At 35.4% G+C, this 57,671-nt stretch carries 50 protein-coding genes (2 of these 50 running past the window's edge); 32 read left to right on the top strand and 18 right to left on the bottom strand.

Annotation, left to right across the window (positions count from 1 at the left end; all coding sequences use genetic code 11):
• The 4 genes from G9Q29_RS07805 to corA all read right to left on the bottom strand — a co-directional run.
• A protein-coding gene (locus tag G9Q29_RS07805; protein WP_166135286.1) for a glycoside hydrolase family 97 protein crosses the window boundary here: on the bottom strand, window positions 1-328 show its 5' end (the start). The gene continues 1,769 nt to the left of window position 1, outside the view; 328 of the gene's 2,097 nt are visible here — the first part of the coding sequence; the start codon lies at window positions 326-328; its stop codon lies beyond the left edge, outside the window.
• Between the two features lie 12 nt (window positions 329-340).
• Complete coding sequence (locus tag G9Q29_RS07800; protein ID WP_166135283.1) at window positions 341-1,540, bottom strand: acetate/propionate family kinase; 1,200 nt, start codon at window positions 1,538-1,540, stop codon at window positions 341-343.
• 77 nt (window positions 1,541-1,617) lie between these two features.
• Complete coding sequence (gene pta / locus G9Q29_RS07795) at window positions 1,618-3,711, bottom strand: phosphate acetyltransferase (protein ID WP_166135280.1); 2,094 nt, start codon at window positions 3,709-3,711, stop codon at window positions 1,618-1,620.
• Window positions 3,712-3,758: 47 nt separating this feature from the next.
• Window positions 3,759-4,829: a magnesium/cobalt transporter CorA gene (gene corA, locus G9Q29_RS07790; protein ID WP_166135277.1), complete on the bottom strand. Its 1,071-nt coding sequence runs from the start codon at window positions 4,827-4,829 to the stop codon at window positions 3,759-3,761.
• 323 nt (window positions 4,830-5,152) lie between these two features.
• On the opposite strand from corA, the gene G9Q29_RS07785 reads away from it, so the two are divergent.
• Window positions 5,153-7,714 (top strand): zinc-dependent metalloprotease, encoded by a 2,562-nt coding sequence (locus G9Q29_RS07785; RefSeq protein ID WP_166135274.1) that lies wholly within the window; start codon window positions 5,153-5,155, stop codon window positions 7,712-7,714.
• Between the two features lie 350 nt (window positions 7,715-8,064).
• Here the strand turns inward: G9Q29_RS07785 and G9Q29_RS07780 are convergent, their stop codons facing one another.
• Window positions 8,065-8,790: a bacteriorhodopsin-like gene (locus tag G9Q29_RS07780; protein WP_166135271.1), complete on the bottom strand. Its 726-nt coding sequence runs from the start codon at window positions 8,788-8,790 to the stop codon at window positions 8,065-8,067.
• A 111-nt stretch (window positions 8,791-8,901) separates the two neighbouring features.
• On the opposite strand from G9Q29_RS07780, the gene G9Q29_RS07775 reads away from it, so the two are divergent.
• A complete protein-coding gene (locus G9Q29_RS07775) occupies window positions 8,902-9,807 on the top strand; it encodes a Brp/Blh family beta-carotene 15,15'-dioxygenase (RefSeq protein WP_166135268.1) in 906 nt (301 codons plus the stop codon).
• Window positions 9,808-9,891: 84 nt separating this feature from the next.
• On the opposite strand, the gene dnaK is transcribed toward G9Q29_RS07775, so the two are convergent.
• Window positions 9,892-11,778, bottom strand: a complete 1,887-nt coding sequence (dnaK, locus tag G9Q29_RS07770; RefSeq protein WP_166135265.1) for a molecular chaperone DnaK — start codon at window positions 11,776-11,778, stop codon at window positions 9,892-9,894.
• Between the two features lie 378 nt (window positions 11,779-12,156).
• On the opposite strand from dnaK, the gene G9Q29_RS07765 reads away from it, so the two are divergent.
• From G9Q29_RS07765 to G9Q29_RS07755, 3 genes are all read left to right on the top strand, one after another.
• A complete protein-coding gene (locus tag G9Q29_RS07765) occupies window positions 12,157-12,543 on the top strand; it encodes a hypothetical protein (RefSeq protein ID WP_166135262.1) in 387 nt (128 codons plus the stop codon).
• Between the two features lie 14 nt (window positions 12,544-12,557).
• On the top strand, window positions 12,558-13,025 hold the full coding sequence (locus G9Q29_RS07760; RefSeq protein ID WP_166135259.1) for a PEGA domain-containing protein: 468 nt from the start codon (window positions 12,558-12,560) through the stop codon (window positions 13,023-13,025).
• Window positions 13,026-13,130: 105 nt separating this feature from the next.
• Window positions 13,131-13,646, top strand: coding sequence for a GNAT family N-acetyltransferase (locus G9Q29_RS07755; protein WP_166135256.1), 516 nt, complete (start codon window positions 13,131-13,133; stop codon window positions 13,644-13,646).
• Between the two features lie 98 nt (window positions 13,647-13,744).
• On the opposite strand, the gene G9Q29_RS07750 is transcribed toward G9Q29_RS07755, so the two are convergent.
• Window positions 13,745-14,290 carry a DUF4494 domain-containing protein gene (locus tag G9Q29_RS07750; protein ID WP_166135253.1) on the bottom strand — a complete coding sequence of 182 codons (546 nt, stop codon included), beginning with the start codon at window positions 14,288-14,290 and terminating at the stop codon, window positions 13,745-13,747.
• A 301-nt stretch (window positions 14,291-14,591) separates the two neighbouring features.
• On the opposite strand from G9Q29_RS07750, the gene G9Q29_RS07745 reads away from it, so the two are divergent.
• The 4 genes from G9Q29_RS07745 (at window position 14,592) to G9Q29_RS07730 (ending at window position 19,267) form a co-directional block, all read left to right on the top strand.
• Entirely contained in the window at window positions 14,592-15,218 is a 627-nt protein-coding gene (locus tag G9Q29_RS07745) for a TetR/AcrR family transcriptional regulator (protein ID WP_166135250.1), read from the top strand.
• Window positions 15,208-16,530 (top strand): TolC family protein, encoded by a 1,323-nt coding sequence (locus G9Q29_RS07740; RefSeq protein ID WP_166135247.1) that lies wholly within the window; start codon window positions 15,208-15,210, stop codon window positions 16,528-16,530. Before G9Q29_RS07745 ends, G9Q29_RS07740 begins: the two co-directional genes overlap by 11 nt.
• Window positions 16,531-16,540: 10 nt before the next feature.
• On the top strand, window positions 16,541-17,620 hold the full coding sequence (locus G9Q29_RS07735) for an HlyD family secretion protein (protein WP_166135244.1): 1,080 nt from the start codon (window positions 16,541-16,543) through the stop codon (window positions 17,618-17,620).
• A gap of 63 nt (window positions 17,621-17,683) precedes the next feature.
• Window positions 17,684-19,267 carry a DHA2 family efflux MFS transporter permease subunit gene (locus G9Q29_RS07730; protein ID WP_166135241.1) on the top strand — a complete coding sequence of 528 codons (1,584 nt, stop codon included), beginning with the start codon at window positions 17,684-17,686 and terminating at the stop codon, window positions 19,265-19,267.
• Between the two features lie 29 nt (window positions 19,268-19,296).
• Here G9Q29_RS07730 and yaaA read toward each other — a convergent pair whose 3' ends face one another.
• Entirely contained in the window at window positions 19,297-20,055 is a 759-nt protein-coding gene (yaaA, locus tag G9Q29_RS07725) for a peroxide stress protein YaaA (RefSeq protein WP_166135238.1), read from the bottom strand.
• Window positions 20,056-20,208: 153 nt separating this feature from the next.
• Between yaaA and G9Q29_RS07720 the strand changes: the two genes are divergently transcribed.
• Window positions 20,209-20,727 carry a GNAT family N-acetyltransferase gene (locus G9Q29_RS07720; RefSeq protein ID WP_166135235.1) on the top strand — a complete coding sequence of 173 codons (519 nt, stop codon included), beginning with the start codon at window positions 20,209-20,211 and terminating at the stop codon, window positions 20,725-20,727.
• Between the two features lie 91 nt (window positions 20,728-20,818).
• Window positions 20,819-22,057 carry an NAD(P)/FAD-dependent oxidoreductase gene (locus G9Q29_RS07715; RefSeq protein ID WP_166135233.1) on the top strand — a complete coding sequence of 413 codons (1,239 nt, stop codon included), beginning with the start codon at window positions 20,819-20,821 and terminating at the stop codon, window positions 22,055-22,057.
• A gap of 67 nt (window positions 22,058-22,124) precedes the next feature.
• Here G9Q29_RS07715 and G9Q29_RS07710 read toward each other — a convergent pair whose 3' ends face one another.
• Window positions 22,125-23,654: a SulP family inorganic anion transporter gene (locus tag G9Q29_RS07710; RefSeq protein ID WP_166135230.1), complete on the bottom strand. Its 1,530-nt coding sequence runs from the start codon at window positions 23,652-23,654 to the stop codon at window positions 22,125-22,127.
• A gap of 320 nt (window positions 23,655-23,974) precedes the next feature.
• On the opposite strand from G9Q29_RS07710, the gene G9Q29_RS07705 reads away from it, so the two are divergent.
• Window positions 23,975-25,393 (top strand): amidohydrolase family protein, encoded by a 1,419-nt coding sequence (locus G9Q29_RS07705; RefSeq protein ID WP_166135227.1) that lies wholly within the window; start codon window positions 23,975-23,977, stop codon window positions 25,391-25,393.
• Window positions 25,394-25,444: 51 nt separating this feature from the next.
• On the opposite strand, the gene G9Q29_RS07700 is transcribed toward G9Q29_RS07705, so the two are convergent.
• From G9Q29_RS07700 to G9Q29_RS07690, 3 genes are all read right to left on the bottom strand, one after another.
• Window positions 25,445-27,916 carry a zinc-dependent metalloprotease gene (locus G9Q29_RS07700; protein ID WP_166135224.1) on the bottom strand — a complete coding sequence of 824 codons (2,472 nt, stop codon included), beginning with the start codon at window positions 27,914-27,916 and terminating at the stop codon, window positions 25,445-25,447.
• A 217-nt stretch (window positions 27,917-28,133) separates the two neighbouring features.
• Window positions 28,134-29,180: an RluA family pseudouridine synthase gene (locus G9Q29_RS07695; RefSeq protein WP_166135221.1), complete on the bottom strand. Its 1,047-nt coding sequence runs from the start codon at window positions 29,178-29,180 to the stop codon at window positions 28,134-28,136.
• The gene (locus G9Q29_RS07690) at window positions 29,170-29,796 is read right to left on the bottom strand and encodes a PASTA domain-containing protein (RefSeq protein ID WP_166135218.1); all 627 of its coding nucleotides are present in this window, start codon (window positions 29,794-29,796) and stop codon (window positions 29,170-29,172) included. Before G9Q29_RS07690 ends, G9Q29_RS07695 begins: the two co-directional genes overlap by 11 nt.
• A gap of 240 nt (window positions 29,797-30,036) precedes the next feature.
• On the opposite strand from G9Q29_RS07690, the gene G9Q29_RS07685 reads away from it, so the two are divergent.
• The 5 genes from G9Q29_RS07685 (at window position 30,037) to G9Q29_RS07665 (ending at window position 33,524) form a co-directional block, all read left to right on the top strand.
• Entirely contained in the window at window positions 30,037-31,008 is a 972-nt protein-coding gene (locus G9Q29_RS07685; RefSeq protein ID WP_166135215.1) for a D-alanine--D-alanine ligase, read from the top strand.
• Window positions 31,009-31,017: 9 nt separating this feature from the next.
• Complete coding sequence (gene coaD, locus G9Q29_RS07680) at window positions 31,018-31,476, top strand: pantetheine-phosphate adenylyltransferase (RefSeq protein ID WP_166135212.1); 459 nt, start codon at window positions 31,018-31,020, stop codon at window positions 31,474-31,476.
• 46 nt (window positions 31,477-31,522) lie between these two features.
• Window positions 31,523-32,089: a PhnA domain-containing protein gene (locus G9Q29_RS07675; protein ID WP_166135209.1), complete on the top strand. Its 567-nt coding sequence runs from the start codon at window positions 31,523-31,525 to the stop codon at window positions 32,087-32,089.
• A gap of 189 nt (window positions 32,090-32,278) precedes the next feature.
• Window positions 32,279-32,758, top strand: a complete 480-nt coding sequence (locus G9Q29_RS07670) for a hypothetical protein (RefSeq protein ID WP_166135206.1) — start codon at window positions 32,279-32,281, stop codon at window positions 32,756-32,758.
• A gap of 142 nt (window positions 32,759-32,900) precedes the next feature.
• Entirely contained in the window at window positions 32,901-33,524 is a 624-nt protein-coding gene (locus G9Q29_RS07665) for a hypothetical protein (protein ID WP_166135203.1), read from the top strand.
• A 358-nt stretch (window positions 33,525-33,882) separates the two neighbouring features.
• On the opposite strand, the gene G9Q29_RS07660 is transcribed toward G9Q29_RS07665, so the two are convergent.
• Complete coding sequence (locus tag G9Q29_RS07660) at window positions 33,883-35,229, bottom strand: DEAD/DEAH box helicase (RefSeq protein ID WP_166135200.1); 1,347 nt, start codon at window positions 35,227-35,229, stop codon at window positions 33,883-33,885.
• 196 nt (window positions 35,230-35,425) lie between these two features.
• Here G9Q29_RS07660 and G9Q29_RS07655 point away from each other — a divergent pair, with 196 nt between their 5' ends.
• Entirely contained in the window at window positions 35,426-37,156 is a 1,731-nt protein-coding gene (locus G9Q29_RS07655; RefSeq protein WP_166135197.1) for a M14 family metallopeptidase, read from the top strand.
• Between the two features lie 145 nt (window positions 37,157-37,301).
• Here the strand turns inward: G9Q29_RS07655 and G9Q29_RS07650 are convergent, their stop codons facing one another.
• Window positions 37,302-37,904: an NUDIX hydrolase gene (locus G9Q29_RS07650; protein WP_166135194.1), complete on the bottom strand. Its 603-nt coding sequence runs from the start codon at window positions 37,902-37,904 to the stop codon at window positions 37,302-37,304.
• Between the two features lie 7 nt (window positions 37,905-37,911).
• Here G9Q29_RS07650 and pyrE point away from each other — a divergent pair, with 7 nt between their 5' ends.
• Together pyrE and G9Q29_RS07640 are read left to right on the top strand one after the other, a co-directional pair.
• Window positions 37,912-38,559, top strand: a complete 648-nt coding sequence (gene pyrE / locus G9Q29_RS07645) for an orotate phosphoribosyltransferase (protein WP_166135191.1) — start codon at window positions 37,912-37,914, stop codon at window positions 38,557-38,559.
• 24 nt (window positions 38,560-38,583) lie between these two features.
• Window positions 38,584-38,976, top strand: coding sequence for an SRPBCC family protein (locus G9Q29_RS07640; protein WP_166135188.1), 393 nt, complete (start codon window positions 38,584-38,586; stop codon window positions 38,974-38,976).
• Window positions 38,977-39,033: 57 nt separating this feature from the next.
• Here G9Q29_RS07640 and G9Q29_RS07635 read toward each other — a convergent pair whose 3' ends face one another.
• Complete coding sequence (locus tag G9Q29_RS07635; protein WP_166135185.1) at window positions 39,034-39,762, bottom strand: biotin--[acetyl-CoA-carboxylase] ligase; 729 nt, start codon at window positions 39,760-39,762, stop codon at window positions 39,034-39,036.
• Between the two features lie 95 nt (window positions 39,763-39,857).
• On the opposite strand from G9Q29_RS07635, the gene rsfS reads away from it, so the two are divergent.
• The 7 genes from rsfS to G9Q29_RS07600 all read left to right on the top strand — a co-directional run bounded on the left by rsfS (window position 39,858) and on the right by G9Q29_RS07600 (window position 45,472).
• A complete protein-coding gene (rsfS, locus tag G9Q29_RS07630; protein ID WP_166135181.1) occupies window positions 39,858-40,229 on the top strand; it encodes a ribosome silencing factor in 372 nt (123 codons plus the stop codon).
• Window positions 40,230-40,247: 18 nt separating this feature from the next.
• On the top strand, window positions 40,248-42,173 hold the full coding sequence (ftsH, locus tag G9Q29_RS07625; protein WP_166135178.1) for an ATP-dependent zinc metalloprotease FtsH: 1,926 nt from the start codon (window positions 40,248-40,250) through the stop codon (window positions 42,171-42,173).
• 115 nt (window positions 42,174-42,288) lie between these two features.
• Window positions 42,289-42,891, top strand: coding sequence for an LUD domain-containing protein (locus G9Q29_RS07620; RefSeq protein ID WP_166135175.1), 603 nt, complete (start codon window positions 42,289-42,291; stop codon window positions 42,889-42,891).
• A gap of 1 nt (window position 42,892) precedes the next feature.
• Window positions 42,893-43,783: a phosphatidate cytidylyltransferase gene (locus tag G9Q29_RS07615; protein WP_166135172.1), complete on the top strand. Its 891-nt coding sequence runs from the start codon at window positions 42,893-42,895 to the stop codon at window positions 43,781-43,783.
• Entirely contained in the window at window positions 43,773-44,426 is a 654-nt protein-coding gene (locus G9Q29_RS07610) for a phosphatidylserine decarboxylase family protein (RefSeq protein WP_166135169.1), read from the top strand. Before G9Q29_RS07615 ends, G9Q29_RS07610 begins: the two co-directional genes overlap by 11 nt.
• Window positions 44,426-44,695 carry an acyl-CoA-binding protein gene (locus G9Q29_RS07605; RefSeq protein WP_166135166.1) on the top strand — a complete coding sequence of 90 codons (270 nt, stop codon included), beginning with the start codon at window positions 44,426-44,428 and terminating at the stop codon, window positions 44,693-44,695. Before G9Q29_RS07610 ends, G9Q29_RS07605 begins: the two co-directional genes overlap by 1 nt.
• Window positions 44,696-44,701: 6 nt before the next feature.
• Window positions 44,702-45,472, top strand: coding sequence for a superoxide dismutase (locus tag G9Q29_RS07600; protein WP_166135163.1), 771 nt, complete (start codon window positions 44,702-44,704; stop codon window positions 45,470-45,472).
• A gap of 55 nt (window positions 45,473-45,527) precedes the next feature.
• On the opposite strand, the gene G9Q29_RS07595 is transcribed toward G9Q29_RS07600, so the two are convergent.
• Both G9Q29_RS07595 and G9Q29_RS07590 read right to left on the bottom strand, forming a co-directional pair.
• Window positions 45,528-47,336, bottom strand: a complete 1,809-nt coding sequence (locus tag G9Q29_RS07595; protein ID WP_205729846.1) for a glycoside hydrolase family 13 protein — start codon at window positions 47,334-47,336, stop codon at window positions 45,528-45,530.
• A 34-nt stretch (window positions 47,337-47,370) separates the two neighbouring features.
• Window positions 47,371-49,236 carry an alpha-amylase family protein gene (locus G9Q29_RS07590; protein WP_166135162.1) on the bottom strand — a complete coding sequence of 622 codons (1,866 nt, stop codon included), beginning with the start codon at window positions 49,234-49,236 and terminating at the stop codon, window positions 47,371-47,373.
• Between the two features lie 273 nt (window positions 49,237-49,509).
• Between G9Q29_RS07590 and G9Q29_RS07585 the strand changes: the two genes are divergently transcribed.
• The 5 genes from G9Q29_RS07585 to G9Q29_RS07565 all read left to right on the top strand — a co-directional run bounded on the left by G9Q29_RS07585 (window position 49,510) and on the right by G9Q29_RS07565 (window position 57,067).
• Window positions 49,510-51,141, top strand: coding sequence for an OstA-like protein (locus G9Q29_RS07585; protein ID WP_166135159.1), 1,632 nt, complete (start codon window positions 49,510-49,512; stop codon window positions 51,139-51,141).
• Window positions 51,142-51,306: 165 nt separating this feature from the next.
• A complete protein-coding gene (locus tag G9Q29_RS07580) occupies window positions 51,307-52,446 on the top strand; it encodes an aspartate aminotransferase family protein (protein ID WP_205729848.1) in 1,140 nt (379 codons plus the stop codon).
• A gap of 217 nt (window positions 52,447-52,663) precedes the next feature.
• A complete protein-coding gene (locus G9Q29_RS07575; RefSeq protein ID WP_166135153.1) occupies window positions 52,664-54,058 on the top strand; it encodes a tetratricopeptide repeat protein in 1,395 nt (464 codons plus the stop codon).
• A gap of 2 nt (window positions 54,059-54,060) precedes the next feature.
• Window positions 54,061-54,810 carry a shikimate dehydrogenase family protein gene (locus G9Q29_RS07570; RefSeq protein WP_166135150.1) on the top strand — a complete coding sequence of 250 codons (750 nt, stop codon included), beginning with the start codon at window positions 54,061-54,063 and terminating at the stop codon, window positions 54,808-54,810.
• A 322-nt stretch (window positions 54,811-55,132) separates the two neighbouring features.
• Window positions 55,133-57,067 carry a DUF349 domain-containing protein gene (locus tag G9Q29_RS07565; protein WP_166135147.1) on the top strand — a complete coding sequence of 645 codons (1,935 nt, stop codon included), beginning with the start codon at window positions 55,133-55,135 and terminating at the stop codon, window positions 57,065-57,067.
• A 64-nt stretch (window positions 57,068-57,131) separates the two neighbouring features.
• Here G9Q29_RS07565 and G9Q29_RS07560 read toward each other — a convergent pair whose 3' ends face one another.
• Window positions 57,132-57,671 carry the 3' portion of an APC family permease gene (locus G9Q29_RS07560; protein WP_166135144.1) on the bottom strand. The gene runs 915 nt beyond the window's last position, so 540 of the gene's 1,455 nt are visible here — the last part of the coding sequence; the start codon falls outside the window, past its right edge; its stop codon occupies window positions 57,132-57,134.

Raw genomic sequence — 57,671 nt, 5'->3', positions numbered from 1 at the left:
CCTTGTTGATGAGCGAAACACTAAGTTCGTTGTAGTGATTTTTAATACTCGATTGTTCCCCTAAAACCGGTTTCCAAGATTCATTGAAACTGGAAGTTTTTGAATCCAGAATATCAAAATTAGCATCCAAAGCTGGTTTCTCTTTTAATCTGATTCCTAAGGCGCTTTCTAAAACCGTTGGTTTATTTTTGTAATTCACGGAGTAGCTTGGTTGCCCATTGGCAGCTAGCTTAAAATTTACGGCTATTTTACCCGAAGGTGATTGAACACTTTGAGCAACAGCAAGATTAACAAAGACCAATAGGGAAATAAGGATGACTTTTTTCATTTTTTTGTAATTTTATTTGTTTAACAATTCAAAAACTTGATTGGCAATTTCAACTTCTTCATTGGTAGGAATCACTAAAATTTTTGTTTTTGAATCGGCTGTATTGATTTCGCGAATTTCTTTAGATCGTATCTCATTTTTAGAAAGGTCTAATTGTAACCCAAAATAATCCATGTCGGTGCAGACTAATTTCCTGATATAAGATGAATTTTCTCCGATTCCTGCAGTAAAAACAATCGCGTCTAAACCGTTTAAAACGGCAGCATAAGAGCCTATGTATTTCTTGATACGGTAGGCATTCATGGCCAAAGCCAATTGACAATCAGCATCGCCATTTTCTGCTCTTGCTTCAATGTCTCTTAAATCGCTGTAACCTGTGAGGCCTAGCATTCCGCTTTGTTTTTGAAGCATGGTATTTACAGCATCGAGCGAATATCCTAAAGTATTCACCAAATAAAAAATTACTGATTGATCGACATCACCACTACGAGTTCCCATAATTAATCCGTTCATTGGTCCGAAACCTAAGGTATGATCGATACTTTTTCCGTCTTTAATAGCAGTCATGCTGCAACCATTCCCAAGATGAATGGTTATAATTTTGGAACCTGACAAATTTGTATTTTGCTTTAAGTAGTCAATTGCTTTTTGTGAAACATACTTGTGACTGGTACCATGAAAACCATACAATCTAATTTTACTGTCGGTAAAAAGATGTTTTGGAATAGGATATTGATGCGCTACCACTGGAATCGTTTGATGGAAAGCAGTGTCAAAAACAGCAACTTGTTGTGCCGATTTAAAGATTTCTTCAGCGACAGCAATTCCCTCTAAATTAGCTGGATTGTGCAAAGGAGCCAAATCAAAAAGTTGTTTTATTTTTTCTTTTACATCCTCTGTTATTCGTACTGTATTAGTAAAATCGCTTCCGCCATGAACCACGCGATGTCCTACGGCTTGAATTTCGTCAGTACTTTTGATTACACCAATTTTTTCATCCATCAACAAATTGGCGATTTTCTCTAAACCTACTTTATGATTCGAAATTGAAAGTGTTTCCTCTAATTTAGTAGAACTTGTTACGTAAGTTAAATTAGAACCTTCGAGGCCAATTCGATCAATCATCCCAGAGCAAATCACTTCGCCAGAAGGCATGTCAAGTAATTGGTATTTAATAGATGAACTTCCTGAATTTATAATTACTATTTTCATTTAATTTTTATTTTTTTTATGGTTCTAAGGTTCAAAAGGCACTAAGGCGCTTAGTTACTTAGAACCTTAGTACCATTTTACAATCCTTGTGCTTGAATTGCCGTAATCACGACAGTATTAATGATATCGTCAACCGTACAACCGCGACTTAAATCATTAACCGGTTTATTTAATCCTTGCAACATTGGTCCAATAGCTAGCGCTCCCGTTTCTCTTTGTACAGCTTTATAGGTGTTATTTCCAGTATTTAAGTCCGGAAAAATAAGAACACTTGCTTGACCTGCCACTTCCGAATTGGGTAATTTACTTTGGCCTACAGCCATATCAACGGCGGCATCGTATTGTATAGGACCTTCGATTTTTAAGTCTGGACGTTTTAGGCGAACAATCTCGGTAGCAGTGCGAACTTTATCGACCTCATCACCTTTTCCAGATGCTCCAGATGAGTAAGAAAGCATAGCAATTTTTGGTTCAATACCAAAAGCCAAACTTGAATCGGCAGATGAAATGGCTATTTCAGCCAGTTGTTCTGCTGTAGGATTTGGGTTAATGGCACAGTCTCCAAACACAGAAACTCTATCCTCTAAACACATAAAAAATACTGATGAAACAACCGATGAATTGGGCTTGGTTTTAATAAACTGCAAAGCTGGTAAAATGGTATGCTGCGTGGTATGCGCCGCACCAGACACCATTCCGTCAGCATGACCTTTGTATACCATCATCGTCCCGAAATAGGAAACATCTTCCATCAAATCTTTAGCCATACCGATGGTTACATTCTTCGCTTTGCGCAATTCGTAATAGGTATTTACGTAATCTTCGTAATGTTTGGATTCGATAGGATTTATGATTTCCACTTTATCAAAATCAAAATACAATCCTAATTCCGCAACCTTACTTTCTATTTGTTTTTTGTTGCCAATAATCGAAATGTCTACCACATCCATTTCGAGCAATCGAGATGCCGCCATCAAAATTCGATCGTCATTCCCCTCTGGTAAAACAATGTGTTTGCGATGTTGTTTGGCACGTTGAACCAAATTGTATTGAAACATTTTAGGAGTCATTCCTTCAGGTTCAAAGGTGATTAACTTTTCGGAAAGTAAATCTAGTTCAACAAATTTCTCAAATGTAGAAATCGAAAGTTCAATTTTCTGTTTGTTATTCGCGTAAATTTTCGACTTGATACTACCAATTTTATTGGTGATGTAATAGGTTCCTTCCTCTACCGCAATTATCGGCACAATGGTTGAAAGGCCTTCAATTAGCTTTAGAATACTAATTTCAGGCACAATATTTCCTGTAAGAACAATACCTGAAATCGAAGGATAATTAGCCGACTCATTGGCTTGTAGGGCTCCCAAGATAATATCTGCACGATCACCAGGGGTAATTACCAAACTATTCTCTTTTAAATGCAATAAATAATTACGAAGCTGCATGGCTCCAACACTAAAATTACCAGTTTGATTATTCAAATGGGCTTCGCCAAAAAGTACTTTTGCACCTAATTCTTTTACAATTTCTTGAACGGTCGGATTATTTAAATTGTAAATCAACGGGATAGCATTGACCAAAATACCTTTGGGCAAATTTTTAGTGAGTCCGTTGGTTACTAATTCAATGTTCTCGGGTTGTACTTTATTTGCAATTACCGCAAGTACCTCTACATCTTTCACTTTAAAAGAATCGTAGGCTAAATATAAACTGTCAATTAACTCCTCGAGTGTTTTACCTACTCCAGAGCCAACAATCATGGTAGGAATTCCAAGATTCTTGGCAATGAGCACGTTCATATCCAATTCGATAACTGTGCCCTCGCCTGTAAAACTGGTTCCTTCAACCAAAATAAAATCAAAGCGTTGCTCTAGTTTTTTATACTTTTCGATAATCAAATCGAGAACTTCGCCTATTTTACCCTTGTTTTTCTTTTTAATCAATTTGCTTTTAGTAATGGCATAAGCATCTGCAAAATCGATATCCAAACCAAAATGACCTATAACCGTTTCAATATGGTTGTCGAAACCACCTTCTTCAATATCTTCTATGATCGGTCTAAAATAACCTACTTTGGCAGTTTTTCCGATGAGCATGCTCATTAAACCCAGCGTGATAATTGACTTACCGCTATTTTGCTCGCTTGTTGCTATGTAAATTGCTTTATTCATTTTATAGTTTTTAGAAACATATTAAAATCTTTTGTCAAGGAAAAATATCAAAACCATCGTCTTTTTTTGAAATACAAGATCATACCAATTACCAGCAAAAACATAACTCCCATTACTATTGGGTAGCCGTAGGTACTTTTCAATTCGGGCATGTTTTCAAAGTTCATTCCGTATACACCAACAATAAAAGTTAGCGGAATAAAGATAGAAGACACAATGGTCAACGTTTTCATTACTTCATTCATTTTGTGTGTTTGCGCAGAAAAAAAGAAATTAGAGGCACTTTCTAGCGTATCCATATCAGAATCAATTTGCTCCAAAAGCTCTAAACTTTTTTGATGCAATCGCGCGAAAAAACTGAAGGTATCGTCTTGAATTTCGTTAAACACCGTATCGTCTTTTATACTTTTAATTTCGTACAAAGAATCTCGAAGCGGAATGATAGAACGTTTTAAAAAGTTAAAATTATCACGGTGTTTCTCGATGCGTTCTAAAATAATTGGATCTGGATTTTGCTTGGTCATATCAATTAATTCTTCTACTTTATCCTCTTCATTTTCGAGAGTAATGTAAAAATTTTCCATGATTGAATCTAGCAAAATATATAACAAGTAATCGGCTTTACGCGTGCGCACCAAGCCTGAATGGCTTCGAATTCGCTCCCTGATATGAATAAAGAAATCGCTTCTTTTTTCTTGAAACGAAAGCAAAACATCTTTTTTTAGTAAAAAACTAATTTGTTCCACCTCAATTGCATCTGAACCTTCAGAGGGCAATAACGATTTGATATTAAAAAACAAACAGTCATTAGTTTCTTCTAATTTTGTTCTGCGTACCGTATTCAAAATATCGGCCAACATAAAATTATCAATCGAAAAGTAATCACCTATTGCTTGCAGCCACTCCACATTATTTAAACCATGAATATTCAACCAATTTACTTTATCATTTGCTAAAAATTTATCTAAATGAATTAGTTTAAAAGCCTCATATTCAGCTAAAGTTTTATCATCATAAACAAAAAGTTGTAACTCAGATTCAATATTTCGATGCGCTCCCGTGTATTCAAGCGTGTAAGGCTGTAATCGTTTGCCTTTTTTATATTTAATTTTTCTCATTAAACCGTTGTTAGTATTCCATCGGAACTTTTAAAAAGCCATTTGATCACAGAACCATGTAAATGTTGAACTGCAAAAATTATGAATGCTTGAAAAACAAAAGTACTCAGAAAATGCTAGTCTTTTGAAAGTACACACGCTAAAAAAGCACAAAAATTTTGATTCTACATGTGTTAATTTATGTTAATGTTTTATAAATGAAATTAGAAAACCTCAAATTGTGAAAATATATCAATAGATTTGAAAATTAATGCTGAATTTATACCATATCCTTAGTATAATTCGGTAAAAAACTAATTATTAACCGTAAGATGTAGAATTACATGATTCAAAAAAAACTAACTCTATTGATGTTATGTCTCTTATCTTTTTCAGCTACTGAGACCTTTGCTCAAAGCAAAAAAAAGAAAAAGAACGACAAAACTGCCGTTGCTGCACCAATGGCTAAACCAGCTGAAGGCAAAAAAGAACCAAAGCCTTACAAAAAAGTAATTGACTCAACTGCAGTCACACAAAAAGGTTTGATTGATGTTCACAAAACGGACAACAAGTACCTATTTGAAATTCCAGATTCTCTTTTAGGAGGCGAAATCATGACTATCACCCGTTATTCAAAAACACCGGCAGGTGGAGGAATTTTTGGTGGAGAAGAAATCAACCGCCAAGTAATTCGTTTTGAAAAAGGACCAAACAACAACATTTTGATGCGTTCTGTAACGTATGTAATCATGTCTCCTGATCAAGACAAACCGTTGGCGCAAGCGGTTAAAAATTCAACTGCCGACCCAATTATTGGAAATTTTGATGTTCTTGCTTACAAAAAAGACAATGACGGAAAAATTACTGGTTACGTAATTGATATGACCACTACTTTTGATGCGGATGTTCAAACATTCTCATTAGATCCGATCAAGAAACAATTGTTAAACATTCAAACGTTTCAAAAAGATCGTTCATACATTTCAAAAATTAGCAGTTTCCCAATCAACACTGAAATTAGAACTGTAAAAACTTTCACTACAACACCACCTAGAATTAGCACTACACCTACTCCACAAATTGGTGTAAACCTACCTTCAGCTTTAGATGCAGGAGTTGTTACTGTAGAAATGAACACTTCGATGATTTTGCTTCCTAAAACACCAATGCGTAAAAGAGAATTTGATGCACGTGTAGGATATTTTGCAAATGAATATGGAGTGTTTGAAGAGGAATCTCAAAAATCAGATACTAAAACTTTTGCTGTTAGATGGCGTTTAGAGCCTAAATCTCCAGAGGATGCTGCCAAGCAGAAGAAAGGGGAACTTATTGAGCCTTTAAAACCAATTGTATACTACATTGACCCTGCTACTCCAGACAAATGGAAAAAATTCATCAAACAAGGTATTGATGATTGGCAAGTAGCTTTTGAAGCTGCTGGATGGAAAAATGCAATTCGCGGAGAATACTGGCCAGAAAATGATCCAACAATGAGTTTAGAAGATGCCCGTTTCTCTGTATTGAGATACTTTGCAGCTGAAATTCAAAATGCTTACGGACCAAATGTTCACGATCCAAGAAGTGGTGAAATTTTAGAAAGCCACATCGGTTGGTACCATAATATCATGAGTTTGTTACGTAATTGGTACTTGATACAAACAGCAGCAGTAGATCCAGCGGCAAGAAAAAAACAATTTGATGACAGCTTGATGGGCGAATTGATTCGTTTTGTATCGTCTCATGAAGTAGGACATACATTAGGATTACGCCACAACATGGGAGCTAGTTCAGCAACTCCTGTTGAAAAACTAAGAGATGCCGCTTACCAAGAGAAAAATGGTCATACATCATCTATCATGGATTATGCTCGTTTTAACTATGTAGCACAGCCGGAAGATAATGTAAAACACTTGTTCCCAAGAATTGGTGATTATGATAAATGGGCTATCAAATGGGGTTATTCTTACTTTGAAGATGCTAAAACCGAAGCAGAAGAAAAAGCGGTGTTGAATAACATGACTAAAGAAGCGTACAAAAACAACAGATTGTGGTTTGGTACAGAATCTAGTCCTTACGACCCGAGATACCAAACAGAAGATATTGGAGACAACGCTATGAGAGCCTCTGAATATGGTATTAAAAACTTGAAAAGAATTTTACCAAACCTAATAACTTGGTCTAAAGAAGATGGTGAAAGCTATGCAGAATTAGATGAATTGTATGGTGCTTTAACTGGACAATTCAGAAGATATTTGGGTCACGTTACTAAAAACGTAGGAGGTATTTATGACAATCCTAAAACCTACGACATGACTGGAAATCAGTTTCAAGTTGTTCCAAAAAGTATTCAAAAAGATGCTATTTCGTTCTTAAACACACAATTGTTCAATACCCCAAAATGGTTGTTAGATCAAAATGTTCTTTCAAAAATTAACCCGGATAGTGGCGTTGAAGCAATTAAAGCGATGCAAGATGCTACTTTGTCAAGTTTAATGGCAGGAGATCGTATGGTACGTTTGATGGAAACATCTGTGGCTAGCAAAGACAATTATAGCGCAGATGAAATGGTAACAGACTTGAAAAAAGGAATTTTCTCAGAGTTGAAATCAAATGGTGCAATTGACATGTACCGTAGAAATATTCAAAAAATCTACGTTGACAAATTGATTGAATTACTAAAACCAGGTTCTACAACGGTTCGTTCTAATGTAGTTGGTGCAACTTATGGTTTCAATACAAGAAGAGTGAATTTAGCTCAGACTGATTTACCTTCTATTGCAAGAGGGCAATTGGTCGCTTTGAAAAACGAATTAAAAATCGCATCTGGTCAAATGACAGATCGTTTGAGTAAATACCATACTCAAGATTTAATTTCTAGAATTAGCGAGGCATTGGATCCAAAATAGTCCAATTATAATCGTAAAGGAGAAAGGGGAAATGAGCAATTCATTTCCCCTTTTTTTATGTCTAATACTAAACAAATAATCTTTCGCCTTTATTTAAAATACTAATAAGTCTTTTATCGGTAAGACTCCAGTACATAGTTAAATTTTAAAGTAAAACAATAACAAGATATAATAAAAGATGTAGTTGTTAACATTACAACACATTTGTACAGAAGGTTATAACTAATCGAAAAATAGTATTAGTTAGCAGAAATCAGAGATAGCGTTTCGACTATACTACTTTCAATGTATAAAAAAAACCGAGCTATTTCTAGCCCGGTTCATCACTACATTATAATAAAAAAAGAAAATTAATCTTTAGAGGACTTCACAGCAAGACTGTAGATTACTAAACCAAATCCAATTTTATTGATTGCATCAGCAATATTGTACGCTACATCAATATTCCCTGATGGAATTAGACCATTGTACCAGCCTGTCGTTCCCATCATGTATCCTAAAGGATAAATGGCCCAACCTACTAACACGAACCAACATAAAATTTTGTGTGCTTTTTGCACTTCGCCACCGGCTGCTGCTGCTAATTTAGAAGCTTCACCTAACCAAATTTCATACACAATTAAGAAGTACGCCGCTCCTGAAATACCACCCCAAAGTGCAGCACTTTCTGGTGCAACAACCTCACCAAAATAACCTGTTACAAGCATGATTACTGAATAAATAATCATTTTCCATAATAATGATTGCTTAGCTCCTGCTACTTTTAAAATTAAATAGAACTCTAAACACATTAACGGAACTGTTAGTACCCAGTCTACATAACGAAAGAATGTTGGCGACTCACCAAACGAAGCCCAATAATCTCTCATGTAAAAATAGTGCACAGCTGCAATAAAAGTAATTAAACCAGAAACCAATACTGATGTACGCCATTTTTTATCAAATTGACTTAATGATAAAAAGAAAAATGCTGATGCAGCCATCATGGCCATACAACCTACAAAAAAGGTAAACCCAACATAATCGGTTGGAGATAATTTACCCACTAATCCTGAAATAAACATAAAATTTGTCATAAAATAATAGTTTTTAAATGGTTTTGTTTATCCAAATATAGAAAATGTTAAACACAAAAAATAATTTTTGTTTAAATATTTTTGCGTAATTTTAAACAAAAATTATTTTTTATGCGCAAATATTCGAATATCGCAATGGTAGCAAGCTTTTTTGGATTATGGCTAGATTCCTATCTATCAGATTCAAAACAAATATATTTAGGTTTTTTCTTAATTTTTACTTTTGGAATCTTGCACGGAGCGAATGATTTGATGTTAATTAAAACTATTAAAAATGATAAACAAAAAAAATCTTGGCTAAAAGTATTATCTTATTACATAGTAGTGGTGCTTTGCGGAATTGTACTTTTTTATTTAATACCACAATTTGCACTATTATTATTCATACTAGTTAGTGCCTACCATTTTGGGGAGCAAGAATGGCAACAAACCCTATTACAATACGGTAAATGGTTTACTTTTGCTTTTCAAATTATTTATGGCCTACTCATTTTATCGCTGTTGTTTATTTTTCATAAAGAACAAGTTCAAGAAATTATTATAAACATTTGCCAACTTAAAGTACCAACAACATACTTTGATTTATTATTCGGAATTGTTTTAGCACTCTTTTTAAGCTTGTGCTCTGTAGTTTATCTGCAAAACAAAAATCAGATCCAAAATATACTACAAGAATGTTTTTACATCCTTTTGTATGCCATTATTTTTAAATCATCAAGTTTGATTTGGGGTTTTGCTATTTACTTTGTTATTTGGCACAGTATACCATCAATAATGGATCAAATTCGTTTTTTAGATGGAACATATACCACTGCTAATTTTATAAATTATTGTAAAAATGCAGCTTTATACTGGTTTGTTTCTATAATAGGTATCGTAGTAATCTATTACTATTTTTCAGAGCAAGAACAACTGTTTAACGCTTTGTTTTTCTCATTTTTAGCAGCTATTACATTTCCGCATGCGGCAGTTATCAGTACCATGTTTCATCACTCTGCAGTAGTTCCAAAAAAATAAGGCAAAAAAAAACCGTCTGCCAATGGCAAACGGTTTTTAAATCAACAGTAAAGACAGACAGAAGTCTATCTCTACTGGAAATTATTATTTTACTTCTTCGAATTCAACGTCTTCAACGTTATCTCCTTGAGTAGCTTCACCTTGTGGTTGAGCAGCACCTTGACCTTGTTCTCCTTGAGCATACATAGCCTCAGTAGCTGTTTTCCAAGCTGCATTTACATTGTCTAAACCTTTTTGAATTGCATCAAGATCTTGAGATTGGTGTGCCATTCTCAATTCAGTTAAAGCATATTCAATAGCAGTTTTGTTTTCGTCAGAGATTTTATCTCCTAACTCTTTCAATTGAGATTCAGTTTGGAAGATTGTAGAATCTGCCTCATTCAATTTTTCTGCTCTTGCTCTAGCAATTTTATCAGACTCAGCATTAGCTTCTGCATCTTGTTTCATTTTCTCGATTTCTTCAGAAGTTAATCCAGAAGAAGCCTCGATACGAATATCGTGAGATTTACCAGTTCCTTTATCAGTAGCAGTTACTTTGATGATACCATTAGCATCGATATCGAAAGAAACTTCGATTTGTGGAACTCCTCTTGGTGCTGGTGGAATACCATCTAAATGGAAACGACCAATAGTTTTGTTATCAGCAGCCATTGCTCTTGCACCTTGTAATACGTGTAATTCAACAGATGGTTGAGAATCAGCAGCAGTTGAGAAAACTTGTGATTTTTTAGTTGGGATAGTTGTGTTTGCTTCGATCAAAACAGTCATAACACCACCCATTGTTTCGATACCTAAAGATAAAGGTGTAACGTCAAGTAACAATACATCTTTTACATCTCCAGAAAGAACTCCACCTTGAATAGCTGCTCCAATTGCAACAACCTCATCAGGGTTTACTCCTTTAGATGCTTTTTTACCGAAGAATTTTTCAACTTCTTCTGCAATTCTTGGCATACGAGTAGAACCTCCTACAAGGATAACTTCGTCAATATCAGAAACTGTTAAACCAGCATCTTTCAAAGCTCTAGCAACTGGCTCCATAGAACGTTTTACTAAAGTATCTGATAATTGCTCAAATTTTGAACGAGATAATTTTTTAACTAAGTGTTTTGGTCCTGAAGCCGTAGCTGTAACGTATGGCAAGTTGATTTCAGTTTCTGCAGAAGCTGATAATTCAATTTTAGCTTTCTCAGCAGCTTCTTTAATTCTTTGTAAAGACATTGGATCTAAACGTAAATCAATACCTTCTTCAGATTTGAATTCGTCAGCTAACCAATCAATAATTACTTGATCAAAATCGTCTCCTCCTAAGTGAGTATCTCCGTTTGTAGACAATACTTCGAAAACTCCGTCACCTAATTCAAGAACCGAGATATCAAATGTACCTCCACCTAAATCGTAAACAGCAATTTTTTGGTCAGTACCTTTTTTATCTAATCCGTAAGCTAATGCAGCTGCAGTTGGTTCGTTGATGATACGCATTACTTTAAGACCTGCAATTTCTCCAGCTTCTTTAGTAGCTTGACGTTGTGCATCATTAAAATATGCTGGTACAGTAATAACCGCTTCAGTTACCGTTTGACCTAAGTAGTCTTCAGCAGTTTTTTTCATTTTTTGAAGAGTCATTGCTGACAATTCTTGTGCAGTATACAAACGACCGTCAATATCAACACGTGGTGTATTGTTATCTCCTTTTACGATGCTGTAAGGAACTCTTTTTGCCTCAGTAGAAACTTCGCCAAAACCTTGTCCCATAAAACGTTTGATAGAAGCAATAGTCTTAGTTGGATTAGTTACTGCTTGTCTCTTTGCAGGATCACCTACTTTAATTTCTCCACCTTCAACAAAAGCGATGATAGATGGTGTTGTTCTTTTTCCTTCTGCGTTAGGGATAACAACTGCTTCGTTACCTTCCATTACAGAAACACAAGAGTTGGTCGTACCTAAATCAATTCCGATTATTTTACCCATTTTTAATATATTTAATTTTATTGTATATTCAGTTATATTACTTGCTGTCCGTAAGTCAATCTTTATGCCAATACAAAACAGCTCTGTAAATTGTCAGTTTGTATTAAAAATGACATAAAATAATATGACAAGATGACATTTGTAAGTGCCAAGTTAAAAGCGATAATCTTCAGAAAAGAATTTAGACTGCAAGCATGGCGGATCACGAACCGTTGATTACTTAACAAACTTATTCATTATTGAAAGACAGATATGTCTTTGAAAAGCAAAATTTAGCAAGACAAAAAGTATAAAAAAGAGTCAACACCTTTTTAATAAATTTTATTTTTCGTGTACGACAAATCACCTATATTTACGGAAAAATTGAAACGAAACGTTATGCGAAAATTAATTCTTAGTGCTATTACTCTAGCATTAGTTAGTTGTGGAGCAAGTATTAAATCTAATTTCACTACCCAACTAGCGCCAATTTCTATGGACCAGAAAGTAGCAATACTTGATTTAAAAAACGAAGTCCCTTCTGGAGCACAAAAAATAGGGACAGCTTCGTATGGTGACACTGGTTTTTCTACTGATTGTGATTTTAATAGCAATTTAATTAATGCTCGTAAAATTGCACGACAAAACGGAGCCAATGTAATTAAGGTCACTGAAAAAAAAGAACCTAATTTTTTTGGTTCGTCATGCTACCGAATAAAAGTTGATTTTTATTCTTACCAAGGCGATGTGACTCAACTAGACCAATATCAAATTCAAATTAACTAATTATAATTTACAAAATGAAAAAATCATTTATTTCTGCCTCTTTAGCTTTTGTGCTTTTATGCTCCAGCTGTGCAACTATTGTTTCAGGTTCAAAACAAAATGTAAAATTCGAGAGTAACCCAAGCCAAGCTACTATTTTAGTTGATGAAGTTGAAGTGGGAAAAACACCTTTCGAAATAAAACTTTCTCGTAAAAGCGAACACGAAGTTTTAATTAAATTAGACGGTTACAAAAACTATCAAACTACCTTAACTAAAAAATTCAATGCTTGGTATTTAGGAAATATTTTGATTGGTGGACTTGTAGGTTTAATTATTGATCCGGTTACTGGAGCAATTTACAACCTAACACCAAAACAAGTAAATGCCGAAATGACAAAAGGAACTGCTTTCAATTACAAAAAAGGAGACGTTTATGTTGCTGTAGCTTTAGAGGTTGATCCTAACTGGAACAAAGTAGGTCAATTGAGTAGCGCACAATAAAACCCTATGTCCTAAAAGAATTGTAATGCTTGATTGCGAATTTTGTTCCTCAAACAAAATTCGCAATCTTTGTTTTAAGATAAATCCAAATCAAAACATACAAGCATGAATTCAACCAATTATCAATTTAAAAAAGCTACAACTGCTGATCATACATTTATCTGGGAAATTTTAGCCGATGCAATTGTGCGTCGAAAAACAGATGGAAGTACACAATGGCAAGACGGCTACCCCAACCCTACTGTTTTAGAAAACGATATTAATCAAGGTTATGGATTTGTACTTCTAGAAAATCATACAATAGTTGGATATTGCGCTTTGATCATCAACTATGAACCTGCTTATGAAGCCATTGAAGGCAAATGGCTCTCGAATCAAGATTTTGTAGTCATTCATCGTGTAGCAATTGCACAAGAACAACTTGGGAAAGGCTTGGCAAAAAAAATAATGACTGAAATAGAAAACTATGCTATGCAACAACATATTTTCAGCATCAAAGCCGACACAAACTTTGACAACTTACCCATGCTACATTTGTTTGAAAAATTAGGCTATAGTTATTGTGGCGAAGTCTACTTTAGAGGAAGCGCCAGAAAGGCATTTGAAAAAGTATTAAAGTAACGCCTATTTTTTTTACGTAGCTTAAAAAAAATGCAATCAAAAATTGTACGTTTTGACAATTTTTGATTGCATTTCAACTTTATTCTTCTCTTCTGAATTTACTCAACTTCTTCAGTTACAAATTCCATATGGTCGATTACTTCCGCTTCTACTTCAGGCTTTGATGCTTTTATTGCATTAAACTTTTCAATTTTTTCTAAATCTTCTTCTTCTCCACTAAAATAAGGAAAAACATCCAGTATTGGTGATTCGGCAATAGCTGGAATCGTGTAATCGCCCATAGTACCTTTCATTACAGTAACCGTATTATCGTACGCTTCTTTTACATCATTGGCTTGAACCAAAAGATACATATTGGTTTTGCGCTCTTTTCCACTTTCTTCATCGTAAGCAAGTAACGAAACTTTAGATCTAAACCAACGGTCCGCATTTTCAAAAGGATGAATTTCGGCGTAATTAGCAACCTTAATTGTTGTTATTTTAAACTCTTCACTGATGTATGCCGACATTTCTTCGTTTATTCTGCTCTCTGCTTCCGTATACGACAAAGCATCAACTAAATAAGGTTCATTTGCCATTTTTTGAACACCACTTTCATCTGTTTTTCTATATTTTACTTTGCATTCGTACCAAATTGTGCTCATCTTTTTCTCTATTTTTTTTTAAGGTCGTCAAAGATAAATTTTCGAATTAATAAAAAAGCAGAACCAAAAAATAGATATTCACAATTTGACACAACAAACTAAAAGCAAATAAATATAGCGTAATAACATTCTTGAATTCAAATATTTATGAACTACATTATTTTTACAATTCAAAATTCATTTTAAAATTTATCCGGACTTCTATCTTGCTAAAAAAGCGTTAAATGCATGTTAAAAAAAATTAAACAACTGTTTAAATTAAACAACTGTTTAAATTTGTACAAGGAAAAGAAGAAAACGCGTGACATCCAATTTCAACGACAAGCAAATTCAAATTTTACAAGTTGCCGAAACCCTTTTTGCTGAAAAAGGTTTTGATGGCACTTCGATACGTGCTATTGCCAAATTAGCGCAGATTAATATCGCCATGGTCTCATATTATTTTGGTTCAAAGGAGCGCTTGCTTGAAGCACTTTTAATTTACCGAACAACCGACCTAAAAAAACAACTCGAAAATTTATTGCAAGAAGATTTACAACCTCTAGAAAAAATCAATAAACTAATCGAACTCTATATTAGTAGAATTAGTTCTAATAAAGGGATTTATCGCATTTTACACTTTGAATTTTCATCAAAAAAAAGAGAGCAAAACCTTGAAGTTTTTACCGAATTGCGCAAAGGAAATTTAAAAGCGTTAGAAGCTATCATTCAAGAAGGCCAACAAAAAGGAATTTTCAGAAAGGATGTCATTATACCTTTAATAACTCCAACAATTTTAGGCACATTTTTTCATTTTCATATGAATAAGCCTTTTTTTGAAAACCTCCTTCAACTCAAAACAGAGGATCTTTACAACAACTATATCAAAACCAACTTGACCCAGCACATTCAACAAACAATAAAAGCACTTCTTATCTATGAAAGTTAGTCAAATCATGCTCTATGGGATGTTCTTTATCGGAATTTCGTCCGTTGGGGCACAAGAAAAAACAAGTTTAAGCCTAAGTGAGGCAATAAACAAAGCTTGGGACAAAAGCAACGAAGTATCGCTTGCCAATACAAAGGTACAGTCTAAAAAACTGGAATTACAAGCCGCAAAAAACAATCAATACCCCGACTTAAAATCGTCTGGCCAATACCAACGATTGACTAATGCATCAGTAAATTTCAAATTAAATCAGGATAATAATGGTCCAGTACCTGCAGTGAACCAATTGATGGTGGGTCAAATAACGGCTGCTATACCTGTTTTTTCGGGCTTTAAAATTCAAAACGGAATTAAAGCACAAGACCAATTGTACCAAGCAGAAATGGCTACATCATTGCAAACAAAAGAAGATGTTGCATTGCGTGTTATTGAATATTACGCTAGCCTATACAAAGCTCAAAAAACAATTGAACTTTTAAAGGAAAACCAAAAAAGTGCCAAGCAGCGTGTAAAAGATTTTATTGAATTGGAAAAAAATGAAATCATTCCTCGCAATGATTTATTGAAAGCCAAGTTACAAGTTTCTAAAATACAGTTGTCATTAGATGAAGCTTCTAATAATTTAAAGACAATCAATTTTTACTTAACCACACTTTTAAAATTAAGTCCGGATACGCAACTTGAAATTCGCGAAGCTGATTTTGCTGATTTTCAAATGAATAATGTCCCTGACAATGACCTACCAGCACTCGAAAATCGTAAGGACTTACAATCCATTCGACTCAAGAGCAAAGCGAGCGAAACAAACATTAAAATCGCTAAAAGTGCCTACTACCCTACTTTAGCAATTGTAGGCGGTTACACGGCATTAGACCTAAGCAATGTAATTACGGTTCAAAATGCAATGAATATTGGAGTAGGAATATCATACGATTTGAGTGCACTAGTTAAAAATGCGACCATGGTAAAACTAGCCGAAAACAGATTATCTGAGGTTCAAAGTAATGAAGCACTACTTGTAGATTACATCAAAGTTCAAGTTCATAAAGCAATCGAAGATTATGAACTTGCAGTAAAACAAAGCTTAGTTTACAATGAAGCTCAGGAACAAGCTAGCGAAAACTACCGTATTGTTAAAGACAAATACGACAACGGCTTATCAGACACCAACGATTTGTTAGAAGCTGATGTAGAGCAACTCAATGCAACCATAAACAAAGCTTTGGCTCGCGCTAATACCATCCAAAAATATTACGAGTTACTTGCAGTAACAGGACAGTTATCACAATCATTCACATTAGCTCAAAAATAATTATACTACCATGGAAAAGAAAAAAACAAACAAAAAATTCATCATTATCCTTGTAGCTCTGGTAGTTTTGGGTGGGACGTATGGTACATACAAATACATGCATTCACAAGCTCATGAGGAAACTGATGATGCTCAAATTGAAAAAAATATGAACCCCATAATCCCGAGGGTTTCTGGCTACGTTGATAAAGTGTACATCAAAGACAATGATTTTGTAAAAAAAGGCGACACGCTTTTTACTATCGATAAAAGAGATTATTTACTTAAAATTGACGAAGCTACCGCCGCATTAATTGGTGCCGAAGGAAATCTTGAAGTCTCAAAAGCAGACATCGGTAGTGCTTTGGCTAGCATATCGGTTTCAGATGCTAACGTACTTTCTGCAGGCGGCAATATTGAGTCGGCTAAAATTCGTTTAGACAGAGTTTCTAGCGATTTTATCCGTTACGAAAATTTATATAAAAGTCATTCGATTACTAAACAACAATACGAGCAAGCGCTTGCTGCTAAATTAGAAGCCGAAAATCAAATCAAAATTCTGAAACAACAAGAACGAGCTACTGCTTTTCAAAAATCAGTTATTATTGCCAAATCAAAAGTTTCAAGCAAGCAAACCGAAGTGGCCGCTGCAAACATCAAAAAAGCGCAAGCACAATTGGAAGCAGCAAAATTGAACTTAACCTACACGGTTGTAACTGCTGCAATTGATGGTCAAGTATCTAAAATTGACATTCAACCTGGGCAATTAGTACAACCGGGACAATCATTATTTTACATCATCAATAACCAAGAAGCTTGGGTAATTGCTAATTTTAAAGAAACGCAATTGAACAAAATGGTTAAAGGTCAAAAGGTAACCGTAAAAGTAGATGCCTATCCTGGTTATTTATTTCAAGGAACCATAACTTCATTTTCACCTGCAACAGGATCTCGTTTTTCATTACTTCCGCCTGATAATGCTACAGGAAATTTTGTAAAAACCATTCAACGTTTGCCAGTAAAAATTAGTCTGGACGCATCAAACGATCCTGAAAAAATAAAATTGCTTCGACCAGGAATGAATGTGGATGTAGACGTACATGTAAAATAAATACTAGGTTTACCTCAACACTGTAGAAGATAAAAATAAAATTGGCTTTCAATAAAGGACAAAATGGTGCAATCAGGAGAAGACGATTTAGTAGAATACGGCTTTAGAAGAGTCATAATTACCATCACTGCAGTACTATGTGCAATGCTTGAAATTGTAGATACTACAATTGTCAACGTAGCATTAAACAATATGCGCGGTAGTTTGGGTGCCTCTCTAACTGACGTGGCATGGGTTATTACCGCCTACGCCATTGCCAATGTTATTGTAATACCAATGACAAGTTGGTTGTCACAACAATTTGGTAGACGAAATTATTTTGCTGTATCTATTATCATATTCACAACGGCTTCTTTCCTTTGCGGAAATGCCACTAATATTTGGGAACTTGTTGCATTTCGTTTCATTCAAGGATTAGGTGGAGGTGCTTTATTAGTAACTGCCCAAACTATTATTACCGAAAGTTATCCGGTTGCTAAACGAGGTATGGCTCAGGCTATCTATGGCATGGGAGTAATTGTAGGACCTACATTAGGGCCGCCCTTGGGAGGTTATATTGTAGATCATTTTTCATGGCCGTACATTTTTTACATCAATATTCCAATCGGAATCATAGCCACTTTACTAACTTTTTCATTTGTAAAAAGTCCAAAATACGGTACAAAACTTAAAGCAAGTCAAGTAGATTGGTGGGGAATTGTTTTATTAACGGCTTTTATTGGTTCGTTACAATATGTTTTGGAACACGGACAACAAGATGATTGGTTCAATAACGGAACCATAATTATGCTAAGCGTAGTAACCGTTTTTGGATTTATATTGTTTATCTGGCGTGAACTTACATACGAGCACCCTATTGTAAACCTACGTGTTTTAAAAGATACCAACTTACGAGTTGGAACTGTGATGTGTTTTATACTCGGTTTTGGGTTGTACGGCTCTACTTTTATTATTCCAATTTACACTCAATCGGTTTTGGGTTGGAGTGCATTAGACGCTGGTTTATTGCTTATTCCTAGTTCGATAACTACCGGAATTATGATGCCTTTTATTGGTAAAATGATTCAGCGCGGGATTCCACAAGCCTACATGGTTGCTGCAGGCTTCTTTCTGTTTTTCTTGTTTACTTTTTGGATGCAGCAAGTTATCACACCTGATTCTGGCGAAGAACATTTATTTTGGCCTTTAATTTTGAGAGGAGTTGGATTAGGATTACTTTTTGTACCAATTACGACATTATCATTATCTACTTTAAAAGGAAAAAGTATTGGCGAGGGTGCTGCTTTTACAGGAATGATGCGCCAGTTAGGTGGGTCGTTTGGAATTGCAATTATTACTACTTTTTTGGCACGATTCAATCAAGAACACCGCGTAAACTTAGTATCACACCTCAATAAATCATCGTTTGAAGTACAGCAAACAGTAAAAGAATTGCAATCGGGATTTATGTCTAAAGGTTTCTCTGCAAATGAATCGCTAGCAAAAGCTTACAAAGCATTAGAATTCAAAGTAATGCTTCAAAGCAGCGTACTCTCTTACATGGATATCTTTTTATATCTAGGCGGACTATTTTTACTTTGCATCCCTTTTATTCTGTTGATTAAAAAAGGAAAAAACAAAATAAATCCTGCTGATGCAATGCACTAGCAGGATCATTATTTTTATTGCTTTTAAAATTATCTGGTAAAAATTAGGTTATTTCCTTTAGACAAATTGGCATCAAATTGATAGCCATCATAATTAAATCCTTTTAAATCTTCCAACGTTTCAGCATTAGTGTCAATGATGTAGCGCACCATCATTCCTCTAGCTTTTTTGGCAAAAAAACTTATAATTTTTAGTTTACCATTTTTGTAGTCTTTAAACTCAGGTGTAATTACCGGGACTTTTAGCACTTTTACATCTACTGCCGAAAAATATTCTGTGCTTGCCAAATTAACAAAAAGCTCGTCATCAGCTAACTCTTTGTTCAAAGCTTTAGTTATAGTTGGTTTCCAAAACTCATATAAATTTTTACTTTCGCCAACCGCCATTTTCGTACCCATTTCTAAACGATAGGCCTGAATCAAATCTAAAGGTTTAAGCAAACCATACAAACCCGACAAAATACGTAAACGATCTTGTAACAAATCAATTTTTTCGGGCGCAAGTTCGTAAGCATTCAATCCAGTATAAACATCGCCATCAAAAGTATAAACCGCAGGACGTGCATTTTCAGTATTAAAAGGAGTTTTCCACTGTTGGTTGCGCTGCCAATTCAAATCTGCTAATTTTTCAGAAATACTCATCAAACTAGATAAACCCGTTGGATTAATTTGTTTCAAAACTTGCTGCACTTTTTTTGATTCTTTCAAGAATAAAGCTTCAGAAAATTGAGTGGTTGGCAAAGCTTTTTCGAATTCTAGTGATTTGGCTGGAGAGATGACAATTTTCATATGCTAGTAAGTACTACTTTTTTATAATTTGATTCAAAAGTAATGATTGCAAAATAAAATCCAATGCTAAGTAGATTGATTTGTCGAATACCGTTATAGAAATTGAAAATTACCATTTCTTTACCTTATTTTTGAAAATCAAACATCACATTTATGGATTCGCTTATCATTGAAAATGCCACCCTAGCTCATCTCGAACAATTACAAAAATTGAGTATTACTACTTTTACCGAAACCTTTTCAGAAGTAAATACAGCCGAAAATTTGCAAAAATACTTGGATAAAAGTTTTAATAAAGTCCAACTCACTGCAGAACTAAACGATAAAAACTCACATTTTTTTATTGCCTTTTTAAATGAAATTCCAGTAGGCTACGCCAAAACAAATGTAAACATAGCACAAACAGAACAACATGACTTAGCCGCAATGGAATTGCATCGAATTTATGTGCTACAAGAATTTCACGGCAAAAAAGTAGCTCAAAAATTATTTGAAAAAGTATTACAAATTGCACGAGAAAAAGAGGTTCCACAATTGTGGTTAGGTGTTTGGGAGGAAAATAAAAGAGCTATTCAATTTTATAAAAACCATGGTTTTACTGTTTTCGACCAACATGATTTTTGGATGGGCGATGACAAACAAACTGATTTGTTAATGCAGCGACAACCTTAAAAAAATTAAAAATGAATATTATTACACCTATTTCCACTAAAAATAAAACACTTATTTACGCTATTTTTGTAGTGAGCAAGACATATAAAAAATGAAACACGATATTATAATAGTTGGGGCAGGTTTGGCCGGGTTAGCCGCGGCTGTACATTTACACCGTCAAGGACGAAAAGTACTTTTATTAGAAGCTTCAGACCGACCAGGCGGACGATTAAAAACAGACCTACGCAAAGGTTTTTTATTAGACAGAGGATTTCAAGTTCTATTAACTGCCTACCCAGAATCAAAAGCTTTACTAGATTACAAAGCTTTACGGTTAAAAAAAATGCTGCCGGGAGCAACCGTACTTTATGAAGAAGGGCAATTCGAAATAGCTGACCCAATGCGACGCCCTTCTGCTGCTTGGGCAACTCTCATTGCTCCTGTTGGTACCATAAAAGATAAAATAAATACCCTTTGGCTAAAGAATCGCTTGCAGAAATTAACTATTGACCAAATATTTAGTCAACCTGAAAATACAACCGCTGCGCAACTAAAAGAATATGGCTTTAGCGAAAAAATGATTGAACGCTTTTACCGTCCATTTATGTCTGGTATTTTTTTAGAAAATCAGTTAACTACTTCACGACGAATGTTCGATTTTGTGATGAAAATGTTTTCGGATGGTGATGTTGCCGTACCTGAATTAGGAATGGAAGAAATCCCGAAACAATTGGTTGCCATGTTACCACTAGAAAGCATTAAATGTAACACAGAAGTAGTAAGTCTTGATCAAAATAAAATTACAACCGCAGATGGCACTGTTTATGAAGCTAATCAAATTCTTTTGGCTACAAATGCCAATCAGTTCTTATCCGAAATAGTTCCTGAAACTACAACGACAGCGCACCAAGTAACTTGTGTATATTTCGAAACCCGTCTGCCACCATCACAAAAAGCGGTAGTGATTTTGAACGCAGCTCAAAATAAAAAATGGGTCAATAATTTAACAGTAATGAGTGCCGTTTCGGCTGCTTATGCTCCCAAAGGTAAAGCACTAATATCAGTTTCGTTTAACGGAATTCCAGATATCGATGATGCAACACTAGCTGAAAATATGAAAGAAGAAATATCTCATTGGTATGGCGCTGATGCAGCCTCTTGGAAAATGCTAAAAGCCTACCGAATTAGCTATGCTTTACCCTCTCAAGAGAATGTATCCAATAATAAAGATTTGGAATCTTTTAAAATTTCAAGTTCGCTATTTATTTGCGGCGATCATCTTTTAAACGGCTCCATAAATGCAGCGCTACAATCTGGCAGATTAGCAGCTGAAGCAATGCAACAATAAATAAAAAACCATCAAAATAATTGTTACTTACAATTGTCTTGATGGTTTAATTTTAACTGCTACTAAATTATTCGAGAACCTGATATAGAGGATCTTCAAGAATATTCACATCAATAACTGCGGCTGCATTTTCTAATAATCGAACACAATCAGGGCTTAGATGTTGCAAACGGACTGTTTTGTTTTGGGCAGCGTATAGCATTGTCACTTTATGTACGGCATCAATCGCACTCATATCGCAAATTTTACTGTCTTTAAAATTAATTATTACTTCTACAGGATCATTTAACACGTCGAATTTTTCAATAAAAGCAACAGTCGATCCAAAAAATAAAGGCCCGTACAGTTCATAGTGCTTTACCCCTTGATCATCGATATGTTTTTTAGCACGAATTCTTTTAGCACTTTCCCAAGCAAAAACTAGAGCAGAAATTATAACACCAATCAAAACAGCCAAAGCTAAATTGTGTAACACAATAGTAATTACTGCCACTACAATACCAACAAAAATATCTTGTTTCGGCATTTTATTAATAATCTTGAAACTCGACCATTCAAAAGTTCCTAAGGCTACCATTATCATCACACCCACAAGTGCTGCCATAGGTAAAAGTTCAATTACTGGTGCACCAACCAACACAATGAATAAGATGGTTAAAGATGCAATGATTCCTGACAACCGCGCCCTAGAACCCGCATTTAAATTAACCAATGTTTGAGCAATCATAGGACAACCTCCCATTCCAAAGAAAAAACCGTTTAAGATATTAGCACTTCCTTGCGCAATACTCTCTCTATTTCCATCACCCTTGGTTTGAGTGATTTCATCAACTAAATTTAGAGTAAGTAAACCTTCTGTTAAACCAACAGCTGCCATAATTAAAGCATAAGGGAATACGATTTGCAAGGTATCAAAGGTAAAAGGGATATTCGGAATATGAAAAGGTGGCAAACCTCCGCTTACTGCAGCAATATCACCCACGGTCTTTGTATCAATTTCACCAAAATAAACAATCACAAAAACAATCGCAATGGCAACTAAAGAAGATGGAATGGCTTTGGATATTTTAGGAAAAAGTAAAACTATAGCAATAGTAAATCCTACTAATCCGAGCATTATCCATAAAGGTGATCCTTGTAACCATTGCGTAGCTGGTGCTAAACCAGTTTTGAACTGATTAAGTTGCGACATAAAAATTATAACTGCAAGTCCGTTTACAAAACCAAACATAACTGGCTGAGGCACTAATCGGATAAATTTACCCCATTTAAAAATACCCACTGCAATTTGCACAACACCAGCAAGTGCTACTGCCGCAAATACATATTCTATTCCATGCGATTGCATCAAAGCAATAAGAACAATTACTGTTGCTCCTGCTCCACCAGAAACCATTCCGGGTCTACCTCCAAAAATTGCGGTAACTAACCCCATAATAAAAGCAGCATAAAGTCCTGACAAAGGCGAAAAACCTGCCAAAATCGCAAAAGATAACGATTCAGGAATCATGGTCATGGCAACTGTAAAACCGGCAAGCAGTTCAGTTTTATAATTTACTTTTTGTGAAAAATCAAAAAGTTTAAATTGTTGTTTCATAAAAATTGTGCAATAAATAAATGTTTGGGGGAAATTGTCACTGACTTTTTAAACCTCGTGAAGTTCGTATTCTGAAATCAGTAAATTGATAAATTAGGTCCAATTCGGCTTTAATTGGTAAAAGTGCAAAGGTGAAACTTTTTAAAGGAATAGCAAAACTACCGCAGAAATTGTTTAACTTTGCGCCAGTTTACCATTTTTTTACTGCTAGAACTGCAAAAAATTAAGTTTCGAGTCTAAAAAAACGAAAACAAAAAATGCTTTCAATAGCATGCGAGCAATTTCTTTGGTAAAACTACTTGACACTATTACCATCACCTATGAGAATATTACCAACACTATTGTTGTTCTTAACTGTAACAGCGGGCTACTCGCAATCCGTAAGTGAGTATTTTGAAAAAATAAGAGACAACGAAGCAGAACTGACTGCTTTTTTCTCTCAAATGCCAAAAGGTGGCGACTTACACCATCATTTTTCAGGTTCTATTTACGCAGAACCTCTACTGCAGCATGCCATTCAAACAGACTTTTACCTAAATACCGAAAGTATGGACGTACGCAAGGAAAAAGAATCTACGGGAAATTGGAAATTATTTTCCGAACTCAAAGCCAACGGTACTTTAGAGTTTTACAAGCAAAAAATCATGCAGAAATGGTCTATCAAAGACTATAATTATGTTGATTATCCTTCTGATAAGTTATTTTTCGAATCCTTCATGAAATTTGAACCAGCCATTAAAGGTAATTTCGGTCAAGGATTATTGGAGTTGAAAAAAAGAGCAATTGCTGAAAATGTGAGCTACATTGAAACGCAACTCTCAACCATTCCTAACACGATGAATACGGATGATTTGCTTACTTTTAACGCTAAACTTCGTGAATATGCTCTAGCTAAAAATGAGAAAGAAGTATTGAAAACTTTAGACGTGATGTACAAAAGCATACTTCAAAAAAATGCCAACAATTATGCTAAAGAATTCAACAATAATTTTGTTACCAAGTTACACAACGATCTAAAAATTGATGATGCCCAATTTACAATGCGTTATCAAAATTTTGTGCTGCGTTTTATGGAACCTGTTGATTTGTTTAAAAATTTGGTTATCGCATTCATCTCTGCCAATGAAAGTGATTTGATGGCCGGTGTCAATATTGTATCACCAGAAGACGGCGAAACTTCGATGAAAGATTATTGGTTGCACATGATGATGTTTAAATTTTGTAACTTGAAATACCCGAATGTCAAATATACCATGCACGCTGGCGAGCTTACTTTAGGACTGGTTCAACCTGAAGAATTAACTTGGCATATTGGCGCTGCAGTACATACCGCTGGCGCACATAGAATTGGCCACGGTGTAGACATTCCTTATGAAAAAGATTCGTACGAATTGCTACGCCACATGGCACAAAAAAATATTCCTATTGAAATTAATTTAGTGAGTAATGAATTTATTTTGAAGGTCAAAGAAAATCGTCATCCACTTTCCTTGTATAAAAAATTTGGAGTGCCAATTGTAATTAGTACCGATGACGCTGGAATTTTACGAACTAATATGACAGAACAATATGTTTTATTGGCAAAAAGATATAAAGATATTTCTTATCAAGACATTAAACAATTTGTGTTCAATAGCATCAAATTTAGCTTTATAAAATCGGCTTCAGTTAGAACACAATTACTAGCAAATTTAGAAATGCGATTTACTACTTTTGAAAAAGAATTCACGAAACAATAAAACAAAAAAAAATCTGCTCGAAAGCAGATTTTTTTTTTGTGCCGTTTAAAGCTATGAAGGGTTTAAAATAAGATCAATTCTCTTTATCGCATCGGCGTAATGATATTTTGTTTCCGTATTTACCGCTGCAGCTTTGGCAATATTTAATGTTGCTTTCAAAGCGACCAACTCACCGCGCACTAAAGCACGAACATCTGATTGCGCTACATTATAATATTCTGAAGGACGACCGCCTTTTATTTCTTCTTTCATCAAAAAGGCCATACGCTCAATGTAGGCTCTCTGCAAATTTCTTCTGTAAATCGTTACATTACTACCTGCTGAAGCCTCTTTCCAGATTCCTTTGCGCATATCACTTAATAAATCAAGTGCTTTGTAATTATTGTTCCCTTGAATTTCGGCATCTAATAAACGTCCTAAACGATCAAAACTCATCACATTATTTAAGTGGCGTACCTGTACATTTCTGAAACGCTCTGTATAACCAGCATAATCAATATTACGTAAAGTACTCACATTAACCAACCAAGTTGGCGATGCGAAAGCATTTGCTTGCAACCATTGCATGGCTTCTTGCTGCTGCGCTTTTGAAACCACTTCGTAAATCTTCCCTTTCTGGTTTGGTTTTTTCGTCGCCTCAAAAACACCTCCTACATTTGTCACTACGTGTCCTACATAACGTCCCCAAACATCGAGCATTTCTTTATACAATTCGTCTAAATCATCGTAATTATTGGTTTTATCGCTTGTCCACTCGTGTAAATGTGCAGCAACATATTGCAGGTTTTTCAGTCCGTATGTACTTGCTTTCATAGAACTGTTTCCAATATCTTCGGTTTGCGAAGTAGGATCAAAACTACTGCTTTGCTTTCCGAACTTATAAATAGGATTGTCTGCTTTTTCCATAATCCACTTATCTAAAGTGGGGACTTCAGCTTCAGGCGAAGATGAATTAGGAATATAACGGTAACCCCAGTTGGTTGCATAATGATCATAAGGTCCCATTTGACGGATGAATCGAACATTTTTATCACCCGGTTGTGCAATGTAATTAAAACGTGCATAATCCATCAAACTAGCTGCAATTCCGTTTTTCTGTGTAAATTCACCATTACGGTATGATTCGGTATCATAAGCACAACTCGCTCCCATATTGTGCGGAAATCCTAGCGCGTGTCCTACTTCATGTGCTATTACCATGCGCATCATATCACCCATTTCCTCATCACTTGTTTGCAACGTTCGCGCAGTTGGATTAGCCGCTCCGGTTTCAAGTAAGTAACGGTTTCTGTATGAACGCAAGTGGTTGTGGTACCATATAACATCACTTTCGATAATCTCACCTGTTCTTGGGTCGGAAACACTTGGCCCTACTGCATTTCGAGTAGTACTTGCTACATAACGAATTACAGAGTAGCGTATGTCCTCTGGACTAAAATCAGGGTCTTCTTCCTTTGTTGGCGGATCTTTAGCAATAATTGCATTTTTAAATCCGGCGGTTTCAAAAGGCTTTTGCCAATCTTCAATACCTTGCTTGATGTACTTGCGCAATTTTTCTGGAGTTGCAGGATCAAGATAATATACAATTGGTTTTATTGGTTCTACCAGCTCTCCTTTTGCGTAAGCGACAGGATCTTTTGGCTCCAATCGCCATCTGCGAATATAGGTTTTCACATCCGACTTCAATTCGTTACTTCCATAATCAATTTGATCTATGGTAAACCAACCCACGCGCGGATCAGCCAAACGAGGTTGCATTGGCTTTTCTGGTAACAAAATCATCGATTGATTCATTTGAATACTAATGGTCTCTGCATCACCTTGTACTGGTGGTTTGGCCGCATTGTAACTAAAGTCCTGAATGACTTCTATATTCATCGGGAAACTTTTCATGGTATTGATAAAACTACGTGATTCATCCAACCCACGTACTTTGTATGTTTCACGCATATCCGCCGATAATCCACTGATTGCTTTAACATCAGTACCATAAAACTTGCTTACATCAATTACTGTATTGGCAGAATCCTTACTAAAAGCCACAATATCAAATGCGAATAAAGTTGGCTCGTAATTGTTTGCTTTCACTGAAATGCTAATAGGCAAACTGTCATTCGCCACGGCATTAAATGATTTGATTTTGATGACAATTTTATCTTGAAAACGTTGCCAAACAATCAATTGCTCATTGGTTTCTGAACCTGCATTGACATAACCGCCTCCCAAATTAGCAGGAAGTTTGGATAACCTACTTACCAAAAGCATGTCTTTATTCAATAGGGTATTCGGAATTTCAAAAAAATATTTTTTATCTACTTTGTGCACGGTAAACAAACCAGCATCGCTGATAGCATCTTTAGTGATCACTTTACTGTAATCCTTAATAGCTGATTCTGGTTTTTTCTCTGGCATTGGAGCTACAGCAAAAGCATTTTTGTCTTTTTTCTTTTTTGACTGCGCATATGCAACAGGTGGCGCAAGGGCAAGCGCAACAATCGCTGATAAAATGAAAACTTTCTTCATTTAGTGGTTATTTTTTGGTTAATCAGTATCAAAAATAGAGGGAAGCAATCTAAAAATGAATAGTATTCAGTGGTTTAACTTTTAATTAACAACGGTTTATTTTAAGAATTTTGCAAACAAGTAGAAGCCGTTAAATTGAAGTAACTACTTTTCCAAAAAAAGCATAAAAAAACCCAAAGCTAATGTTGCTTTGGGTTTTGTATGAGTTTCGATTGAATTAATCTTCACTTTCATCATCCGTTTGGTGCGACTTTGAGTAACCTCGCCATTTTTCGATACAATTTACAAAATCTTCAGGCAATTCAGTATCAAAACGCATCATTTCTCCTGTTGTAGGATGGATAAAACCGAGCGTTTTAGCATGCAATGCTTGCCTAGGCAATGCTTTAAAACAGTTTTCAATAAATTGCTTGTATTTTGTAAAAGTGGTTCCTTTCAAAATTAAATGACCACCGTAACGCTCGTCATTAAACAAAGGATGTCCAATATGTTTCATATGCGCTCTAATTTGGTGCGTACGTCCTGTTTCTAACTGACAAGAAACAAGTGTAACGTAACCAAATCGTTCTAAAACTTTGTAATGGGTAATCGCAGGTTTACCAATTTCTGGATCAGCAAATACTGCCATTTGCATGCGATCTTTCAGGTGTCGCGCTAAGTTTCCTTCTATCGTTCCCGCATCATCAGCAACATTACCCCAAACCAGGGCAATATATTCGCGCTCTGATGTTTTTGCTTCAAATTGTTTCGCCAAGTGAGTCATCGCCGCCTCAGTTTTGGCAACCACTAATAAACCCGAAGTATCCTTGTCAATACGGTGTACCAAACCAGGACGTTCACTACTGTTCATTGGTAAATTATCAAAATGATAAGCCAAGGCATGCACCAAAGTTCCTGTGTAATTACCATGACCAGGATGCACCACCATTCCTGGCAATTTATTGATTAACAATAAAGTATCATCTTCATAAACAATATCAAGCGGAATGTTCTCCGGAATGATATGATTTTCATACGGCGGGTGCGAAAGCATCACACGCACCACATCAAATGGCTTAACTTTATAATTGGATTTTACGATAGCATCATTCACAAAAATATTTCCTTCTGCCGCTGCCGTTTGTATTTTGTTGCGAGTCGCATTTTGAATAAGGCTCATCAAGTATTTATCAATTCGCAAGGACGCTTGGCCTTTAGGAACTTCAAACCTGAAATGTTCAAATAACTCGTCTTCTAAATCTAGTGTTTCTATATTATTGTTCATCAACTGGTATTTCTTCTTCTAGTGGTACGGCCAAAGTATCAGCAGCACTCTCTTCTTCTTCATAGCTCATTTTCCCATCACCAAGTACTAAATCAATCTTACTGGATTTTAAAACACGATCTCCTGCCTTCAAATTACGCCCTTTGTAACGCATTTCTAGCACCATATCTTTACCTAAATTGGGTACATAGGTGATATTTCCTTCCTCAAGACCAAGCGCTTTTAGGGTTGGTACAGCCTCACGATAGGTTTTGTTTACCAAATCAGGAATACGAACTGATGAGTATCCGGCAGTATTTATTTTAATGTAGATTTTACGCCCCACTTTTACTTTAGTTCCTGGCAAAGGATCTTGTTCCACCACACTAAACTGCGGAAAATCACTTCTAAAATCCACACTATCCAATAAAACATAGTCTAAATCTAGCTCGTCTAATTTTTCTTCTACCTGCTCCTCTGTCAATTTACTCAAATTAGGAACCGAAATTTCATTGCCATGATCGGTTGTAAACGTGAGCCAATGCATGAAAAAATAACCCAAAGCAGCAATAATAGCTAATGCAACAAAGACTTGTCCAAAGAAAACGCGACTAGTAAGATACTTCCGTAAACTCATAAATTTATTTTTATATGCCACAAAGATAAACCTATTTCGTTTCAAAAAAAATGATAATTTTGTTTAATCGTTTTTAGCACAAACAACTCCTTTTTTTAGGAGCTTTTTCCCGCTATTCGCTTGTATCTTTGCTTTTTTTTGACAAAAAAACCAAAGGATACCGCTGCTATCGGGGCTAATTCAAAACAGTAGTAAATAGCCTATGTGGAGCTTAAAACAACTCAATTAAAACAATAAAAAATGAAAAACATTGCCATCATCATGGGCGGGTATTCCAGCGAATACAAAATATCTTTAATCAGCGGCAATGTCGTGTACCAATACTTAGACAAAACCAAATACAACGGCTTTCGCATTCACATCTTCAAAGAAAAATGGGTTTATGTTGATGCACAAGATCAGGAATTTCCAATCGATAAAAATGATTTTTCGGTTACTGTTGCTGGACAAAAAATCAGTTTCGATTGCGTATTTAACGCCATCCACGGCACGCCAGGCGAAGATGGTTTAATGCAAGCCTACTTCGAATTATTGCAAATTCCACAAACGGCCTGCGATTATTACCAAGCAGCGCTTACCTTCAATAAACGAGACTTACTTTCGGTTTTAAAACCCTACGGGATCAAAACCGCAACTTCTTATTACCTAAACAAAGGCGATGTGGTTGACACATCCGCCATTGTAAACAAATTAGGATTGCCTTGTTTTGTAAAACCAAATAAAGCAGGTTCTAGTTTCGGGATCTCAAAAGTAAAAACGGAAGCCGAGTTACCAACTGCAATTGAAACTGCTTACAAAGAAGATAACGAAATTATAATTGAGAGTTTTCTTGACGGAACCGAAGTTTCTGTTGGAGTAATCAATTACCAAGGTGCAATTACAGTTTTGCCAATTACTGAAATTGTCTCCGAAAATGATTTCTTTGATTACGAAGCAAAATACTTAGGCAAATCGCAAGAAATTACGCCTGCAAGAATCTCAGACGAAATGACTCAAAAAGTGGGAGCTATTGCCAAACGCGCCTACGAAGTACTTAAAATGAAAGGTTTCTCTCGTAGCGAATTCATAATTGTTGACGGCGAGCCACACATGCTCGAAATGAACACTATTCCGGGTTTAACCACCGAAAGTTTAATTCCGCAACAGGCCAATGCGGCAGGAATTGAGCTAAAAGACTTGTTTACCAACGCCATCGAATTGGCATTAGCCTAACCCTCTACCATGAGAAAAGCCATATTTCCGGGTTCGTTTGACCCAATTACACTTGGTCATGAAGACATCATTAAACGCAGCCTGCCTCTTTTTGATGAAATCGTGATCGCCATTGGCGTTAATGCCGAAAAAAAATACATGTTCTCATTAGAAGATAGAAAACGATTTATCGAAGAAACTTTTCAACACGAACCTAAAATTTCAGTGATCACCTACGAGGGATTGACTACTGAGTTGTGCCGAAAACTCAATGCCAATTTTATTTTGAGAGGTCTTCGTAACCCTGCGGATTTCGAGTTTGAAAAAGCAATTGCACACACCAACAGACGCCTCGCCAAGATTGAAACCGTATTTTTACTAACGGCCGCCAAAACATCTTACATTAGCTCAAGTATTGTTCGCGATGTCATTCGCAACAACGGACAATACGAAATGCTAGTTCCGGACGCGGTTCGAGTAACCAAATAATTTTTTTAAAAAGCGAATTTTCGCAACAAAAACAACAACAAAAACAATGAGCATCGAAAGAGAATTAATGAAACGAAGTGGCGGAAAGTGTGAACTATCTGGCGTTACCGAAGACCTACAAGTATACACCCTCACTCCTACACGTCGTGGCGGACTCGATGAAAACGTACTAATCTCGAAAAACTTAATTGCACAAATCGAGCAAGCCGAAACTATGGATCCAAATTCATGGCGATGCTTAAACGATAGTATGTGGAGCGAACACGAAGCTGTTCAAGTATTATCATGGCGGATGTTAAGCCGTTTAGGAAATCAAGAATTACTGGAGCAAATGTACCTTGACGAAGATACGTTGGCTTGGGCACAAGCAACTGGCGAAGGTCAAGAGGATGAAAATAAAATAGTGCATCGCGATAGCAATGGCGTTATATTACAAACGGGCGATTCAGTAGTGTTAATCAAAGACCTAAAGGTAAAAGGTTCTAGTATGGTTGCCAAGCAAGGTACAGCAGTGCGTAACATCAGATTAGATCATGAAAACGCCGAATATATTGAAGGACGCGTTGACGGACAAACTATTGTAATTATTACACAATACGTGAAGAAAACATAATTGGTAGTTTACAGTCGCAGTCGCAGAGTGCAGTAGTTAACGTGGAGAAATCAGTTTGCAGTCGCAGTCTCAGAGTGCAGCCAAAAGTCACAGTACTCAGTTTACATTAACAGTCTTAGCGAATAGTTAGGCGACATTAACTCACGAATCATAGAATCTAACTTAAAAATTGAAAAAGAAAACATACAAATGAAAAAACTGTTTTTGATAATTATTGTTTTCCACAATTTGATTTTTAGCCAAAATTCTGATGAAAATGTTTCTGCAGAAACTATCAGCGATAAAATTCAAACGCATTGTTTTGAAAATTTGAAACCTTTTAAAGAATTAGATAGTTTACCAAATTGGAAAAATCACACTTGTAGTATAATTGATAATTTATTTTTACTTCAAATCAATACTGAAAATAAGACTTTTAATGAGGAATTACATAAATCTGCTATCAACAGATTACGTGAAATATCGAACCTTTTTTATTTAGAAAAAACACCTATAATTTTAACTTCAGGAATGGATAGTTTTTTAGAAACAGAGGGAAAAAATAAAAATCTTGAAGATGACAACAAAATTATTTATGTAAGTATTGGAGAATGTACAATGCCGAGAAATTGGTCTGAAGGGAAAGAGGCTTTTAATTCTGAAACAATGAGATTACTGAAAAATAAATAACGTCGCCTAACACACGCTACAAGCAATTTGGGGATTTGGCTTAATGGAAAAATTGGTTTGTATTTGGAAGATTTGGCAAATCCGAAAATAGGGCTTAATTTAGTCCCAAACTGCTTGTAGCGCGGGAACGTTATATGCAATTATGAAAAGACGCTTATATTTTATAACAACAATCCTTCTATTTTTATCATGTTCTGATAAAAATAAAAATTTCAGCATACAAGATATTAAATCAGATACTATTAAATCAGGTGAAAAGAAAGAGGAAATTAAACCTGTAATTGATACTATATTGAATGAAGGCAGCGTAATTATTTATGGAGATTCAACCATTCAGAAAGATAAGATTAGAGATGTTCTAATAAAATTTGAACCATATATAACTTTTGATGATTTTAAAGTTAGCATCGAAAATGTAAAAGCAAAACTTGACTTAAATTCTCATGAATTAGGAAGGCAATTCAGAACTGCAATAAGGAAAAGTTATAATGATACTGAAAATCTCTTTGCAGGGCATTACATTTTTGCTACTTGGGGTTGTGGAAGTCCTTGTCAGATGAACGTTCTAATCGACAGAAGAACTGGAAAAATATATGATGCTCCAGATTCGTCAGTTGGTTCACAATTTAAAAAAGACAGTAGAATGTTAATTATTAATCCGCCGGAAGAAGGGAATTATTATTACAATGGTTGTATATATTGCAAACCCGAAATTTATGTACTCAATGAAAAGTCAAAAAAGTTTGAAAAGAAAGAATCAAATTAATAATAACCGCATATAATACTTTCTAAAACTCATGGCTAGTTTTTCGGTAAATTGTTCGTCTACTTTTCATAACTTCGCTTAGTTGGTTATGAAAAAAAAGCTTTCCATAAGGCGCCACAAGCTCTAGCAAGAGAACATTACACAAAATAGTCAACATTTGCCAAATTTTCAAACAACAAAGACAGATTTAAAAAACTACCGTAAAGCTAAAAACCGTTGCTAATAAATTAAATTTACTACCAACGGTTTCTTTATAAAAAATAATATTGAGACTACAAACTGTGACTACTGACTGAATACCGAAACTGAAAACTGTGACTGAATACTGTGACTGCAAACTGAGACTAATCACTAAAAACTATTCCTCCTCTTTCTTAATCACTTTTCGGGCTACTTCAATTTTAAACTTTTTACCCTTCATTTTTTCGTCTTTGATAGCATGCAACAAATCTTTTACTTTGTTGAATTTTACAGCTGCAAACGAGATAAAATCTTTTACTTCGATAAGTCCTAAATCACCTTTTTCGAGTTTTCCTTTTTGCGAAAAGAAACCAACAATATCAATTTTATTCAACTTGTTTTTCTTTCCACCACTAATATAAATGGTTTGAAACTGCGGTGGTTTTGGTAAAGCTTTGGCTTGATTTACTACCAAAACTTCCATCGAATAATCAAGATAATCCAATTTTTTTTCACTTTCGTGCGCTACAATATAGGCAGTACCCGAGGCTTGCATACGTGCTGTACGCCCGTTTCTGTGTGTAAACTCGTCTTCCTTAGCTGGCAAATGATAATGAATAACGTGTTTCATCTCTGGAATATCCAGTCCACGTGCGGCTAAATCAGTAGTAATTAAATAACTCATACTGCCATTTCTAAACTGTATCAAGGCGCGCTCCCGTTCCTCCTGATCCATTCCTCCATGATAGTACGTAGCGTAAATTCCCTTTTCATTTAAAGTATCGCTAATTCGTTCTGCTGCATCGCGATGGTTGCAAAATACAATTGCAGCTTCTGACTTCAAAGAGCAAATCAGTTGAAACAAGGTATTGATTTTATCTTTTTCTTTAGATAAAACCAATTTCATTGACAAGTTAGAAACCGCCTCTTCTTCGGGAATAAAATCTAAAACCACAGGATTAACAACGCGAGTGTATTTTGGAATCTCAATATCTGAAGTAGCCGAAACAAGAACTCTTTTGTTCACCTTGGTCAGTTGCCCAATGATATATGACATCTGCTCATGAAAACCCAATTGAAGCGATTTATCAAATTCATCCAGAACAATAGTTTGAATTTTATCCAAACGAAACGTACCGCGATCAATGTGATCAGCTATTCTACCCGGAGTTCCAATTAAAACTGCTGGCGGATTACTTAAATTTTTTATTTCGGTTTCAATAGAGTGCCCGCCATAACAGGTATTAACTTTGTATGAGGTGCCCATTTTTTTCCAAACTTGCTCAATTTGAAGACCTAATTCGCGAGAAGGAACCAAAATCAAACATTGAACCGATAAAATTTCAGCTTGCAAAAGTTCAAAAACAGGAAGTAAAAATGCGAGTGTTTTACCCGAACCTGTTGGCGAAAGCAGCAAAGTATTGTTTTCGTTTAAAATGGTATCGTGTGCCACTTCTTGCATTTCATTCCAACTTGTAATGCCTAAATTAGAAAGTATCGTGGTAGCGGATTGCTTAGTATTCATATTTTAAATTTGTGCAAAGATAATTTTAAAAAACGACTAAACTCATGAGCTGCTATTTGTTTTTACAAAACCACCTGACCACAATTACACATTATTATTTCTTCGTTAGAGCAAAAGGTAGCTACTTTTTTAAAGAACTTTGCTGAGAATTCTGTAAAAAAAGTTACATTTGGAAGACTATTTTTAAACTAAAAACATGAAAAACCTTCCTATTTATCTCTTATTCCTAATGGTATGCAGTTGGGGTCAAGCCCAAAATAAATACGCCACAGTTTTTGAAAAAGGAAACGGAAACCAGTCTGCAACCTACGCCGAAACTATTGCTTATTACCAATTATTGGCACAAGATTTTCCTACCATTGAAATACAAGAAATGGGTTTAACGGATAGCGGATTACCTTTGCACATCGTCATTTTTAATCCTGAAAAAAACTTCAATTTTGAAGAAATCAAAAAAAACAAAGCTGTTGTTTTAATCAATAATGGCATACATGCAGGAGAGCCAGACGGGATTGATGCCAGCATGCAATTGTACCGCGACTTAGCAACAGGTAAAGTAAAAGCACCAAAAAATACGGTTTTAGTTTGCATACCTGTTTACAACATCGGCGGCGCATTAAATAGAAACTCTAGCACAAGAGCCAACCAAGATGGACCCGAAGAATATGGCTTTCGCGGAAACGCCAGAAACTATGATCTTAATCGAGATTTCATGAAGTCGGACACTCGAAATACCAAAAGTTTTGTGAATATTTTTCATAAGATAAACGCCGATGTGTTCATTGACAATCACGTGAGTAACGGTGCTGATTACCAATACAAACTGACCTACATAATGACACAACACAACAAACTAGGAACCGTTTTAGGAGGATTTTTAAACACCGAAATGATGCCTGCCGTTGTACAAGATTTACAAAAGAAAAAAATTGAATCAACTCCTTATGTAAACGCTTTTCAAGATACACCGGATAAGGGATTTGCACAATTTTTTGAGAGTCCGAGATTTGCTACAGGCTATACCTCATTGTACAACACGCTTGGTTTTGTGGTAGAAACCCACATGCTTAAAAAATATGCTGAACGTGTAAAAGTTACTTATGAATTCATGCGCTCTACAATCGACTTTACCGATGCCAATTACGCCAAGATAAAAGAGCTCCGTTTGCAAAACGAAAAACAATACCAAGCAGGTAAAAAATATGCGATTAAATGGGAAATTGACACCACAAAAACCACCAATTTTTCTTTCCTAGGATATGAAGCTGGTTATAAAAAAAGTGATGCTACAACAGGTAAACGTTTATTTTACGACCGCAACAAACCCTTTAAAAAAGACGTTCCTTATCAAAAAGAATACAAAGCTACCAAGGAGGTAACAATTCCTGAAGCTTACATTATACCCAGAGGTTTTTGGCATGTAATAGATGTTTTAAAAACCAACAATATCGAATTCAAAGTTTTACCAAAAGACACTGTAATTTCAGTAGAAAGCTACCGCATTGCCGATTATAAAACAGGATCATCTGCATACGAAGGGCATTATTTGCATAGAAATACTTCTGTAACAAGCACTATACAACAAAAGGCTTTCGCGAAAGGAGATTTCTATGTACCTACCAACCAAAAAGGGATAAAATATTTACTCGAAGCGTTGGAGCCTGAAGCGATGGATTCATTTTTCAATTGGAATTTCTTCGATACTATGTTACAACAAAAAGAAGGTTACTCTGATTACGTCTTTGAAGATACGGCAGCGCAATTACTACAAAAAAATCCAGATTTAAAATCGAAGCTAGAAAGCAAAAAACAAAGTGATCCTAAATTTGCTGACAGTCCAGAGGCACAACTCGATTGGATTTATAAAAATTCGATCTACTACGAAAAAGCGCATTTACAATATCCAATCTATCGCGTTTTAAAGTAAAAAAACTTCAGTTGAATTATTTAAAAAACACGAATTTAACGCTTTTGCACTAATTAATTAGTATACATTCGTGAAATTCGTGTTTGAGTTTGATACGTAAGGATAAGACTTTTAATCTTCTTACTATAATTCTAATAATATTAGGCTAACTAAGTTGTTTCTCCTCTTCAAAAAGTAATTTGATATTTTCATACGAATTTGTGAGTGCTTCCTTGATTTGCTCCGGATTCAACCACGCAACTTTTTCAATTCCTTCCTCTAATTGACCTTGTGGCGTACCTTCAAAATCAGATTGCATTTCGAACCAATGCGTAATCTTCAATTTGTATTTTCCATTTCGCCTGAAAACGTGGTAGGTTTTTTGTAATTTTTGGCCAATAGTTAACTTATTGACACCTGTCTCTTCCTCAACTTCTCGCATGGCAGTATCTTCAATGTCTTCTCCTTTTTCAATGCCACCCTTAGGTAAATCCCATTTTCCATTTCGAAAAATAAATAAAACCTCACCTTTTTTATTGTAAACCAAACCACCACCCGCTTTACAAACAGGAATCTTAGCTTTTAAGGTCTTCAAAATCAAGCTTTCGTCCGGATGGTACAAATAAGCCTTATTAATTTTATTTTGAAATATTTTTACAATAAGTTGCTCAATATCAATACTCTCCAATAAAAATAATTGAAAATCAGTCTCCTTAGAGATCTCATTTGTCAAAAAAAGTGGCTTGTCGTTAACAAAAACTTTATACATTTGTACTATGATTTTTAATAAAGATACAGCCGAAAAAACAGCCGAATTTCTATTGCAAATAAATGCAATTAAATTGAATCCAAGAAATCCTTTTACATGGGCTTCAGGATGGAAATCACCTATCTATTGTGACAACCGCTTAATACTCTCATTCCCAGCGGTACGAAATTATGTTCGCGATGAATTTTCAAAGAACATTGAAAAACAATTTGGAAAACCAGATGTTATTGCTGGAGTAGCCACAGGCGCCATTGGTATTGGAATGCTTGTAGCCGAAAGCATGGGTTTACCATTTGTTTACGTGCGCCCTGAGCCAAAAAAACATGGTAGGCAAAATCAAGTAGAAGGTTTTTTACAAAAAGGTCAAAACGTAGTAGTTGTTGAAGATTTAATAAGTACTGGAAACAGCAGTTTACTAGCAGTTGAAGCTCTTCGTGCCGCTGGTGCTAACATCAAAGGAATGGCTGCCATTTTCACTTATGGATTTCCAGTAGCTGATTCTAACTTTAAAACTGCAAACTTAGATTTGTACACTTTAAGTAACTATCAAAACTTACTTAATTTGGCTGTGGCGAAGCGTTACATCACCGAGGAAGAAGAGCAAACATTAAGAGAATGGAACCAAAGTCCATCTACCTGGAATGTTGAAGTTTAAAACCCAAATCTAATAAATACACCAATGAATTTAGAAAGTCCAAAAGTTACCGTAGAAAAATCAGCTCAAGAACTGTTTACTGCTTTAAGCGATGTAAAGAATTTTGAAAAACTGATGCCTGAAAATATAGCAAAATTTGAAGTTCTAGGCGATGATGCTTTTATATTTGGACTTAAAGGCATGCCAGAAATCAAATTAAAAATGAAAGAAAAAGTAGCACCAAGTAAAATTGTTTTGGGAGCTGCGAGCGATAAATTGCCTTTCACATTAGTAGCTACGATTGAAGCACTAACGGAACAAAGTAGTGCTGTAAAATTAGATTTCGAAGGAGACTTTAACCCAATGATGGCCATGATGATCAAAGGACCAATTGGAAAATTCATTGAAACTTTGGCTACGAACATGCCAAAACTATAAACTCAAAAATTATCAAAATACAAAAAGTCTTCTCGCAATAGCTAGAAGACTTTTTTATTAGTAGAGCATTTGAACTTCTTTTATATCAAACTCTTCAACTGTGTCATCTTCTAGCATTATCTGTAATTTTCCAATTAAGGAGACTCCCGTAATTATACCCATAAAACGACCTTTTAACGGTGCTTCAAATGCCATAGGAACTCCTTTTTTGAACAAAACTCCATCGTATTGATTCCAATAAAAAGCTGAGTTGCTATTCATATCTGAAGTTATTTTAAAAATGGCTTCACCAATTTTGACAGCTAAACTATCCACTTCAAAGTTACAATTGGTCACCACCGCTAAAGATGACGCTTTAGGCAACATTTCAAAATTAGTTTGATTCACATTAAGACCAAGACCAACAATGGAGCTAAATGTCGAATCACTTTTAATACTATTTTCTATTAAAATGCCACCAATTTTTTTATTGTATGACATTATGTCGTTAGGCCATTTTATACTCAATTCAGGAATATCCATTTCCTTTAAAACCGAATGAACCGCTACCGCAACGGCAATGTTTAAATCAAATAAACGATTAATATCCGACAAGAAATCTTTAACCAAAATACTCATTATTAGATTTTTACCCGACTCGGTATTCCAAACGGAGCCCATTTGCCCTTTGCCTTTTGTTTGATTTTTAGCCGTAACAATCGTATAATTATCAACCTCTTGTTTATTTGCCAAGCCTTTTAAGAACTCGTTTGTAGAATCTATGGCATCGAGTTTGATTACTTTCATAAACATTATTTTGTGAAACAGAATTTAAACTTGTGTTAAGGTTCAAAAATAACCACAAAAAATGGTAACTTTACAAACTTATATAAAAATAATTCATGGCGAAAAAGACTATAAATAATGACTTGCTTTTGGCAAATATCATTAAAGGAATTGAAGAAGTAAAAGGAAATGACATTACCATCTTGGACTTAAGAGATATCGATACCTCAGTGTGCGATTATTTTGTAATCTCAAACGGTGGATCTAACACTCAAGTAAACGCCATTGTAAACTCTATCCAAAAAACGGTTTCAAAAGAAATGAAAGACAAGCCTTGGCATGTTGAAGGAACTGATAATGCCGAATGGGTTTTGATGGATTACGTAAATATCGTAGTGCATGTATTTCAAAAACACATTAGAGAATATTACAACATCGAAAGTTTATGGGGCGATGCTAAAATAACAACCATAGAAAACAAATACTAAAGACACACATCCATAGTAATGGCCAAAGAAAACAATCCAAACCCAAATAAGTTTAAAGTAAGCCCTTGGCTGCTTTACACTGCTGTAATTTTAATATTGCTGTTCATTAGTTTCATGACTGGTGGTTCCAGCTTAAGTGAACCGGGACAATTAACTTCTTCTAAATTCAACGAATATCTAGAAAAAGGTCAAATTGAGCGCGTAATTGTTTATAATAAAGCAGAAGCGGAAGTTTTTTTAACTCCAGCTGCTATCAAAGACCTAACTCATAAAAAAGTAGCAAAAGATGTTTTTAACGAGCCAAACAAAGGCCCGCACTACACTTTTGAAATTGGTAATGATCAAATCTTTCAAACTAAACTTGAAAAAGCAGTTAAAGAAGGAAAATTAAAAGACTTTAATTTCAAAGTACAAAATAATTGGTCAGACATCTTCTTTAGCCTACTACCTATAATTGTAATCATTGCAGTTTGGCTTTTTGTAATGAGAAGAATGTCAGGCGGCGGTGCTGGTGGTGGAGGTCAAATTTTCAACATTGGTAAATCAAAAGCTAAACTTTTTGACGAGAAAACGGATATCAAAACCACATTTAAAGATGTTGCTGGTTTAGAAGGAGCCAAAGAAGAAATTCAAGAAATTGTAGAATTCCTTAAAAATCCCGAGAAATACACCAATCTTGGCGGAAAAATTCCAAAAGGAGCCCTTTTAGTAGGACCTCCTGGAACAGGTAAAACACTATTAGCCAAAGCCGTAGCTGGTGAGGCTCAAGTGCCTTTCTTTTCGATGTCTGGATCTGACTTTGTAGAGATGTTCGTAGGTGTAGGTGCTTCTCGTGTACGTGATTTGTTTAAACAAGCCAAAGAAAAATCTCCAGCTATTATTTTTATTGACGAGATTGATGCCGTAGGTAGAGCAAGAGGAAAAAGTAACATGTCAGGCGGAAACGATGAGCGTGAAAATACTTTGAATCAATTATTAACTGAAATGGATGGTTTTGGAACTAACTCGAACGTAATCGTTTTGGCTGCAACTAACCGTGCTGATGTACTAGATAAGGCTTTGATGCGTGCCGGACGTTTTGACAGACAGATCTTCGTAGACTTACCAGACATTAGAGAACGTGCTGAAATTTTTCAAGTACACTTGGCTGCTCTGAAAAAAGCAGAAGGTTTAGATACTGACTTTTTAGCAAAACAAACTCCAGGATTCTCAGGAGCTGACATTGCAAATGTTTGTAACGAAGCAGCTTTAATTGCTGCCCGTAACAACAAGACTGCAGTTGAAAAACAAGATTTCTTGGATGCAGTAGACCGTATTGTAGGAGGTTTAGAAAAGAAAAATAAAATTGTTACTCCAGAAGAGAAAAAAGCAATTGCAATACACGAAGCGGGACACGCTACAGTTAGCTGGATGTTAGAGCACGCAGCACCGCTAATCAAAGTAACTATTGTACCAAGAGGACAAAGTTTAGGAGCGGCATGGTATTTACCGGAAGAACGTTTAATTGTGCGACCAGACCAAATGCTAGACGAAATGTGTGCTACCATGGGAGGAAGAGCTGCTGAAAAGGTGACTTTTAACAGAATTTCAACTGGAGCTTTGAGCGATCTTGAAAAAGTAACCAAACAAGCTAGAGCGATGGTAACTGTTTATGGATTGAATGATAAAATTGGAAATGTTACTTACTACGACTCAACAGGTCAAAGTGAATATAATTTTTCAAAACCATATTCAGAAGAAACTGCAAAAGTTATTGATACTGAAATTTCATTATTAATTGAGGGCCAGTATCAAAGAGCCATTCAAATTCTAGAAGAAAACAAAGACAAGCTAAACCAACTGGCGGATATCCTGATTGAGAAAGAAGTTATTTTTAAAGACGATCTTGAAGCAATCTTCGGAAAACGTACTTTTGATAAAAATCTAAGTGAAGTGGTTTCCTAAAAATTAGAGCCTTTTTTCAAATATTCTTAAAATCTTAATTCAAAATCTACTTTTGAATTAAGATTTTTTTATCTTTGGACGTTCTCAAATACAAATTATAGCCGTTTACAAAAATATGAGTCTTTTTAGAAAATTTTTTAGTTCCAATCAACCTACTTCTGAAGAGGAGAAAGAAAGCGAATTTAACCTTTCTGCTTCTGAAAAAGCAATATCTATTGACGAACACTTTATTTTCAACTTCAAAAAGAATGGCGGCAAGTTCTTATATTGTGAAAATTCACATGAAGTAAAAGAACAATTTGAAAACATCTTAGAGGAAAATGATTGGTTTGAAAACGAAGTTTTGTGCTTCAATCCAACTTTATTCCCATTATTAGAAGACAACAAATTACCGTACACAGGAATTACAAATCCAAAATTTCTAATTGCTACATGCGAAAGTTTAATTGCTGAAGAGGGTTCTATTCTTTTTTCATCAAAACAAATCAAGCAAAATAAGCCAAATGATTTGCCTGCCAATATCATTGTAATTGCCAAAACAAGCGAAATTGTTGCTACAAAAAGCGATGGATTGAGCGCAATTAAAAAGAAATACGAACGCGATTTGCCTACCAATATTACGACTATAAAATATTTCGAAAAAGCAAAAGAAGAAGATTTTACACAATACGGAAGTTCTGCAAAAAACTTGTATTTGTTGCTATTAGAAGATCTATAAAATGAATGAAACTCTAAAACGAGGGATATCAGGAGTTGTTTATATAGTTTTATTAATCAGTTCTATTTTATATTCGACCGAAACTTTTTTTATTCTTTTTGGATTATTCCTTCTTATTGCTGTATACGAATTTTGTAATTTGGTTCATATACAAAAAATATTCCCCCTTTTATTTGCAGCAATCTCGTACACTAGTATTACACTTTTAAGTCATTACAATGACGTAACCGAAAATTTCATCAATGAACAATTTGACACGAAGCTTTCGCTAAAAGTAAATATTGAGCAACTTAACATTGTTCTTTTGGTAACAACGTTAGTAGTGTCTGTAAAGTGTATTTTGTTTTTATTTTATGATAAAATTCAATCCATAAGCACATCGTCTAAGTACTTGTATTTACTAGGATATATTATCTTACCTTTCATTTTCATCACAAAAATTTCATTCGGAATTAATGATTACAATCCAAAAATCATCATTGGTTTGTTTATTTTGATCTGGACTAACGACACTTTTGCTTACATCGTTGGTAAATCAATTGGAAGAACTAAATTATTAGAAAAAATTTCACCAAAAAAAACCATAGAAGGATTTGCTGGCGGAATTGTATTTGCAATCGTTGCTGGTTATCTCATATCAAAATATTACATTAAGGCGAAACCCGAATTTAGCGAAAGATCTGTTTTAATTTGGACTTCAATTGCCTTAATTGTAGGGGTTGCAGGAACTATTGGCGACTTAATCGAATCTAAATTCAAACGAATTGCTGCAGTAAAAGACAGCGGAAACATCATGCCAGGACACGGAGGCATTCTAGATCGACTAGATAGTGTTATATTTGTAGCACCTTTAATATTTTTATTTTATCAAATTTTAAATTATGTTTCATAAAGAAGGAACCCCGTCTATTTTATTAGGTACAATATTTACCTCAGTTGTGCTGTTGTTAGCTGACAATTTTATTACAAGCAGTTGGCTAAAAATGGCGATACAAATAGCTGCATTACTACTATTAATCACCATATTGCAATTTTTTAGAAACCCTAAAAGAAGTGTAATATTGAATGAAAATCAAATTATTGCACCGGTAGACGGTAAAGTGGTAGTTATTGAAGAGGTTTACGAAGGTGAATATTTTAAAGAAAACAGATTACAGGTTTCAATATTTATGTCACCAATCAATGTACACGTAACACGTTACGCAATGAGCGGAGTTATTAAATTTAGTAAATACCATCCGGGTAAGTTTTTAGTTGCTTGGCATCCAAAAGCTAGCGAGGAAAACGAAAGAACTACTGTGGTGATCGAAAATAAAAATTTTGGCGAAATATTATATCGTCAAATAGCTGGAGCACTTGCCCGTAGAATTGTTAATTACGCTGAACAAGGAATGCAAGTTGTTCAAGGTACCGATGCTGGTTTCATTAAATTTGGTTCAAGAGTAGATTTGTTTTTACCTCTGGGAACGCCAATAAATGTGGTTTTGAATCAAAAAGCGATTGGCGGAAAAACTATTATTGCAACAACAAAATAATGACTGACGCTACGTTAGAAAATCGATTTTTAGAAGCAGTACAAAAAGCTTCGGAAATGACACAAGCATCTCTGCCTCAAGACGTGCAATTGCGTCTGTACGCTTTTTATAAACAAGCGACCTTTGGCTATCTTGATCTAAAGCAAAACCCATCTTATCATTTAAGAGATGCTTTTAAAACCAACGCATGGATGCAAATTAGTCATCTCAGTGCGGAAGAAGCCAAAGAAAATTATATTGAAATCATAAATTCATTATTACAAAAATAATACACGATGAGAAAATTACAAGTAATCCTTCCTATCTTGTTTTGTTGCGTTTCATTGCAAGCATGCAAAGACGATAAATTAATTGAAGTGGTTGAAGTCCCTCTACCAGAAGAGACCGAACAAAAAACCGTAGTAGGAAATCCTGATGATGTTGTGGCTGATCCAGGTTCATTTCAGATAGAAAAACTACCATATGGTTATGATGCGCTAACACCAAGTATCAGTATTAAAACATTAGAAACACATTACTCCAAACATTACCTTACATACACGAATAACTTAAACAAAGCACTTGTAGGGACTGCTTTAGAAAACCTTACCATCGAGGAAGTTCTCGCAAAACTAGACCCTAACGATGCAGCGCTACGAAACAATGCTGGCGGTTATTATAATCATTCTTTGTACTGGAAGTGTATGGCTCCAAAATCCGGAGGTCAACCTACTGGCACTTTATTAGATGCTATAAATAAAGACTTCGGGTCGTATGATTTGTTTGTTTCTCAATTTAAAAGCGAGGCTACCAAACACTTTGGTTCAGGTTGGGTTTGGCTTATTGTAGATCGAAGCGACAAATTAGTTATCACCACAACTGCAAACCAAGACAATCCGCTAATGCGAAATGCATTGGTACCAGGAAAACCTATTTTGGCTCTTGATGTTTGGGAACATTCTTATTACTTGGATTATCAATACCGAAGAACCAATTATATTGATGGCTTTTTTAATGTTATCAATTGGAAAAAAATTCAAGAAAATTTTGAAAACACCCAAATATAAAAAAAGCTGCAGCCTATTGAGACTGCAGCTTTCTTTTTAAACTATATTTAATTTTCTACCTCTGTAATTGATTTGTAACAACTACAATACTGAGCGGCGACAGCACTACTTTTTTAAGCCTTTTACGAGTAAAAACATCTGTAAATGAGCCACTTTGTAACTTAGCATTATTTACCGTTTGACTTTTAGAACCTCGGTTGATAAATACTAAAACTTCTTCGGTACCTTTAGTTCTGCTAAATACATATAACTTTTGCTCATCATTGATCTCTAATGTTTTGTAATCTCCAGTGCGAATAGATTCGTATTTGTTGCGCAGTTGAATGAACTTTTTGTACCACTCCAATAGGTCAAAATTCACCAAAACATGATCTACATCATGCTGAGATTGGTCTGGATTCATCACTTCATCTTGGTATTTCATTTCTTGCCAAAGCATCGGTTTTCGGCAATCAGGATCATTACTGCCCCACATACCAACTTCGTCACCATAATAAATCATCGGTGAACCTAGATACAACAATTGAAATGCAGCAATAAGTTTCTGTTTTTCAATTTGAATCGTATTGGGTTTACGAGCATTGTATTGCTTGTTATTGCTTTTTTGACTCCAATTAAAATACGGTCCCCAATCACTGAATTTTTTACCATCGGGATTAGCAACTGCACTACCAATTCGGGTTGCATCATGACTACCAACTAGATTTTGCATGTTGTAAGCAACCCCTTTTCCAAAAGCATTTCGCAATTCTTTTAATTGATTATCAAAATTAGTAACAGAACTTGCGGCGGAATCTTGAACAAAAAAATCGTGTACAATGAAAGAAAAATTATAGTTCATAGTGGCATCAAATTCGTCACCACTTAAATAAGGTACTGTTTTATCAATAGGATCTACTAATTCTGCTGTAAGATATGCTTCACTATTGATTGATTTTACGACTTTACGCCAATCTTTCCAAAAAGGATGCGCAATACAATAGGCTACATCCAATCGCCATCCATCAATACCAAATTCTTTTCCTTTATTCATCGGATTCATCCAACGTTTAGTTGCATCAAATATGTACTTCTTTGGACCTTCAACTAAACCATTAGCATCTTCTTTAAATTCTGGTAAAGTTTTTACACCAAACCAACCTTGGTATTTAAACTCAGTACCTGTGGCTACATCTTTCCAACTATCAACCATAAACCAATCTTTAAAAGCTGATTTTTCTTGATTTTGTGCAACATCTTTAAACGCAAAACTATTTGCACCTAAATGGTTAAAGACACCATCAAAAATGATAAACATTTTACGCTTATGTACTTCGTCAATTAATTTTAAAGCTAGTAAATCTGCCTTGGTCCAAACCCATTTTTCAGGATTTAAGGGATCTTCATTTAAAATCATTTTTTTATCCCCTTCAGGATCCGGTCCCAATGTAGGATCAACATGATGGTAACACAAAGCATCATATTTATGTGAAGAAGGCGCCCAAAAAATAGGGTTCATATAAATTGCATTGATACCTAATGATTGTAAATAATCCAATTTATCAATAACACCTTGCAAATCTCCACCATAGCGACGGCGCTGTAAATTATAATAAATATCCTTGCCATTACTTTTTTCGTATTCTTGCAATTGGTACCAATCGCTAGTCCAAGGATGAATTTTGAAGTCTGAAGTAGTATCAAACGGATACGCTCCTTCCTGATCATTTACTTTAGGATCATTGCTTGGATCCCCATTATAAAAACGATCAGGGAAAATTTGATACCAAACTACACCTTTGCTCCAAGATGGTGTAAAATCAGTTTGTGCGAAACTTAGCGTGCAGCAAGATAGTAGCAAAAAGAGCATTCTTTTTTTGAACATTGTGGTTAAATTGGAATTAAAAATTAGTATGAGTTTACAATTGAAAAATAAACGATTCCGACGGAGCTATAGAAATCTTTATTTTTCCCTCACCGTTTTGTACTTCTAGTATTGCAGTTTGTTTTTGGTACAATTGGTCTTTAATAGAATACGAACCGTCTCTTAAATTCCATTTTGAGATTACATCCGAAGGAACTATTAAGTCAAAAGAACTTGTAGTTAACCAAGAAAAATTAGTTACAACTAGCAATTTTTGTTGATCAGACCAACGTACAAACGAGTATATTCCTGGATCATAGCCAGCGGTAAGCTCTCTATTTACCGATTGAATCTCTTGAAATTGCCCCATTAACGCCGAACTATTTGTAGAGAAATTCAACAGCCTTTTATAAAAATCACGTAAATCTTTCTCCTCTTGTGTTGATTGACCTCCGTCAAATTTACCACCATTCATCCATCTTTGGTGATTGGGTACTCCGATATAATCAAAAATTGAAGTTCTAGAATGGGTACCAAAACCAGCATTTTCATTACCTGCCTCGCCTACCTCTTGACCAAAGTACACCATAGTTGGTGACGAGCTAATTGTTGTAGAAACAACCATTAACGGCTTACCTTTTTGTGGCGTTCCGGCAAATTCAGGACTAGCCAATCGCTGTTCATCATGATTATCCAAAAAATGAAGCATATGATGTTCAATATCAGCCATACGATTTTGAATGCTAGATAAATCATCTGGCAGAGCTCTACCTTGAATAATGTCTTTTAACTTGTCATACGTCTCCACTTTATCATATAGGTAATCCATTTTACCTAAACGAATGTAATTGCGGTATTCAGCTGGGTTGTATACTTCGGCCAATAAAAAAGCATCTGAATTTCGCACTTTAATAGCCGAGTTCATGTAACTCCAAAATTCATACGGAACCATTTCGGCCATGTCAGATCTAAAACCATCTACGCCTTTATCAGTCCAATAAAGTGCAATATCTCTGAATTTTTTCCAAGAATCTGGAACGTCTTTGTCTTTCCAAAAATCAAAATGCTCTTTATATGATTTTGTATCAAATCCCGCTGGAAGTTCCGGAAAATCTTTCGTCCCGTCTGGGCGAATTCCATAATTTACTTTAACCGTTTCGTACCAATCGTTGCGATCAGGTTTTGCCATTCGGGATCCGTTACCAGTCCATTTTGCAGGAAACTCCGAAAATTTCCCATCAATTGCAGGATTAAATTCGCCGTTTAATGGCTTATCCGTATCTGGAATTTCGAAGGCAGTGTTCGGAATGTAATAAAAGTTATTGTCACGTTTGTATTCTACAGAAACATCATCATTGGCTCCAAAATCAGTTACACCTTTGGGGTTGTTTTTGCCTTCATACTTTCGCGCAATGTGATTGGGAACAATATCTATCAAAACTTTCAGGCCTGCTTTGTGTGTTCTTGCAATTAATTCTTCAAATTCTTGCAGACGGTTGACAGGATTCACTGCTAAATCTGGATTAACATTGTAATAATCTTTCACCGCATAAGGAGAACCCGCACGACCTTTTACCACCTCTGGGTCATCATTTGAAATGCCTACATTGGTATAGTCTCTAATCACAGCATGATGCGGAACACCTGTGTACCAAATATAGGTAGCACCCAAATCTTTTATTTCAAAAAGAGCTTTGTCAGTAAAGTCATTAAATTTCCCAACTCCATTTTCTTCAATGGTTCCCCACGGTTTATTGGTCGTATTGGTATTGCCGAACAAACGTGTAAACACTTGATAAACTACTTCTTTTTTTGGAGTATTGCTGTCATTGTACTTTTTATCCATCGTGATTCCTTTTGTTTTACAAGCTGTTGCGCAAAGCACTGCACTCAATCCTGCAACGATAGTTATTTTTTTCATAATATAAAATTATCTAAACTACTTTAAGATGTTTTGCACCTTAAAAAGAAATTAAAGTTGAAATTTAATATATTTTTGCTGCAACTCCGATTCTAGCTAAAAATTTTATCCGCCATAATTTGTTTTCAAATTTACTACAACGAAAGAGTTTACCAAACTGTTGATAACTTTGACTAAAACAGCATTACCATCCTCCTAAGACCGCTTATAAATAAATCTTAATATCGATTAGTATTGCTTGCTTTTTCATAAATTTGTGAAAAATTTAATCCCTTGAAAAAACTGTTGCTTTTTGCTCGCTTTGCTTTCCTTTTTTTGGTAAGCAGCACCCTTTTGGCACAAGCTCCCAAAAAAATAATCATCGAAAATGCTGATTTTTCAGATGTGAATCAAGTTGAAGTCCCTGATGCTGTTTTGTTGATTGGAAATGTTCGTGTGAATCACGACGGCATTGTGCTTACCTGCAACAAAGCCTACTATTTCGAGAAAGAAAAATACATCAAAGCCTTTGGAAATGTACAAATGGTTCAAGGTGACACTTTATTCTTGAACAGTAAATACGCTGAATACAATGGCTTGGTTAAAAAAGCTTACGCTTCAGGAGAGGCTGTCATGAGTTCGCCTGACGCCACTTTAATGACTGAAGTTCTTAATTTTGACCGAAACATTCAAGAGGTGTATTACGACACGCCCGGCACCATCATCAACAAAGACAATACGCTGAAGAGTAATTCTGGACGGTATTATGTAAAGGAGAAAAAATTTCAATTTTTAACGGCTGTTAGCATCACCAATCCTACCTATGTAATCAAGTCGAATCACTTAGATTATTTTAGTAACTCTGGTCACTCCTATTTGTTGGGACCATCAACAATTACTAGTAAAGCCAATTATATTTATACTGAAAAAGGTTTTTACGATACTAAAAAAAATCTCGCCCATTTTTTAAATAAATCCTATATCCGGTATGACGATCGGTTAATAAAAGGAGATAGTTTGTACTACGATAGAAATCGAGAATTTGCATCGGCTAGTAGGAATGTAAAAATAACCGACTCTATTAACCGCGGAATAGTAAAAGGACATTACGCCGAAGTTTACAAAAAACTAGACTCCATGTTTGTAACCAAGAGAGCAGTTGCAGTGAATTTTGTAGAAAATGACTCGGTTTACATTCACGGAAAAAAATTAATGGTGACCGGGAAAGAGGGAAATCGAATCATTAGAGCATTTAATAATGTTCGGTTTTTCAAAAAAGATATGAGCGGTAAATGTGATTCTATTCATTCTAGCTCGAAAACAGCTTTAACAAAACTAATTGGAAATCCGATTTTGTGGAACGCTGAAAACCAAATCACAGGCGATGTCATGCACTTGATTGGTAACAATACAACAGAAAAGTTGGATTCGCTAAAAGTTCTCGAAAATACGTTTATTGTCTCCAAAGACACAATTGGGACCGGTTACAATCAAGTCAAAGGTCAAAACTTGTATGGGAAATTTAAAGAAGGAAAACTGCACGATGTAGATGTGGTAAAAAACACTGAAGTTATTTATTACATGCGCAATGACGACCAAGAATTAATTGGTATTAATAAAAACAAAAGCAGTAAAATCAATTTGATTTTAGAAAATAATGAGGTGGAAACCATAACTTTTTTCCAACAAGTTGATGGCGATATTTTTCCTGAAAAAGAATTACCTGAAAACGCTCGAATTCTGCGTGGTTTAGTTTGGCGTGGCGACGAGCGAATCAAATCAAAAGATGATATTTTTCCGCCAGAAGAAAATATCGACAATGATAAAATTGAAAAGGCTTTAAAAACTGCAGTAGCCAAGAAAAATGTTCCATTGAAAACTAGGAAAGAAACGCTGAATTATGACAAAAAGAAGGCTAAGAAATAGTCGCAGTTTGCAGTCGCAGTTTACAGTAATATAGTATCATTTGGCAGTGTGCAGTCGAATTGAACATTTAGCTAGAAAAAAAGCATAAAATAAACGAATAAACAATAATTTGTGAAGACAGATTTTTTAACATACCAAGCTCAAACTTCTCCGTATCCGCTAGGAATGGAAATATCGCATGCCGTAGGAAGCTATATTTACAATACCAATCAACAAAAATACCTTGACTTTGTAGCAGGCGTTTCAGCTTGTTCACTTGGTCATCAACACCCAAGAGTGAACCAAGCAATAAAGGATCAGCTAGACAAATATTCACACGTGATGGTTTATGGCGAATACGCTCAAAGTCCAGCTGTAGAATATTGCAAACTTATGGCATCCCTTCTACCCGATCCATTAGATACTACCTATTTAGTAAATTCAGGTACAGAAGCAATCGAAGGTGCACTCAAATTGGCACGCAGAGTAACGGGGCGCAGTCAGCTTATTTCCTGCCATAACGCCTATCACGGTAATACAATGGGATCTTTGAGTGTGATGGGATTTGAAGAACGAAAACAAGTATTCAGACCGTTGATTCCTGATGTAGATTTTATTACTTTTAATAACGAAGCCGATTTAGAAAAAATCACCACCAAAACAGCTGGAATTTTACTAGAAACTATCCAAGGTGGAGCCGGTTTTATACAACCAGAGAACGATTTTTTACAAAAAGTACGCGCTCGTTGCAACGAGGTTGGCGCATTATTAATTTTAGATGAAATCCAACCCGGATTTGGGCGTACAGGAAAACTGTTTGGTTTTGAACATTACAATGCAATTCCTGATATTGTAGTCATGGGTAAAGGAATGGGCGGCGGCATGCCAGTGGGTGCTTTTACTGCTTCTGCCGATATGATGAAACTTTTGAGTCACAACCCCAAATTAGGACATATAACCACTTTTGGAGGACATCCTGTCATTGCGGCAGCTTGTTTGGCTACTTTGAAAGAAATTACAGAGACCAATTTAATGGCCGAAGCGCTTGAGAAGGAAAAACTGTTTCGCTCGCTTTTGGTACACCCTTTGATACAGGAAGTTAGAGGAAAAGGATTGATGCTAGCCGCAATGACCGCAGTTCCTGAAATAACAAACGAAGTAATTTTAACCTGTCAAGACAGAGGATTGATCTTGTTTTGGTTGCTTTTTGAAGGATGTGCTATTAGAATTACGCCTCCATTAACTATTTCTGAAGATGAAATACGCGAAGGTTGCGCCATCATTTTAGAAGTTATGGATGAAATCCATGCCCGAAATAACAAATAAAAACGTAAAAGCTTTAACAAGTTCAAGTTTGATGTTGAATCGAAAATAGCTAAACCATGTAACCGAAGAGGTAAAAGCGTGATAATACAAATAGCTTTCTCTGACGATACAAAACAACGAAGGCGTGTTAATTAAATTGTTCACAACAATTTGAGAGAGCAACCTCAGTACAAAACCGAATGCCTAATTTTAGGTAAGTCAATTAAAAACACAAAGTATGCAATTAAGCAACGAAGAAGAAGACTATAACTTATCTCTTTCCAAATTTGAATCGATGTTGAAAACGAACAAGGTTTTCTTTTTTGACTCGGAAGAATTTGAAGAAATAATCCTGCATTATCTTGATATGGGCAAGGCTTCTTTGGCAAAAAAAGCACTCAAACTAGCCCTGGAACAACACCCGAGATCAACTGGATTAAAGTTGGTTCAAGTAGAAATGTTGGTCTACGATGACAAACTAGAATTGGCTGAAAAATTGCTGAATGAACTGTATGCTATTGAACCTAATAACGAGGAAATTTACATACAAAAAGCCAATATTTGTTCCAAAAGAGACCAACACGAAAAAGCAGTTGAATTGCTTAAAATTGCTTTACAATACACAGACGATTTGGCTGATGTATACAACTTGATTGGCATGGAATACCTTTTTATGGATAATTTTGAATTGGCAAAAACCAACTTCATCAATTGTCTAGAGGAAGATCTTGAAGATCAATCGGCGTTGTACAACGTTGTATACTGCTTTGAGTTTTTAGACCAAAATCAAGATGCCATACAGTTTTTAAAAACCTATATCGACAAAAAACCATATAGCGAAATTGCTTGGCACCAATTAGGTCGCTTGCACTATAGTGAAAAAGAATACCAAGATGCCATTCGCGCCTTTGAATATGCTACGTTAATTGATGACGAATTTTTAGGTGCTTTTATGGAAAAAGCCAAAGCCTACGAACGACTCAAAAAATATGAAGAAGCTATTGAAAGCTATACGCGCACCATCGAATTGGATGATGCTACTTCCTATGCTTTGTTACGATTAGGAAAATGCCACGAAAAGTTAGGCAATAGTGCCTTGGCAATCAAATTTTACAACCAAACCGTACACGAAGACCCTTTGTTAGATAAAGGTTGGATTGCCATTACTGATTTTTATGTTCGATTAAAAAATTATCAAAAAGCATTGTTCTTTGTCAATAAAGCGTTGGCAATTGATAATCAAAACCGCTTGTATTGGAAACGTTATGCGAGTATTAACAAGCAAATGAACTTTTTTGAAGAAGCAGAATTTGGCTATCGCAAAGCAGTTGAATTTGGAGAAACCGGTTTAGAAACCTGGCTTTTTTGGGTAGATATTTTACAGTTTTTAGGCGAATTTGAGAGTGCCGTGCAAACTTTATTGCAAGCCTCTGAGTATTTCCCTGAAGAAAACGAAATAGAATACCGCTTGGCCGGAATATATTACATGATTTCTGATGCAACTAAAGCTAAGTTTCATTTGAGTAATGGATTGCGATTGAATTTTGAAAATCATACCCTTCTTGAGGAATTATTCCCGGTGGTTTGGGCCAAAAAATCAGTTCAAAACTATATTGCCAAAAATAGAAAATAAAGATGAGTGAACTGCTTCGTAAACGTTTTGGGTTATTAGGACGCAACATTAGCTATTCTTTTTCGAAAGGATATTTCACAGAAAAATTTGCCAACGAAAATTTTGAAGGTCATAGTTACGAAAATTTTGACATAGCTACGATTGACGAATTTCTAGAAGTTATAAGCAACAACAAAGATTTAAAAGGCTTGAATGTGACCATTCCGTACAAAGAAACGATCATTCCTTACTTGCAAAAACTATCTAAAAAAGCAGCTCAAATTGGTGCTGTGAACACTATAAAAATTACAAAAAAAGGAAATTTAAAAGGCTACAACACGGATTATTTTGGTTTCAAAAAATCACTACAACCACTATTGCAAGCATATCATAAAAAGGCATTAATTTTAGGTACAGGCGGCGCTTCAAAAGGAGTCGCATTTGCATTAGATGAACTCGATATTCCGTACACTTTTGTTTCTCGTGAAAGCAAGGAAAACAGTATTGGATATGAGTTAATAAATGCAACCACTTTTGATAATTACCAAATTATCATCAATGCAACTCCCGTAGGTACTAGCCCAAACACAAATGCGTGCCCTGATTTGCCTTATGAATTTTTCACGACAAAACACATTGCTTACGATTTAATTTACAATCCAGCCGAAACACAATTTCTTAAAAAGGCGGCGGCGCAAGGCGCACAAACCCAAAACGGTTTAGACATGCTGATTTTTCAAGCTGAAAAAGCTTGGAAGATTTGGAATAGATAAAACCTATCTCTTAGTTTTAAAACTCCCAAAACGATTTTGTTTTTGGGAGTTTTTTGTTTTGGAAAAGTATTATGACAAAACCCATAACCCAAATGGAAGTGGCAGCTTTCAAATTTTAAAAAGCAAGATCCTTTCGGCCGTAGTTTTTTTGATCGGAAATGTAGTGAACAGCTGAACATCGAAGATTCAGCAGAGCTAAATTGCTCATAATGAAAATTCTCTTTTGCAATGTGATTAATAAAGTACGTTGTATATTTTGTATTTTCGAACGGCTTTACTACCTTTCGACTTGATTATAAACCACAACTTATACATTGAACCAATGTTAGAAGAACAGAACGATAACCTGTTGCGTACGGAAAACGACACAGATGGAAACACCGCACAGCAAGAAGCAACTGAACCAACTATTGCTACTACTGAACCGCAAACTGATACGCACGCACAAGCCGTAGAAGCTATTGCAGCTACTAATGCCGCTAAAAGTGAAGAGGCTACGCCTAATGAGGAATTGCAAATACCGATGCAAGATTATGAGGCTTTACCACTAGAAGATTTGGTGAGCGCACTCAAAGATTTTGTGAGTAAAGACCAACCTTTGAGCTTCAAAGAACACATTGAGGAGATTAAAAAAGCATTTTTGGCTAAATACAATCACTTGATTGAAGAAAAAAGAGCTGCTTTTTTGGCTGAAAATCAAGACCCAACTGAGGATTTTGAATACCACTCGCCACTGAAAGCACAGTTTGACAGCTATTTTTCAAAATACAGAGAACTAAAAAACAATCACTTTAAAAGTGTACAAAATAATTTAAAAGCGAATTTAGAGGAACGTTTGGCTATTGTCGAAGCACTAAAGGAGCTTATTGACCCACAGACGAACATTAAAGATATCTTGAAACCCTTTAATGAATTGCGTGAGCGTTGGAAAAATGCGGGTCCGATTCCTAAAGACAAATACAACCATGTTTGGAACAACTACCATTTTCACGTAGAGAATTTTTACGATTATTTGCACCTTGACAGAGAAGCGCGCGACCTTGATTTTAAGCACAATTTAGAGCAAAAACAAAAAATTGTAGCGCGTGTAGAAGCCTTGGTTCATGAAGAAGATGTTGCCAAAGCTTTTAGAGAATTACAAGATTTACACCGCATTTGGAAAGAAGATATTGGTCCTGTTTCACGCGAGCACAGAGAAAGTATTTGGAATCGTTTTAGTGAACTCACTAAACAAATGCACGATAAAAGAGAACTTTTGTTTGAAAACCAGCGTGCAGTTGAAAATGATAATTTGAAACGCAAAGAGGAAATTATTGCGCAAATTGAAGTTTTGGCTACTGAAAAAGTAGAGGCTCATACACAATGGCTGGCGCAAATTGCAAAAGTAGAAGCTTTGAGAAACGCCTTTTTTGAGGCTGGAAAAGTTCCTGCTGAAGTAAACGAAGCTACTTGGAACCGTTTTAAAATAACCGTTCGCAACTTCAATACTTTTAAAAACTCGTTTTATAAAGACATCAAAAAAGATCAAAACGACAATTTGAATAAAAAATTGGCTTTGGTTGCCAAAGCACAAGAGCTTCAAGAAAGCACTGACTTTGCTGCTACTACACCTATCATGAAGCAAATTCAAGAGGAATGGAAAACTATTGGTCATGTACCTAGAAAACATTCTGAGAAAATTTGGAAGGATTTTAGAGCGGCTTGCAACCACTATTTTGATCAATTGAAAGCACACCAAAACGACGAAAATAACGAAGAAGTTGTTGCTTTTGAAAATAAGAAAAATTATTTAGAAGGATTGCGCACTTTTGAATTATCAGGAGAGCATAAAGCCGATTTAGATGCCATTAAATTGCATATTGAAACTTGGAAAAACTTTGGTAAAGTACCGTTCCCAAGAAGACATATTGAAGGTAAATTCAATAAAATTTTGGATGCGCTTTTTGAAAAATTAAGTTTGAGTAAAAAAGATACTGACATGATGCGTTTTGCTGACAGAATGGATCAATTATCAGAAAGTAATGATAGCCGTAAACTGGATAGCGAGAAGATTTTTATCATGCGCAAAATAGAAGAAGTTCAGAATGAAATTTTTCAATTGGAAAACAATATTCAGTTTTTTACCAATACTAAAAATGCCAAAAAAGAAAATTCTATTGTATTAGAGGTTCGTAAAAACATCGCTATTCACAAAGAAGGTCTTGAAGTTTGGAAAGAAAAACTTCAGCAATTACGTAATATTAAAATTGAAGAGTAGTATTACAACTCATAAAAAAAGAGGCCAAATGGCCTCTTTTTTTATATCTAATTTCGAATTAAATTCAGGACTGTCCTTTTTTGTTCATCACTAAATAGTATACCGGAATTCCCAAAGCCACAATACACAAGCCCAAACCAGTATTGAACGTGTCGTAAATCAATAAAGTGATACAAATTGCTACTGTTACTATGATGTAAAGTGCAGGAACTACAGGATAGCCAAATGCTTTGTAAGGCCTATCGGCATAAGGTTCCTTTTTTCGTAAAATAAAAACTCCTAAAATAGTAAGAATATAAAATAATAAGGACGCAAAAGTGGCATAGGTCAATAAATCACCAAACTTACCCGAGATACATAACACACATGCCCAGATACATTGTACCCATAAAGCTTTTGCAGGAACTTGATTTTTATTTAACTCCGTAGCTTGCTTGAAAAACAAACCATCTTTGGCCATGGCAAAAAACAAACGACCACCCGAAAGAATCAAGCCACTATTACAACCAAAAGTAGATACCATAATCAAAGCTGCCATTACAAAAACACTCACATCACCCATTATCATACTTGCAGCTGCCGCTCCTACTCTATCGTTACTGGC

It is taken from the genome of Flavobacterium turcicum, from assembly GCF_011365745.1.
Taxonomy (GTDB): Bacteria; Bacteroidota; Bacteroidia; order Flavobacteriales; family Flavobacteriaceae; genus Flavobacterium; species Flavobacterium turcicum.
This window is presented reverse-complemented; position numbering and strand designations above follow the sequence as displayed.

Coding starts and splice junctions, on each gene's coding strand:
- G9Q29_RS07695 (WP_166135221.1), bottom strand. CDS start 29,180: ATGAACAATAATATAGAAACACTAGATTTAGAAGACGAGTTATTTGAA.
- G9Q29_RS07765 (WP_166135262.1), top strand. CDS start 12,157: ATGCGAAAATTAATTCTTAGTGCTATTACTCTAGCATTAGTTAGTTGT.
- G9Q29_RS07635 (WP_166135185.1), bottom strand. CDS start 39,762: ATGAAAGTAATCAAACTCGATGCCATAGATTCTACAAACGAGTTCTTA.
- pta (WP_166135280.1), bottom strand. CDS start 3,711: ATGAATAAAGCAATTTACATAGCAACAAGCGAGCAAAATAGCGGTAAG.
- dnaK (WP_166135265.1), bottom strand. CDS start 11,778: ATGGGTAAAATAATCGGAATTGATTTAGGTACGACCAACTCTTGTGTT.
- G9Q29_RS07595 (WP_205729846.1), bottom strand. CDS start 47,336: ATGTTCAAAAAAAGAATGCTCTTTTTGCTACTATCTTGCTGCACGCTA.
- G9Q29_RS07575 (WP_166135153.1), top strand. CDS start 52,664: ATGCAATTAAGCAACGAAGAAGAAGACTATAACTTATCTCTTTCCAAA.
- G9Q29_RS07720 (WP_166135235.1), top strand. CDS start 20,209: ATGGATTCGCTTATCATTGAAAATGCCACCCTAGCTCATCTCGAACAA.
- G9Q29_RS07700 (WP_166135224.1), bottom strand. CDS start 27,916: ATGAAGAAAGTTTTCATTTTATCAGCGATTGTTGCGCTTGCCCTTGCG.
- G9Q29_RS07590 (WP_166135162.1), bottom strand. CDS start 49,236: ATGAAAAAAATAACTATCGTTGCAGGATTGAGTGCAGTGCTTTGCGCA.
- G9Q29_RS07605 (WP_166135166.1), top strand. CDS start 44,426: ATGACTGACGCTACGTTAGAAAATCGATTTTTAGAAGCAGTACAAAAA.
- G9Q29_RS07620 (WP_166135175.1), top strand. CDS start 42,289: ATGAGTCTTTTTAGAAAATTTTTTAGTTCCAATCAACCTACTTCTGAA.
- G9Q29_RS07580 (WP_205729848.1), top strand. CDS start 51,307: ATGGAAATATCGCATGCCGTAGGAAGCTATATTTACAATACCAATCAA.
- ftsH (WP_166135178.1), top strand. CDS start 40,248: ATGGCCAAAGAAAACAATCCAAACCCAAATAAGTTTAAAGTAAGCCCT.
- G9Q29_RS07755 (WP_166135256.1), top strand. CDS start 13,131: ATGAATTCAACCAATTATCAATTTAAAAAAGCTACAACTGCTGATCAT.
- G9Q29_RS07775 (WP_166135268.1), top strand. CDS start 8,902: ATGCGCAAATATTCGAATATCGCAATGGTAGCAAGCTTTTTTGGATTA.
- G9Q29_RS07750 (WP_166135253.1), bottom strand. CDS start 14,290: ATGAGCACAATTTGGTACGAATGCAAAGTAAAATATAGAAAAACAGAT.
- G9Q29_RS07760 (WP_166135259.1), top strand. CDS start 12,558: ATGAAAAAATCATTTATTTCTGCCTCTTTAGCTTTTGTGCTTTTATGC.
- G9Q29_RS07650 (WP_166135194.1), bottom strand. CDS start 37,904: ATGTATAAAGTTTTTGTTAACGACAAGCCACTTTTTTTGACAAATGAG.
- G9Q29_RS07800 (WP_166135283.1), bottom strand. CDS start 1,540: ATGAAAATAGTAATTATAAATTCAGGAAGTTCATCTATTAAATACCAA.
- yaaA (WP_166135238.1), bottom strand. CDS start 20,055: ATGAAAATTGTCATCTCTCCAGCCAAATCACTAGAATTCGAAAAAGCT.
- G9Q29_RS07570 (WP_166135150.1), top strand. CDS start 54,061: ATGAGTGAACTGCTTCGTAAACGTTTTGGGTTATTAGGACGCAACATT.
- G9Q29_RS07715 (WP_166135233.1), top strand. CDS start 20,819: ATGAAACACGATATTATAATAGTTGGGGCAGGTTTGGCCGGGTTAGCC.
- G9Q29_RS07740 (WP_166135247.1), top strand. CDS start 15,208: ATGAAAGTTAGTCAAATCATGCTCTATGGGATGTTCTTTATCGGAATT.
- pyrE (WP_166135191.1), top strand. CDS start 37,912: ATGATTTTTAATAAAGATACAGCCGAAAAAACAGCCGAATTTCTATTG.
- G9Q29_RS07685 (WP_166135215.1), top strand. CDS start 30,037: ATGAAAAACATTGCCATCATCATGGGCGGGTATTCCAGCGAATACAAA.
- G9Q29_RS07730 (WP_166135241.1), top strand. CDS start 17,684: ATGGTGCAATCAGGAGAAGACGATTTAGTAGAATACGGCTTTAGAAGA.
- G9Q29_RS07665 (WP_166135203.1), top strand. CDS start 32,901: ATGAAAAGACGCTTATATTTTATAACAACAATCCTTCTATTTTTATCA.
- G9Q29_RS07615 (WP_166135172.1), top strand. CDS start 42,893: ATGAATGAAACTCTAAAACGAGGGATATCAGGAGTTGTTTATATAGTT.
- G9Q29_RS07705 (WP_166135227.1), top strand. CDS start 23,975: ATGAGAATATTACCAACACTATTGTTGTTCTTAACTGTAACAGCGGGC.
- rsfS (WP_166135181.1), top strand. CDS start 39,858: ATGGCGAAAAAGACTATAAATAATGACTTGCTTTTGGCAAATATCATT.
- coaD (WP_166135212.1), top strand. CDS start 31,018: ATGAGAAAAGCCATATTTCCGGGTTCGTTTGACCCAATTACACTTGGT.
- G9Q29_RS07565 (WP_166135147.1), top strand. CDS start 55,133: ATGTTAGAAGAACAGAACGATAACCTGTTGCGTACGGAAAACGACACA.
- G9Q29_RS07710 (WP_166135230.1), bottom strand. CDS start 23,654: ATGAAACAACAATTTAAACTTTTTGATTTTTCACAAAAAGTAAATTAT.
- G9Q29_RS07690 (WP_166135218.1), bottom strand. CDS start 29,796: ATGAGTTTACGGAAGTATCTTACTAGTCGCGTTTTCTTTGGACAAGTC.
- G9Q29_RS07610 (WP_166135169.1), top strand. CDS start 43,773: ATGTTTCATAAAGAAGGAACCCCGTCTATTTTATTAGGTACAATATTT.
- G9Q29_RS07655 (WP_166135197.1), top strand. CDS start 35,426: ATGAAAAACCTTCCTATTTATCTCTTATTCCTAATGGTATGCAGTTGG.
- G9Q29_RS07640 (WP_166135188.1), top strand. CDS start 38,584: ATGAATTTAGAAAGTCCAAAAGTTACCGTAGAAAAATCAGCTCAAGAA.
- G9Q29_RS07600 (WP_166135163.1), top strand. CDS start 44,702: ATGAGAAAATTACAAGTAATCCTTCCTATCTTGTTTTGTTGCGTTTCA.
- G9Q29_RS07735 (WP_166135244.1), top strand. CDS start 16,541: ATGGAAAAGAAAAAAACAAACAAAAAATTCATCATTATCCTTGTAGCT.
- G9Q29_RS07675 (WP_166135209.1), top strand. CDS start 31,523: ATGAGCATCGAAAGAGAATTAATGAAACGAAGTGGCGGAAAGTGTGAA.
- G9Q29_RS07670 (WP_166135206.1), top strand. CDS start 32,279: ATGAAAAAACTGTTTTTGATAATTATTGTTTTCCACAATTTGATTTTT.
- G9Q29_RS07780 (WP_166135271.1), bottom strand. CDS start 8,790: ATGACAAATTTTATGTTTATTTCAGGATTAGTGGGTAAATTATCTCCA.
- G9Q29_RS07660 (WP_166135200.1), bottom strand. CDS start 35,229: ATGAATACTAAGCAATCCGCTACCACGATACTTTCTAATTTAGGCATT.
- corA (WP_166135277.1), bottom strand. CDS start 4,829: ATGAGAAAAATTAAATATAAAAAAGGCAAACGATTACAGCCTTACACG.
- G9Q29_RS07785 (WP_166135274.1), top strand. CDS start 5,153: ATGATTCAAAAAAAACTAACTCTATTGATGTTATGTCTCTTATCTTTT.